This is a genomic window from Micromonospora matsumotoense, assembly GCF_050951065.1.
In the GTDB taxonomy this organism is placed as follows: Bacteria; Actinomycetota; Actinomycetes; order Mycobacteriales; family Micromonosporaceae; genus Micromonospora; species Micromonospora matsumotoensis.
The window spans coordinates 4,285,123-4,342,793 of record NZ_CP192025.1 but is presented as its reverse complement, the minus strand read 5'-3'; the positions used below and the strand labels follow the sequence as shown (position 1 = coordinate 4,342,793).

Here is a 57,671-nt window from a genome sequence, read left to right as displayed (position 1 = left end):
GCGGCGACCTACCGGCCGGCCCGGCCGGTGGCGGTGCCCGCCGACGGCAGCGCCTACCGGGCCGTCATCGCGGTGCTGGACCTGCCGGTCCGCCTCGACCATGTGACCGTGCCGGTCCGGGCGGCCGAGGCGCACCTGCGGGCGACGGTCCGCAACACCTCGGCGCACACCCTGCTGCCGGGCGCGGCGGCGGTCTTCCACGAGGCCGACTTCGTCGCCGCCACCCGGCTGCCCACGTGGGCGCCCGGCGAGGAGACCGAACTGGCGCTCGGGGTGGACGACCGGGTCCGGGTGGAACGCGAGCTGACCCGGCGGGCCGACACCCGGGCCACCCTCGGCTCCACCCGGCGGCGGGACGTGGAGTACCGGATCAGCGTGGCCAACCACACCCCCCGGCCGGCGACCGTCGAGGTCCGCGACCAGTTGCCGGTCTCCCGCGACGAGGCGGTGACGGTTCGCGAGTCCACCGTCGTCCCGCCACCGGACGAGCGCACCGAACTCGGCGAGCTGACCTGGCGGCTGCGGCTCGGCCCGGGGGAGAGCGGCCAGATCACCCTGGGCTTCCGGGTCGAACTCGGCAAGGGGGTCGAGCTGGCCGGCTGGCGGGAGTGACCGCCGCCCCCGCAGCGACCCGCCCCACCGGCCAGCCGGCGGGGCGGGCCCGACAGCGGACCTGTCACCCGACGGTCGTCACGGTCAACGCGGCGACCGACGGGTGGGGTCGTCCCGGCGCGTCGTCGATCGCCACGGCCAGTCCGCCGGTGGCCCCCGGCCCGGTGGGGGTGACCACCCGCAGCACCGGGCCGCCGTCCACCCGGGCCACGGTCTCGCCGTCGCGCACGGTGACCGCGATCCGGTGACCGGCGGCCGGGGTAAGGGCGGCCTCGGCGACCACCCGGCCGGCGCGCAGCAGCGCCACCCGGCCGTACGCCACCCGCACCGACACCGTGGCGTCGCCGTTCACCCCGACCAGCAGGGTGACCGTGCCGCCGTCGGTCCGCAGACCCCGCACGGTGGCGTCGGCCGTGTAGCCGGCCCAGTCCGCGCTGGCATAGGCGAGCAGCGTGCCGTAGGCGCGGCGGGGACTGTCGGCGGTGAACCGGCCGGCGGTCAGTGGGGACAGCTCGGTCATCGGCTCGCCGTGCTGGTCACGCCAGTCCCAGGCGCGGGCGAACGGGTCGGTCACCACGGCGGGCACGGCCGTCCGCTCGACGACCGCGCTGACCAGTTCGGCCGCGCCGGTCGTGGCGTACACCTCGGCCCGCTCGACCTGGCCGTCGGCCGCCGACCGGCGGCTGCTCGGTTCCGGGGCGAGCGACTTGTTGGTCAGCGCGCCGACGAACCGCGCGGCGATCAGGTCGCGGCTGAACGCGGCAGCCTCCGGGTCGGTCGTCACGTCACCGATCTCGGAGAACGGGTACGCGAACAGCCGCGGCCGGGGCAGCTGATGGGCGGTGAACGCGGTGAACATCGCGTCGAAGTCGGCGGTCAGCCGCTGCCGGTAGGCGGCCAGGCTCTCCCGGGTGCCGGTGGCCGGCTCCCAGCGCCGGTGCGTCAGGGGGGAGCCGAGCTGCCCCGGCGCGGTCTGCACCCGGGTGTGCAGGTCGTGGGTGTGCGCCTGGAAGTCCCACCGGCCGGAGCGGCTCATCCGGCTGATCTCCGCCCAACTCAGGTAGTACGGCCGGTGGGTGTCCACGTGCCCGGTGATCAGGTAGGAGGCGGCCACCATGCGGTGCCGTTTCAGGATCGGGTCGGCGTACGTCCAGAGCCCCCGGGTGCCGTCGTCGAAGGTGAGGTAGACCGAGCGGGCCGGGACGCTGCCGCCCCGCAGGTAGTCGACGTACTGGGCCGAGGAGATCGTCCGGTAGCCGGCCGTGTGCAGCGCGGTGAGCTGGGCGTCGAACGCCTCCGGGGTGACCACGTAGTGTTCCCGACCGGCCGGTGCGGTCGCCGCCGGGTCGGCGCCGTGCGGCCTGATGTCGTGGTAGGCCACCACCACCGGCGCGGCCCGGTCCGGCAGCCGCCCGGCCGTCTCGGCGAAGCGGCGCAGGTCGGCGGGGTCGACCCGGGTGACCGGGGTGTCCCGCTGCCCACTGACGTGCCGCCGCAGGTCGGCCAGGTACCAGGACACCCCGAAGGGCGTCGCCACCACCAGCAGGGTGACCAGCGAGAGCAACCCGCCGAGGGCGCGGGGCCACAGCCGCCTCACCGGAGCACCTCGCCCCGGGAGAACACCACCGCGTAGAGCAGCACCAGCACCACCGCACCGGCGAGGGTGAGCGCCACCCGGGCCAGCCGGGTCAGCAGCCGACCGCCGGCGTTCACACCGTGCTCCGGGACCACACGCCACGACGGATCGTCCCCACCGACCAGGGCAGCAGCCAGGACAGCATGGTGGCGGACAGCACGCTCATCAACGGCCGGTACGCCCAGCGCGGGTCACCCGGGTTGTCCAGCCGGTACGCCAACCCCCAGACGGTGCCCTTGAGCAGCACCCCGCACAGATAGAGCAGCGGCACCGCCCACCAGCCGCGCAGCGGCGCCCAGACCAGATGGGAGAAGGCCATCGCCGGGGCCAGCGCCACCCAGAGCGCGTGTCCGTAGTAGAGCGCGGCCGGCCCGGGGCCCCGCCGCCACATGAACGTGCCGGTGAAGAAGAGGTTCCGCACGTAGCTCTTCTTCCAGCGGGTCTGCTGGCGCAGGAACGGCCGCAGCCGGGCCGGCACGGTGGTCCACACCTTCGCCGAGCGGACGTAGCCGACCCGCCAGGCGCGGGGCGGGTGGTCCTCGTCGCGGACGAACGGCGAGTCGGCGAAGCGCCGCTTGAGCCGGTCGCCGATCCAGCGTTGTCCCAGCACATAGCCGGTGAGCTGCCGGTCGGTGGCGAACCGGAACTCGCCGCCGAGGAAACGGTCGGCCGCCCAGGCGGGCAGGTAGTTGAGCACCGCCTCCCGACGGAACACCGCCAGCGGGCCGGAGACACAGGTGACCGCGCCGAACGACGCCTCGGCCGCCTTGGAGACCCGGAACTGACCCTCGTACCAGACGTCCTGGACCCGGGTGAGCAGCGACTCGTCGGGGTTGAGCGCGCGGGCGTGGCCGCTGACCGCGCCGAGGTCCGGTTGGCGCAGCAGCGCCTCGACGCAGCGACCCAGCGCGTCCGGGGCGAGCACGCAGTCGGAGTCGGTGAACGCGAGCACGTCGCCGGTGGCGTACCGGGCGGCGTGCACCAGGGCCCGCTTCTTGCCGACGTTGCGGGGCAGGTGCAGCACGGTGACCGGGAGTTCGGCGGCGAGCCGGTCGAGCACCTCGGCAGTGCCGTCGGTGGAGCCGTCGTCGACCACGATCACCTGCAACGGCCGGTGGTTGCTGCCGATCATCGACCGTACGCACGCCTCGATCCCGTCCGCCTCGTCCTTGACCGCCACCAGCAGGCTGACCCGGGGAGCCGGCGGCAGCGGCGGGAACTCGGCGGCGTGCCGGGGCTGCGCCGGTGCCTCGCTGGGGTCCACGTACCGGGCGTAGGCCAGGTAGAACACGGCGACGGTGGCGGTGAGCACGGCGAAGCCGTAGAACGCCAGCAGCGGGGCGTACGGCAGTTGGGGCAGCTGGCGGGCCAGCAGGACGATCAGCGGGAGCAGCGCGAGCACGGTGAGCAGCCGACGCAGGCCGCGCCGGACCGGCAGGGACACCGGCATCTCAGACGACCTCCCGCCGGGGCAGCCCGGCCAGCCGGTAGGTGGCGTCGAGCACCATGGGCTGCCCGCGCAACCACGCCTCGTCCAGGCCGGGCTGGCCGGTGTGCACGACCACCAGGTCCCACTCCCGGTCGGTGTGGTCGGCGACGCGGTGCAGGGTCCCGCCGTCGGGGGTGCGGACCGTGTCGACGAGGTCGTCGACGAAGCCGACCTCCGCGCCGGCCCGGACCAGCTCGCCGATGATCTCCAACGCCGGGGACTCCCGCACGTCGGCGACCCCCGGCTTGTACGTCACCCCGGCGATCAACACCCGGGCCCCGAGCAGGGGACGACCGGCCCCGGCGAGCAGTTCCCGGATGCGGTCGACGACCCGCCGGGGGCGGGCGGCGATCCCCCGCATCGCGGTCTCGATCAGGGGTGCCTCACGGCGCTGCCCGCGCACCTGCCAGAGCAGGTAGTGCGGGTCGCAGGGAATGCAGTGCCCGCCCACCCCGGGGCCGGGCTGGAAGGCCATGAAACCGTACGGCTTGGTGTCCGCCCCGTCGATCACCTCGGTGACGTCCAGGTGCAGGTCCCGGCAGAGGTCGGCGAACTCGTTGGCCAGGGCGATGTTCACCGCCCGGAAGGTGTTCTCCAGCAGCTTGGTCATCTCGGCGGCCTCGGGCGAGCCGAGCCGGTGCACCACGGGGGTGATCCGGGCCAGCGCGGCGGCGGCCCGCGCGGTGCAGTCCGGGGTCGTCCCACCGACGACCCGGGGGGTGAGTTCCTGGCGGTGCCGGTCGTTGCCGGGGTCGACCCGTTCCGGGGCGAAGGCCACCCACACCTCCTGTCCGACCCGCAGGCCCCGGGCGGCCAGCGGCGCGACCAGCAGGTCACGGGTGGTGCCGACATAGCTGGTGGAGGTGAGCACGATGGTCTGGCCGGGGCGGGCGTGGGCGACCACCGCCGCGCAGGCGGCCCGCAACGCGGTGAGGTCCGGGGCGAGGTGGCGGTCCACCGGGGTGGGCACGCAGATCAGCACCGTGTCGGCGTCGGCGATCTCGCCGATCGCGGTGGTCAGGCGCAGCGCGGGGTCGGCGGCCCGCAACGTCTCGCGGAGCCGGTCCCGGTCGTCGTCGAGCAGGTCGGCCCGGTCGGCCCGGATGTCGTCGAGCCGGTCCGGGGAGATGTCCACGCCGATCACCCGGGCGCCGCTGGCGACCAGGGCCAGGCTGGTCGGCAGGCCCACGTAACCGAGGCCCACCACGGCGGTACGCGCCCCAGGGACGGTGGTGACGGCGGCGGCCGGCTCCGGTGGGGCGGCCGGGGATGCCGGGGCGATGGCCGGGACGTCGGACCGGGCGGCGGGCAGGAGCTGCGACATGGTCGGTGACCCTCACGGAAGGTGAACGGGGATGACCTAAGAGTGCCGATCGGGTCACCCCGGCGGCTGTCCGTCGAACAGCCTCCCGGAAGCAGAAAGACTACGGCCAGTCACTGTCCGTTCGGTCAGTTCTCGGCGTGGCAACCGCCCACCAGCGTCCTTACCGCACCGCTGGGACGCCCCGGGGTCGTCCCAGCGGCCTCATCGACCACCGACGTCCCACCTGTCCCGCCGTCCCGGGCGGAGTAAGAATCATCACTGGTGGTGAACTGGACGGCCGTGCTCCACTCCCTCGCCTCGGGTCGGGTGACGGCCGGCCCTGCGGGCGTGGTGTCCCGCCCCACCAGGAGCGAACCGGTTGCGGGGGCACGGTTCCTCCGGTGCGGATGGCGGCGGTTCCATCGGCCGGGGTTCGCCTTGACCCGAGGCTCATCACCGACAGTCATGGTGGGGGAGGTGTCGGCCCCGCCGCCGGGTGGCGGGACGACGGCGGGTTCTGTCGCCCGGGTGGGCTAGCCTCCGGTGTCTCTACTCGCCGATCATGAGGATGTCCACATGGGATGGTCAGCGGTGTCGGGTGGCTACCAGGTCACTCTCCGCGATGGTGACGTCGTCGCCCGGAACGCCAAGGGCCGGGAACTCCGTTCCGTCCCGGCGACCCTGCGCGACGATCCGACCGTGGTCGGGCTCCGACAGCTCACCGAATGGCTGACCCGGCACGAGGCCCAGTGCCGTACGGACATCGAACGCTGGATGGTGCGCTCGCTGCCGGTGCCGGTGTCGGTCCTGACCGAGGTGTGGCCGGACGAGGCGTGGCGCACCGCGCTCACCGACCTCGTCGTCGTGGTGCTCGACGACGACGGCCACCGGGACCCGGACGACGTGGGTCTGCTCCGCGAGGTGGGCGACGGCCAGGTCGGTCTGGTCAACCTGGACGGCGACTCCGTCCGCCGGGCCGCCCGACGGATCGTCATTCCCCACCCGGTTACCCTCGACGACCTCGACGACCTGCGGGAGTTCGCCGCCGAACTCCAGGTCCGCCAGTCCGTCGACCAGCTCTTCCGGCAGACCTGGGTCCGGGGGCCGGACGTCGACCCGACGTCGACCCGGTGCGGCGACTACGCCGGCGGCCGGTACGACCAGCTGCGCCACCTGACGGCCCGGGCGACGAAGCTCGGCTACCCGGTGCGCGGCGGCAACGCGGTGTGCCGGATCGTCGAGGACGGCCACACCGTCGAGGCCCGGTCGTGGGTCGGCGCCGACGACCCGTACTACGAGACCGAGACCGGTGACCTCGTCTTCACCGACCGGCACGGCACCGCCCTGCCGCTGGGCGCGGTCGGCCCGGTGGCCTGGTCGGAAGGAACCCGGATGGCCGCCGCGCTGTACGCCGGCCGGGTCGTGGCAGCAGAGCAGGAGGAGGACCAGTGAGCGTCGACGCGATGGACCTGTTGGAGGCGGGGGCGGTGCTGCCCGCCGGCACGGTGGTGGCCAAGGACGACACCGCCGACACCCTGACCGCCCGCCGCTACGCCCATCCGGTCCTCGCCGGACGGACCGTCGTCCGGCTGGTCATCGACGCGCTCGGCGAGGCCGAGGACCTGTCCATGGAGTTCCTGGGCTTCGACCGACCGGACCGGGTGACCCCGGTCGGGGTGGTCCGCCGGCAGGCGCTCGGCTTCCCGGCGTGGGCGCTGGTCCACGACCCCGCCAACGGGCACCACGCGCTGGCCCTGGTCAAGGAGATCGAACGGCTGGCCCGGACGGCCAGGTCCCGGATCGGCCCGGCGAAGGACGGCTTCAACGCCCTCGGCGAACGACTCGCCCGGTCGGTGCCGCACTTCCTGCCGACGTTCTACGAGGAGGCCGGCCGGGCGTTCCTCGCCGCCGACAGCGTGACCCACGCGGCGAGCATGTTCGGCAAGGCCCGGGACGCGGAGCGCGCCTACGGGCTGACCATCGACGAGGACCGCCAGCACGCCGTTTTCCTGGAGTTCGCGCTGGCCGGCGCGTTGACCGCGAAGGCACTCTCCGGCCACGCCCGGGACCTCGCGACCCGGTGCGCGCCGGCGGACGCGTACGCGATGTTCCTGCGGCTCTGCGTGGAGCGCACCCTGGGCGGGCTGCCGCCGTACGCGGCGATGCACACCGACCTGCGTCGGCTGGCCCGCGCCGCCGGGCTCGACCCGGCCGCCGAGGACGAGCGGGTGCTGACCGAACTGCTCGCCGCGCCCGCGCTCAACCGGGCACCGGAGGCGTTCTGGAACGCCTACCGGACGCCGTTGGCCCGGCTCGCCGCGACCGACCCCGCCCTGCGCGGCCGGCTGCTCGGGCTGACCCCCCAGCACTGCGGCGACGACGTCTGGCTGAGCGTGCTGGAGGAGGCTGGCGCCACGGCGGCGCTGACCGGGCCGGCGGACGGCGTACCCGCCGAGGCCGCCTCGCCGGACGGACCCGCCGGCTGGCTGCGCCGCTTCGACGAGCATAGAGAGCGGCGCTCCTGGCGGGCGCGCAAGCGCCACCCCGGGCTGCTGGCATTGGTCGCCCGGATGGCGGGACGGCTGAAAGGCGACGGGGTGCCGGTCGCGCTCTGCCGCGACCACGACACGGTGGACCTCGACCTGCTCGACACCTGCCTGGCGCTGGGGGTGCCCGTCGCCGATCCGGCCCACGACGTCCGGCACCGGCTGGAGCTCTGGCTGGCCGACGAGACCGACGGCCGGCGTGACCTGGTCGCCGTCGCCGCCGACCGGCGTTTCCTGCCGTTGCTGGTCGAGGGTGTGGAGCGGCGGCTGCGGACCGGCTCGCGCGACCTGCGCGACCCGACCGCACGGGTGCAGGAGATCGTCGCGGTGCCCGGCCTGCGGACCGCCCTGCGGCGCTGGCTGGACACGCTCGCCGACGCCGTCGGGCGGCAGGGGCTGCCGACGATCGACCATCACCTCGACCGGGTCGGCACCGTCGCCTGCCCGACCGGGTTCGCCGTCAACCCCGACGCGGCACGCCGGCTCGTCGACCACGACCTCGGCCCCGTCCTCGGCCGTACGCTGCGGTCCGGTCTGTTCGACGAGTACGGCTGGCCGGCCCTGGACGCCGCGGTCGAACGTCTCCCCGAGTCGGACGTGGGCGTACAGCTCGTCGGGCAGTGGCCCTACCTGCTGCTGGTTACCGGGAACCTGGTGTCGGTGGTCGGGCCGGACGGGGTGGAACTCGAGCACCTGATGCGGATTCCGGCCGGGGAGAACCGGCACCGGTGGCGGCTGGTGCTGCGCTACGTCGACGGGCAACTGCTGGTCTGCTGGGACCGGGGCCGGGACCGGGCCGCCTACTGGAGCGGCACACCGGACGACGTCTTCGCCCTCGCCGACGACGCCTTCACCAACTATCCCCGGCTGTCGCTGCCGCTGCCCGGTGGGGGACGTACCCTGGGCCGCCGTCCGTTGCGGGTCGGCGACCGCAGCGAGCGGACCGGCGGCCGGGTGATCAGCGACGGCGACACCTACTGGGTGCGTGCCGCCGACCACCCGCTGGGCTGGCGGGAGTACGACCCCGCGACGGGCGAGCCGGGCCGGTTCTCCCGGCCGACGTTCTTCGAGGACGGCACGGTCGACGGTCAACCCCTGGACGCCGAGGCGTCCTGGCTGCGCCCCACCACGTCGGCCGGCAGCCCGCTGGGCCCCGCCGACGGGCTGGCCGGCTGGCGGGCCCGGCACGCAGCGGGCGGCGGCTGGGCCGGCGAAGCCGCGAACGGCCTGTCCTTCGCCCTGCCGGCGGGTACCGGCCTGGACGGGCGGCTGGTGGCGGCGGTGCGTTTCCCCGGCGCGACCGCCACCTTCGGTCTGCTGCACCACAACCGGGGCCGAGGCGGCGAGCTGCTGATCTGCGCCGAGGACGGCTTCCTGCTCGGTCGCTACCAGCTCGGCGGTGAGCGGTCGGCCTTCGCCGCCGGCACCCGGCTGGTGCCGCCCCTGGAGTTCTGGCACTTCCTGCGGCCCCGCGACGAGGCCGGTTCGGCGGCACTGCGGGTCGTCACCGACGCGCAGGCCGGTGCGCTGCTGGCCGAGGCGGCCGGCCTGGACGCCGCGCAGGTGCCCGCCCTGGTCGGCCGGCACCTTCCGCAGCTCACCGCGCCCGCCCTCGTCGCCGGGGTCGCCGGCCTCGTCACCCGGGCCGCCGCGCAGGTGGCGCGGCTGCGGACGTTGGCCGCCGTGCTGGACGGCGAGCAGGACAACGCCCTGCCGGCGGTGGAGCAGACCCCGGCCGGGGCGCCGGCGGTCGACCGGCTGCTCGCCGAGGGGCTGGCCGGGCTGATCCAGTACTGCTACGCCGCCGGGGACAGCTCCCTGCGACTGATCAGCCAGGCGGGTGCCGCACTCACCGGCACCGGGCCGACGTCGGACGCCCGGGGCCAGCTGGACGGTGACCTCGACTGGTTCGACGTGCTGGGGGTGCTGCCGGCCGCGATGTACCGGGCGGTGGCTCCGGTCTGCCTGTCCGAGGTGCGCGAGGCGCTGCTGACGCTGCTGGAGGTGTGCGCCCGCTCCGGGCTGCTCGCCCCGGGCAGCCGGCTGCGGCGGGCCACCCTGGTCGCCGACGGCACCCACCCGGTCGACCAGGTCAGGGGACAGGTGCTGACCGAGGGCGGACGGCGGTTGCTGGTGCTCGCCGTCGACACCGACGACCGCGAGGTCGAGGTGCTCGACTGGACGCCGACCGGGCAGTTCTCGGCGGTGGCCGGTTTCCGGATCACCGAGGAGGAGATCCTGCCGACCGGTGACGTCACGCCGCAGCGGCTCGACGAGTTCGTCCGGCTCGCCCGCGAGAACGGGCCGGTGCCCTGGCACACCGAGCGGGCCCAGGCACTGTCCGAGGCGGCGGGAATGAGCTACGCCGAAGCGGTGCTGCTGCTGGCGGGCCTGCCCCGGCTGATGTGGGAGAAGGCCCCGGCCGAGCTGCGTACCACCCTGGGGTTGCCCGACCCGGCGGCCGCCGCCGCGGCGGCCCGGTTCTGGGGCACCGGCGGTCGCGGTCGGCAGGGCCTCACCGGGCTGCTCGGGCGGCTGGTGCCGGAGGACCCGGCGACGCTGTGGATCGACGGACCCCGGCAGGACCTGATCGTCGAGGAGTGGGTCCGGCGGCACGGACGACGTCGACCCGTGTCCGACGAGTTGATCGTCCAGGTGCACCGCGCCGAGGTGGCCAGCCCGCTGCCGGCCTCGACGGTGGTCCACTGGGTCGCCAACGCGGCCACCTGCCACTGGCTGGCCGGTACCGACCAGGGCATCGACGACGGCGACGCGTTGATCGCGCTGACCAGGACGCTGCCGTGGCTGGCCTACCACCTGGCCCTCGACGACCCGATCCGGGCGGCGTTGCCGGTGGCCGCCCGACTGGCCCGGGAGCGGTTGGCCGATCCCGGGTGCACCGTCACGGTCGGCCACCTCGACGGCAGCAAGCTGTCGGCGTTCACCGCCGCGTTCGGCCTCCCGGCGACGACCGGCCCGGCCGGCACCGAGGTCGGCCCGGTGCTGATCCCGTCGTCGGCCCGCTGGCACCAGGTCCGGTTGGTGCCGTCCCGGCTGTCCGGGGTGGACGATCCGGCGCTGGCCGTGCTGCGGGCCCGCCTCGACCGCGTCGACGAGCGGGTGCTCGCGGCACTGCGGGCCCTGGTCGGTGACCAGCTCACCGAGGTGGTGTCGCACGTCGTACCGGCGATGGACGACGGCTTCGCGCAGGACCCGACCCGGTCCGCCCCGGACCTGGTCGCGACGGTCGCCTCGACGCTCGGGCTGAGCGCCGACGCCGCGGCGCTCTATCTGCAACTGCTCGCCCTGCCCGACCCGACCGACCGCAACGTCGCCCGGTGGACCGGCTGGAAGCCGGCCCGGCTCAAGGCGGCCCGTGCCGAGTTGGCCGGCACCACGCACGTCGTGGCGGCGAAGCGGCCCCGGGCCGGTCGGTCGCTGTTCCTGCCCGGTGGTTGGTTGGCGTTGAAGGCGCCGCTGCTGCCGCTGGAACGCTGGAAGCTCCCGCTGCTGATCGGGGGCGAGGGCGGCGTGACCGCGCTGGGCATCGTCTCCCCGGTCGCCCCCGCGCCCCGCCTGTTCGCGCTCGCCTGGGCCCGGCTGGGCGACGGCGACGCACCCCGCTTCGACGATCTTGTTACGGAAGGGCGCCGATGACCACCACGGCCACCCCGGCGGCGCGTCAGGTCGCGCCGGCCGAGCACGCCCACGCCACCGAGTTGGCGTTCCTCGCCGCGTACGACGACGGGCCCCGCCCGCCGGGCTGGCGGTTGACCCCCCGCGCGGTCGTCACGTTCATCGTCGGCAGCGCCGGCACCGCGCTGGACCTACCCCGCCAGGCACGCCGCGACGACCTGCCCCGCACACTGGCCGTGGCCGCCAAGTTCGTCGGGGAACGGGCCCTGGTCGAGCGCTGCGTCGTCACCCTGGCCGGGGAGCGGGGCCTGCTGCTCGTCGGCGAACCGGGCACCGCGAAGTCGATGCTGTCGGAGCTGTTGGCCGCCGCGATCTGCGGCAGCAGCGAACTGGTCGTGCAGGGCACCGCGGGGACCACCGAGGACCAGCTGCGGTACGGCTGGAACTACGCGCTGCTGCTGGCGCACGGGCCGAGCGCCGCCGCGCTGGTGCCCTCGCCGATCCTGTCGGCGATGCGTACCGGTGCGGTGGCCCGGGTGGAGGAGATCACCCGCTGCCTGCCCGAGGTCCAGGACGCCCTGGTGTCCATCCTGTCGGACCGGCGGATCGCGGTGCCCGAGCTGTCCGGCACCGCCGAGGCCACCGTCCCCGCCGCGCCCGGTTTCACGTTGATCGCGACCGCCAACCTGCGTGACCGGGGGGTGTCGGAGATGTCCGCGGCGCTCAAGCGCCGGTTCAACTTCGAGACCGTCGGCCCGATCGGCGACCTGGCCCAGGAGATCGCCCTGGTGCAGCGGCAGGCCCGCGCCACCCTGGAACGGGTGCACGCCCCGTTCGCGGTCGACGAGGCCGTGCTGGAGGCGCTGGTCACCGCGTTCCGGGACCTGCGGGCCGGGCGGTCGGTCGAGGGCTGGGAGGTGGAGCGGCCCTCCACGGTGATGAGCACCGCCGAGGCGGTGGCGGTCGCGTCGTCGCTGGCCTTGGCGGCGGCCTACTTCCCCGGCGACCGGGACGTGTTGTCGCTGTTGCCGGGGCACCTGCTCGGCGTGGTCCGCAAGGACGACCCCGCCGACGGGGCCAAGCTGCTCGGCTACTGGGACGGCGCGGTCCGGCGTCGGGCCGAGGACGGCGCGCGGCTGTGGCGGCAACTGTGGGAACTGCGCGATGTCCTCGCCGACTGACCCGTCGCCCCCGACCGGGCCACCGTCCCCGCCCGCGTCCCGGCGGCCGGCCGGGCCGCCGACGCCCTCGGGGCCGCCGGCCGGCGCGGAGCTGGTCGATCCCTCGGACGCGGTCGCCGCGCTGGCCGGGCACCGGCGGCCGTACCTGATCGGGGTACGCCACCACTCGCCCGCGCTGGCGGTGGCCCTGCCGCGGCTGCTGGCCGAGTGCCGACCCGAGGTGCTGCTCCTCGAACTCCCGCCGGAGCTGGGCGAATGGCTGCCGTGGCTCGCCGACCCGGCCACCACCGCCCCGGTGGCGCTGGCCGGGGTGGCCGGCGAGGGCGGGGGACCGGCGTTCTACCCGTTCGCCGACTTCTCCCCGGAGCTGGTCGCGGTGCGGTGGGCGGCCCGTAACGGGGTTCCGGTCGTACCGTGCGATCTGCCGCTGGCCGACCCGGCCTGGGGGGAGCACGCGCCGGGCGGGGCCCCGACGCCGGGCCGGTCGTTCGCCGACGCGCTGCGCGCGGCGGGCAGCGGGCGTGCCGACGAGGACCTGTGGGACCGCTCGGTCGAGGCCCGGGCACCCGGCGCAGACCCGGAGGCGGTACGCCGGGCGGCGCTCGCGGTCGGTTGGGCGTTGCGCGTGGACGCCGAGCGGGGGCCGGGGTGCCCGCCCTCGACCTGCGGCGGGAGGCGCGGATGCGGCAGTGCCTGGCGGAGGCGGGCCCGCGCCGGGTCGCCGCCCTGGTCGGCGCGTTCCATGCCCCGGCGCTGCTGACCGGATCGGCCGGTCCGCCGGCCGGACCGGCCGGCCCGTCGTCGGTGGTGACCTCGATGGTGCCGTACACGTTCGGGTTGCTGGACGCGCGGTCGGGCTATCCGGCCGGCATCCGCGATCCGCAGTGGCAGCAGTCGGTCCTCGCCGCCGACGGCGATCCCGGTGCCGTCGAGTCGGCGACGACGGCCGCCGTGGTGGCCATCTGCGCGGCGGTCCGCCGGGCCGGCCACCCGGCCGGCCCCGGCGAGGCCCGGGAGACGGTTCGGCTCGCCCTCGACCTGGCCCGGCTGCGCGGCCTGCCCGCACCGGGCCGGGGCGAACTGGTCGAGGCGATCCAGAGCGTGCTGGCCCACGGTGAGGTGCTCGGCCGGGGCCGGGCGGTGGCCCGCGCGATGGAACAGGTGCTCGTCGGGGACCGGCGGGGCGCGCTGGCCCCCGGCACCCCCCGTTCCGGGCTGGCCCCGGCGGTGCGGGAGCTGCTGGCCCGGTTGCGCCTGCCCGGCGCCGGTGACCCGGCCAGGGAGCTGCGGCTGGACCCGCTGCGCTCCGCCCTGGACCGGCGGCGGGAGATCACGCTGCACCGGCTCGTGGTCTGTGGCGTCGGCTACGCCGCGCCGGTCGCCGGTGTGGGGGTCGGTGGGGTCGACCCGGTCACCGCGCGCTGGCGGGTGGAGTGGACGCCCCGCACCGAGGCGACGATCGAGGTGGCCGGGCTGCACGGGGTGACTCTCGCCCAGGCCGCCGAGGGTGCCCTGGTGCAGCGGCGACGGCGGGAACGGGCCGAGGACGGCCCGACCGTCGCCGCCCTGATCGTCGGGCTGGAGGACGCCGCGCGGTGCGACCTGGCCGGGTTGGCCGCGCGCCGGCTCACCGAGCTGTCGGTCACGGTGCCGGCGGAGGGCACCCTCGGCGAACTGGTCGCCGCGTTGGCGCTGCTCGACCGGCTGCGCCTCGGCCACCTGCCGGGCGGGTCGGGGCTGCCGTCGGACGACCTGGGCCGGGTCGTCGAGACGCTGGAGAGCGCGGCGATCCGGCAGGTCGACGGGCTGACCGGTGCCCAGGACGTGGCCGACGCCGAGGCGTTGGCCACGCTCGCCCTGCGGGCCGACGCCGCCGGGGCGGGCCTGCGCCTGGCCGACTGTCTGGCCCGGCTCGCCGCGCAGGGCACGCCGCTGATGGCCGCCGCCGCCGGGGCGGTCCAGGTCCTGCTGGGCCTGCGGGAGCCGGCCACCTTCGGACGGCTCGCCGCGTCCTGGGTGGACACCGCGACCACGCCCACCGGGCGGCAGCAGCTCCAGGGCCACCTGACCGGGCTGCTGGTCGTCGCCGAACCCCTGCTGCGGGCCAGTGGCGAGGTGCTCGACGGGCTCCTGGACCGGGTCGAGACGCTGCCCGACGAGGAGTTCCTCACCCGGCTGCCGGCGCTGCGCGCCGGCTTCCACGTGGTCAGCCCGGCCGGCCGGGACCGGCTGCTGGAGGTGGTCCGCGAGCGGCTCGACGAGACCGGTCCGGCCACCGACATCACGCTGCTCGACGACCCGGACGCCCTGCTGGTGCGCCTGCGCGCCGACCGGGCGGGCCGGGAGGCGCTGCTGGCGCAGGGCCTGCTCGCGCCCGAGGCGGCGGACCCGTCGCCGGATCTTTCGGCAGCGGTTGCCGACGCGGCGCGACCGGCCACCCGCCGGCCGCCGGCCGCTGGGCTCCCGGCCGTCGACCGGTGGCGGCTCGTGCTCGGCCGGGAATCCACCCGGGTCGGGCCGCGCGCCCGCCGGTACGCCACCGCGCTCGACGAGCTGTACGGGGCCGGCCGGGGCGAAGGGGCCGGTGCCGAGGCGGCCGGCCGCGCCGGTCGGGAGGCGTCGTTTCCGGGCGTACGGGAGTGGGCGCAGGAGCTGTCCGTCCTGTTCGGTGCCGGTGTGCGGGAGGAGGTGCTGGCCCGGGCCGTCGAGGCGGGCCGGCTGGACGCGGCCACCGAGCTGGACCCGACGGCGGTGCGCCCGTCGGTCGAGTTGCTCCGCGACCTGCTCACCCTCGCCGGTGGGCTGCCGGAGTCCACGGTGGCGCGACTGCGCCCGCTGGTGGCCCGCGTGGTCGAGGAGCTGACCAGACAGCTGGCGGCCCGGCTGCGGCCGGCGCTGACCGGGCTGACCACCCCCCGCCCCACGTACCAGCCGGGCGGGCCACTGGACCTGCCCCGGACGCTGCGGGCCAACCTGGCCACGGTCCGCCGTGACGCGCAGGGCCGGGTCATGCTGGTGCCGGAGCGGCCGGTGTTCCGGACCCGGGCCCGCCGGGGGGTCGACTGGCGGCTGGTGCTCGTCGTCGACGTCTCCGGCTCGATGGAGGAGTCGGTGATCTGGTCGGCGCTCACCGCCGCCGTGCTCGCCGGCATTCCGGCGCTCAGCATGCACTTCGTCGCCTTCTCCACCGAGGTGGTGGACCTGTCCGAGCGGGTGGACGACCCGCTGGCCCTGCTGCTGGAGGTCAGCGTCGGCGGGGGCACCCACATCGCGGCCGGGCTGCGCTACGCCCGGTCGTTGGTCACCGTTCCGCAACGGACGATGGTGGTCGTGATCAGCGACTTCGAGGAAGGGTTCCCGATGGGTGGACTGCTGGCCGAGACCCGGGCATTGGTCGAGGCGGGCTGCCAGGTGCTGGGCTGTGCCAGCCTGGACGACTCCGGCCGGCCCCGGTACTCGGTCTCGGCGGCGGGTCAGCTGGTCGCGGCGGGGATGCCGGTCGCCGCGTTGAGCCCGCTGGAGCTGGCCCGGTGGGTCGGCGAGCAGGTGCGTCGATGACCGGCCTGCCGGCGGTGACCGCCCCGGTGCTGGCCGAGGCGCTGGATGCACTGCCCGCCCGGCTGCGCCGCAAGGTCGACGACGCGGTCACCCGCGCCAGCGGCTGGCCGGTCACCGGCATGACCGGCGGGGTGACGGTCCGGGTCGACGAGGCGACGACGGTGACCCTGGTGACGGTCGACGGGGTGGTGCGCAGCGCCGCCGACGCCCGGTGCAGTTGCCTGCTCGCGCCGAACTGCCTGCACCGGATGGCGGTGCTCGCCCTGGCTCCGGTGGACGACACGGCTGCGCCGCCGCCGCCGGCCGCCGACCGGCCCGTCGATCCGGCGGCCGGCCCGCCTGCCGGCCCGGTGCCCGGTGCGTCGGCCGATGCCGCCGCCGACCCGTCCGCCGACGTGGGGGCTGTGGCGGCCGGCGGTCCGGCAGCTCCGGCACTGGACGGTGCGGCGGGGGCCGGTGGGGCGGCGCGCAGCGAGCTGACCGCACGTCAGCGGATCGCCGCCGACGGGTTGTGGCAGGTCGCGGTGGACGTGCTCGCGGCGGGGACCGTCGGCTGCGGCGTCGTGTTGCGGACCGCCCTGCTGCGGGCCGTGCACGAGGCCAGGGCCAACGGTCTGCACCGCGCCGCCGCGTCCGGCACCCGGGTCGCGGCGGGACTGCGGGCCGCCCGGGCCGCCGAGCCGCAGTACCGGCTCGCCGACCTGACCGACGACCTGTGCGAGCTGCTGGCCGTGTCCCGTCGGCTGCGCGGGACCGACCCGCCGGCCGGTGAACTCGGGCCGTTGCTCGGGACCGCCCGGCGGGCCTACGACCCGCAGGCCGGCCTGCGACTGTACGGGCTCTGCACGGTGCCGGTGGTGACGGACTCCGGGTACGCCGGGGTGGTCACCTATCTGGTGGACCGCACCGGTCGGGTGTGGACGGTCGCCGACCTGGCCCCGGGGGACGTGGCACGGGCCGCCGGTGCGGGTGACGCGACGGTGGCGGTGGGCGAGTCGGGGCTCAGCCACCGGCAGCTCACCCGGGCCGGGCTGGTGGTGTCCGGCGGCACGGCGTCGGAGTCGGGGCAGCTGGGCGCCGGCCGGGCGGTCCGGGCGGCGCGGGCCGCCGGCGTCGGCTGGGCCGACGAGCCCCTCGCCGGGCTCTGGGCGCAGCCCCTGCCCGACCAGGTACGCCGGGCCTTCGGCGCGGCAACCCTGCCGGTGCCGGAGCGCCCGGCCGGGGCCGACCTGCTCTTCCTGACCGTGCGGGTGCTGGGCGGTCACGACCACACCGTCCTCGTCGCGACCGGGGACGGCGCGGTCCTGACGTTGACCGTCGCCGACGAGCACGCCGCCCTGCCGCACCGGGACAACCTGCGGCTGCTGGGGCAGGCGGTGGGGGCGGAGCTGCGCCTGGTGGGCCGGCTCGATCCGACCCGACGGGCGACGGTCCAGGCGCTCGCCGTGGGGCCGACGTCCGTCGACGGCCCGGTGCTCGTCCTGCCGCCGAGCTGGGCGGGCCACGCCGACCTCGGCTACGACCGGCTGCACTCCAGCCAGCTCGGCCCGGCAGGCGGCCCGGCACCGGCGCCGGCGGACGGTCGGCTCCCGGGCCAGGGTGGTCCCGTGCCGCGTCCGCGCCTCGGCGATCCCGGGCTGGGACTGCTGCGCCGGCAGGTGGAACGGGTCGTCTCGGGCGGCCGGGCGATCCAGGCGCTGGCCGACCCCACGGCACGGGGACTGCGGCTGGCCCGACTGGATCTCGGTGCGCACCTGCTCACGGCGATGGGCGACGCGGCACGGGCCCGTCCCCGCAACGCCTTCGGCCGACTCACCGACGACGACGGGCAGGCGTTCGCGGAGTCCTGGCTGGCGCTGGCGGTCTACGAGCAGGCGGCGTCGCGGGCGCTGGCGGAGGCGTCCTGGCTGCCCTGACGACTGTCACACGAGGGCGGCGGCCGGTGTCTGCATGTCGAGACCAGCCGACCAGGAGGCGACATGTCCCGCAACACCCGGATTCCCAGAGCCGAGATCACCGGCCGCTACGGCGCGGTGCTGAAAAGCCCTTGATCGAGATGGCGGTCACCGCCACCGAGCTGGCGCTCGCCCTCGGCCGGGGGGGAGCGCACCAGCCAGGTCCGGCTGGAGCTGGCGACCACCCTCACCGTCCGGCAGAGCACCGCACCGCCGGCACCCTGAGCGGACGACGCCCGGCGGCGGGCCACGCCGACCCGGCCGGTGCCCGGTCCGGCGGGCGGCTGTCCGTGCGGGACCGCCGTGTCCGGCGGGCGGCTGTCCGTTCGGGGACCGCGCTGTCCGGCCGGCGTCGGCTCACAGGCCGGCGCAGGGGCGCTCGTCGACCGTGCAGCCCTGCGGCGTCTTGGTGACCGGATCGGCGGTACGGACGTCGAACCGGATGGCCTGGGCCCCGCCCGCCGGGACGGCCGGCCCGGTGAAGGTGACCGACTGCCCGTCCTGTCGCCAGTCGGCCCCGGTCACCTCGGCGGCCGAGTTGCCCCGGGGCAGGGTGACGACCACCGTCCAGCCCGAGGCCGGCGTCCCGCCCGGATTGTCGACCACCACCTCGCCGGTGTGCCCGAAGACCCGGGTCGAGACGGTCTCGTAGCGGGCAGCCACCGGGTCCGGGGCCGACGGGGACGCCGAGGGCGTACGCGACGGGGTCGGCAAGGGGGTCCGGCTCGGCCGGGCGCTGCTCGGCGTGGTGGTCGGGGTCGGGCGTGGGGTCACGGCGGACCGGGTCGGGTCGGGCGCGACGGCCGACCGGGCCGGCGGAGGCACCGGGTCCGCCCCGGTCTCGGCCGGCGGCCCACCCGGCAGCAGGGCCCACCCCGCCAGCCCGAGGGTCAGCGCCGCCGTGCCCGAGCCGGCAACAACCCAGGTGGTACGACGATGGGTCGGCCGCCGGCCGAGATCGGCCATCAGGGCCACCGGCAGTACGGCGGTCGGCGCGGCACTGTCCCGTCGCAGGTCGACCTGCTGGAAGGCCAGCCAGTCGAGCAGCGCGGGCAGTCGTCCGGCCAGCGACTGCCGGTAGCACGCCGCGCGGCGCGTACCTCGTTCGGCAGGCCAGTCGCCGTGCTCCACGGTCTCCCGGACCAGGACCCGACAACCCACCGTGGTCGGAGTGACGGCACAGGTCAGCAGGCTGCGGTCGGCACCCTCGTGGCACCGTACGACGATCAGCTCCGGTTCCCGCCGGTCGACCACCTCCACCTCGACGTCGGCCTCGAAACCGGGCAGCCCGGCCGTGCGTACCCGCCACCGGCCCGGCCCGTCGGGGATCGGCTCGGTCTCGGCGAACCAGCGGCCCAGCAGCTCCGGATCGGTCATCGCACGCCAGACCCGGTCAGCGGGGTGGGGCAGGTCGATCTGCGTGCCGATCTCGATCACGGCGAGAGACTCTACGGCCCGCGCGGCCCGGTCGCGAAGGTGGCCGACCCGATCGACCCGGGGCAATCGTTACGACTTGACGAATGGCATGTTATCGCTCACAGTCGATGCGAGGACGACAGCACCTGATGGCTCACCGGGCGAGCCGCGCTGGTCGCACCTCGGATCGCGACGTCCCCCCAGGGCATGCGGGACGTCGGATCGGATTCCCATCAGCAGATTCCGGTGACGGTGTGACCCGGTCCCGTACGCGTGGGGGCTGGATCATCTCGCCGAGGGCCGGCCCGGTTTCCTCGGTGAAGGAGGATCATGGCTCCCTTTTCGGGCGGCGTGCCGCTGTTCCCAACAACGGACGATCCTCCCGCCGGCCCCGGCGTCGAGGTCACCGGCGTCGCCGGCCCGGGTGGACCGCGGCGAGGCTGTCGCCGGCACCCGCAGTCGCTGGCCGGGCGGCATGCCGCGTCGGCCGTCGCGGCCCACCGCCGGAAGCGGAATCAGGCACCCCACCACCGCTGCACCCACATTGCAAAGGATGCGACATGAGACCCAAGAGAGCCCTGCTAGCGACGGCGACCCTCGCCGTCGCCGGCGCACTCACCGTCGGGATGACGCTGGCGATGGCCCCGTCCGCCAGCGCCGGCACGACCCTGCGGGCGGCGGCGGCCGAGAAGGGCCGCTACTTCGGTGCGGCGGTCGCGACGGGCAAGTTGTCGAACGGCACCTACACGACCGTGCTCAACCGCGAGTTCAACTCCGTCGTGGCCGAGAACGAGATGAAGTGGGACGCCACCGAGCCGTCCCAGGGTCGGTTCGTCTACACCGGTGGTGACCGGCTGGTCAGCCACGCCCAGGCCAACGGGATGAGCGTGCGCGGGCACGCCCTGCTGTGGTACCAGCAGCAGCCGGTCTGGGCGCAGAACATGTCCGGCAGCGCGCTGCGCAGCGCGATGATCAACCACGTCACCCAGGTCGCCACCCACTTCCGGGGCAAGATCTACGCCTGGGACGTGGTCAACGAGGCGTTCGCCGACGGCAACAGCGGCGGGCGGCGTGACTCGAACCTCCAGCGCACCGGCAACGACTGGATCGAGGCGGCGTTCCGGGCCGCCCGCACCGCCGACCCGGGCGCGAAGCTCTGCTACAACGACTACAACACCGACGGGATCAACGCGAAGTCGACAGGCATCTACAACATGGTGCGCGACTTCAAGACCCGGGGCGTGCCGATCGACTGCGTGGGCTTCCAGTCGCACCTGGGCACCTCGCTGTCCAGCGACTACCAGGCCAACCTCCAGCGCTTCGCCGACCTCGGCGTGGAGGTCCAGATCACCGAGCTGGACGTGATGACCGGCGGCAACCAGGCCAACGTCTTCGCCGGGGTCACCCGGGCCTGCATGAACGTCTCGCGATGCACCGGCATCACCGTGTGGGGGGTGCGGGACTGCGACTCGTGGCGCGGCTCCGACAACGCCCTGCTGTTCGACTGCAACGGCAACAAGAAGCCGGCGTACGACGCCGTGCTGAACGCCCTCAACTCCGGCCCCAGCATCCCGAACCCGACGACCACGCCGCCGAGGCCGACGACGACGCCGCCGAACCCGACGACCACGCCGCCGAACCCGACGACGACTCCGCCTCCGGGTGGGGCGGGGTGTTCGGCGTCGGTGTCGGTGAATTCGTGGACGGGTGGTTTCGTGGCCACGGTGAAGGTGACCGCGGGTTCCTCGGGTACCCGGGGTTGGACGGTGGGTCTGACGTTGCCTGGTGGGACGAGTGTGACCGGGACGTGGTCGGCGTCGGCCAGTGGTAGTTCCGGGACGGTGCGGTTCACGAATGTGGACTACAACGGTCAGCTCGGTGCGGGTCAGGTCACCGAGTTCGGTTTCCAGGGCAACGGCAGTGGTGCGGGGCTGACCCCGACCTGCACCGCCAGCTGATTCCCGCCGTCGGCCCGACCCGGTGTTCCCGGGTCGGGCCGACGGTCCACGGCCCGACTGGCGTGGGCCGGCTGGCGGGCCGGGGATCTCGTCCGCCCGCGCCGGGCCTTCCATGCGGAGGCCCCACCGACCGGGCAGTCGACCGAGGACGTCCCCCACCACCGACTCCCGACAGAGGAACCGTCGATGAGACCAAGAATCGCACTGCTGGCCGCCGCGCTGGCGACCGCGCTGGCGACCATGACGGCCGTGGTCACGGCCGCCACCCCGGCGTCGGCCGCGACGCTGACCCAGGTGACCAACTTCGGCACCAACCCGACCAACCTTCAGATGCACCTCTACGTCCCGGATCGGGTGGCCGCCCGGCCGGCGCTGCTGCTGGCGCTGCACTACTGCAGCGGCAGTGGCCCGGCGGTGCACTCCACCTTCGGGCTCAGTACCCTCGCCGACCGCTACGGCTACATCGTGATCTACCCGTCGGTGACCCGGAGCAGCAAGTGCTGGGACGTCTCCTCCCCGCAGGCGCTGCGACGCGGCGGCGGCAGCGACCCCGTCGGCCTCAAGTCGATGATCGACTACGTGCGGAGCCGCTACCCGGTCGACGCGAACCGGATCGGTGTCGCCGGCTTCTCCTCCGGCGCCATGATGACCAACGTGATGGCGGGGGTCTACCCGGACGTGTTCCACGCCGGGGTCAGCTCCTCCGGTGTGCCGTTCGGCTGCTTCGCCACCACCAACGGCTCGGAGTGGAACAGCGAGTGCTCCGGCGGCCGGATCGTCAGGACTCCGCAGCAGTGGGGTGACCTGGTACGTAACGCCTATCCCGGCTACACCGGCAAGCGCCCCCGGATGCAGATCTGGCACGGCACCACGGACACCACGCTGAGCTACGTCAACTTCGGCGAGCAGATCAAGCAGTGGACCAACGTGCTCGGGGTGTCCCAGACCCCCAGTGCCACCGACTACCCGCAGACCAGCGCCACCCGTACCCGCTACGGCGGCACCGGGGGCACGGCGCCGGTGGAGGCGATCAGCTTCCAGGGCTACGGCCACTCCATCCCGTTCGACGCCGCGCAGGCCGTCCGCTTCCTCGGCTTCGACAGCGCGAGCCCCACCACGCCGCCGCCGAACCCGACGACCACCCCGGCCAACCCGACGACGCCGCCGCCGAACCCGACGACCACGCCGCCGAACCCGACCACGACGCCGCCGAACCCGACGACGACTCCGCCTCCGGGTGGGGCGGGGTGTTCGGCGTCGGTGTCGGTGAATTCGTGGACGGGTGGTTTCGTGGCCACGGTGAAGGTGACCGCGGGTTCCTCGGGTACCCGGGGTTGGACGGTGGGTCTGACGTTGCCTGGTGGGACGAGTGTGACCGGGACGTGGTCGGCGTCGGCCAGTGGTAGTTCCGGGACGGTGCGGTTCACGAATGTGGACTACAACGGTCAGCTCGGTGCGGGTCAGGTCACCGAGTTCGGTTTCCAGGGCAACGGCAGTGGTGCGGGGCTGACCCCGACCTGCACCGCCAGCTGAACGACCTGCTCCACCTGGCTCCGGGCGGAACAGAGCCCCAGGGGCGTTCCGCCCGGAGCCAGGTGTCCGCCAGCCAGGTCGGTGACCCGGTCCGCGTTCGACCGGGCCGGATCGTCGACCGCGCCGGTGGATCGCCGCCGACGGTCCGGCGTCGCCGTGGTCGACGCCGCCCCCGTCACCCATCCCGCCGGCCGGTGCCTGGACGTCCCGTCGCAGCCGCAGTCCAACGGTACCCAGCTCGCGCTCTGGGATTGCAACAGCGGGACCAACCAGCAGTGGAACGTCAACACCGACGGCACGATCACCGGCGTGCAGTCCGGGCTGTGCCTGACGCCCCCACGGGTCAGGCACGGCCAACGGCACGCTGATGGTCCTGTCGAGCTGCACCGGCGGCAACAGCCGGAAGTGGACCCGGAGCTGACCGGGTACCGGTGACACCGGCACGCGCCCGGCACGCACCGCGCCGGGGGCGTCACCCCGCCCGCAGGCATGGTCCCGGCCGGGTCGGGGGTCCCGATCCGGCCCGGGGCGGTCGGCGGGTGCCGCCCCGAGGGCACCTGGGCAGACAAAGGCGCAGGGCCGGGGAACGAACCCGACCCTGCGCCTCCCTCACCGGCGGCGATCGCGCCGCCGCGTCACACCGGGGTACGACGCCACTGCTGGTTCGTGCCGGTGCCGCAGGTCCACTGCACGACCTGCACCCCGTCGGTCAGACCGGCGTTGAGCACGTCGAGACACTTGTTGCTGTGCCGGGCGACCAACTGCACCTGACCGTCACCGACGTCCTGGAGCCGCCACTGCTGGTTGGTGCCCCCGTTGCAGGTCCACTGCACCACCCGGGCGCCGTCCGTGGTCGTGCCGGCACCGCCGGAGACGTCCAGGCACTTTCCGCTGTTGACGCTGGTCACCGTGTAGTAGCCAGCACCGGCGTCCTGGAACCGCCACCGCTGGTTGGCCTGACCGTTCGCGGCCCACTGCACGACGTTCGCGCCGTCGGCCGTCGCGGCGTTGTTGACGTCCAGCAGCTTCGCGCTGTGCCGCGCCGTCAGGGTGTACGTCGTCGGCGTCGGGGTGGTGGTCTGGGGCGTCAGCCGGTAGAGCCCGGCACCGTGGGCGGGCAGCGAGCGGCTGAACGTCCCGGTCGACGTGCCGAGGGCCGCGCCGGACCAGAGGTCGGTCGCGGTGGCCGAGCCGATGCCGAGGTCGGCCAGGTTCACCGACACGGTGGCCGCCGCGCTCTCCCGGTTGAACAACGCGACGTACCGGTCGACGCTGTCCGGCACGTCGGCGACCCACACCTGCCGGGTGCCGCCGGTGAGCTGCCGGTTGTTGGCGCTGCGCTGGTCGACCGCGAGCACCGCGCTGTTGGTCATCAACGCCAGCTCAGACGCCCGGTTCTCCACCAGGTTGCCGCCCCACATCAGCGGCGCCCGGTTGATCACCCACAGCGACATCAGGGTGCGCTGCTCGTCCGCGCTGAGGTTCGAGTAGCGCGGCGAGCCGACCGGCCCGTACTTCGACAGCCGGCCGATCGGGATCATGTCCGGATCGGGCCAGGCCCCCGCCCTGCGGTACGGCGTCCAGTTGCGCAACTGGTCGAACAGCGCGTCGACGGACGACCAGTTGTCCCACAGGTCGTTGACGATCCGCCACATGTGTGCGTTGGTCTGCACGTGCGGTCCGGCGGACAGCGGCGTGGCCCCCGGCGACAGGCTCAGCACCATCGGCCGGCCGCTGTGCTGGATCGCCAGCCGGTAGCCGTCGACCTCCGACTGCCGGTAGGTCGGTGCGGCGATGTCGTCGATCTTGACGAAGTCGACGCCCCAGCCGGCCAGCAGCTGGAACACCGAGTCGAGGTACGCCTGCGCGCAGGGGTTGGCCATGTCCAACCCCCACATCAGGTTGAGCCAGGCCGCGCTGTTGCTGGCGTCGATCTGGTTGGCCCGGCAGGAGGTGCCGAGGATCGGCACGTTGTCCGCGACCGCCTGCCGGGGAATCCCCCGCATCAGGTGTACGCCGAACTTCAGCCCCTGGGCGTGCACGTGGTCGGCCAGGGGCTTGAACCCGTTGCTGCCGGTCGCCGACGGGAACCGGGTGGTGTCGGGCAGCAGCCGGCCGTTGGCGTCCATCCGGAGCCGGGGTTGCAGGTTGGCGTCCTGGTTGGGGCTGCCGTTGTGCTGGCCGGGGAAGTACCAGGCCCAGTCGACGACGATGTACTGCCAGCCGTACTGCCGCAGGTTCGCGCCCATGTAGTCGGCGTTGGCCCGGACGTCGGCCTCGGTGACGCTCCAGTTGAACGAGTCGTAGCTGTTCCAGCCCATCGGTGGGGTGTCGGCGACGCCGTTGTCCCACGCCTGCGCCGGCCGGGGTGCGGCGGCGCCGACCAGGCTCGTCATGAGCAGCAGGGTCGTGACGAGCAGGACGGCCGCCCGTCGGGTCGCCGGATGGATGACATGGTGGTACATCGGGCCTCCTCAGCCATCGGGTCAGCGGTAGCCGGCGGCGGTGATGTTCGCCTGGACCGCGTTCTCGGTCGCGTCCGACGCCTGGGTGTAGCTGCCGTTCCACAGTTGGGTGACGGTCTGACCGGCGGGGTAACTCCAGGTCAGTCGCCATCCGTTCACCGCGTCGCCGAGGTTGGTGACGGTGACGTTGGCCCTGAAGCCGCCCTGCCAGGACGAGCTGACGGTGTAGTTCACCTGGCATCCGGCGGCAGCGGCCGAGGCCGAGGTCTGGGTGGCGGCGGCGGTGACGAGCAGGAGGGCGGTGGCGGTGGCGGCGACCAGCGCCGGCCGTCGGCGGAGGAACCGGGTTTCTCGCACGGGATCTCCTGATGGTGGATGGACGGTGCGGTACGCCTCCGGCAGGGCGGCGGACGGTCACCCCGCGACCCCGTGCGAGGGCGACGGGCGCGGTCGGGTGCGGTCGGGTGCGGCGGGTCAGGCGACCACGCAGGTCGCGCCGTTCAGGGTGAACGCCGTGGGGGCGGTGGCGTTGCCGGTGTGGTTGGCCTGGAAGCCGATCGTCGTCGACGCGCCCGGGGCCAGGGTGCCGTTGTAGCTGACGTTCGTGGCGGTGACCTGGCCGCTGCTCGGCGAGTAGCTGGCACTCCAGCCGCTGGTGATGACCTGCCCGGCGGGGAGGGCGAACCCCAGGGACCATCCGTTGAGCGTCGTGGTCGCGGTGTTGACGATGGTGATGCTCGCGGTCAGCCCGCTGTTCCACGCGCTGATCGTGTCGGTGACCCGGCAGGCCCCTGACTGCGGCGACGACGTCGGCGTGGGCGTCGGGGTCGAGGTGGGGGTCGGGGTGACCGTCGGCGTCGGCGTGGGGGTGACCGTCGGAGTCGGGGTGGGGGTGGGCGCGGTGCCGTCCAGGCCGAGGAAGGTGATGGCGTACGCGAGTTGGCCGGCCATCGGCAGTTGGTGACCCACCCCGGCGATGCTGATCCCCTCGACGGGGGCCTGCGGGCCGGTCCCGCCGTACCGGGTGCGCGTCCAGGCCGACTGGGGACGATCGGTGAAGGTGGGCGTGGTGCTCAACCCGTGCAGGTTGGTCCACTGCTTGATTTCTTCACCGTAGTTGGGATACGCCAGGGTGGTGTCGGTGGCACCGTGCCACAACTGCATCCGGGGGTAGCGGCCCGTGTATCCCGGGTACATCGCGCGGGCCTGGTCACCCCACTGCTGCGCCGTCTTGATCACGTTGCCGCCGGAGCACCGGCTGTTCCACAGCGATCCGTCGGTGGTGGCGAAGCACCCGGCCGGAACCCCGGAGAACGCCGACGCGGCGGCGAAGACGTCGGGATACTGCGCCGCGAGCACGTTGGTCATCATCGCGCCGGAGGAGAAGCCGGAGACCACGATCCGGGCCGGGTCGACCGCATAGCGCTGCCGCGCGTACGCCACCATCGACATGATCCCGGTCGAGTCACCGCCCCCGTTGCGGGTGAGGGCGGCCGGGGTGGAGACGTCGAAGCAGTTCCCGCTGCGGGTGGCCTCGGGCACGACGACGAGGTAGCCGTAGCGGTCGGCGGCGGTCACGTAGTCGCGTCCGTTGCCGTTGAAGATCCCGCTGGCCGAACCGCCGCAGTAGTGGACCAGGAGCAGCAGCGCGGGCCGGGCCGCCAGGTTGCTCGGGGCGTACATGTACATGTTGAGGTTGGTGGGATTGTTGCCGAATCCCGTCACTCTGGTCAGGGTCGCCGCGGTCGCAGGCTGTGCCGTCACCAGGACGGTGGCTGTCGCGATTCCGAGGACGACGGCTGCCAGCGCGGCGCGCAGACTGCCCTTCATCGGTGGCCTTTCTTCCGGGGTGGGATCGCCGCGCCGGGGGTGTGGTGCGGGCGTCGGGTCCGGCCGTCGACCCCCGGGGCGCGGGCGGCGGGCGGGGCGGTCCTGGTGGCGAGGACCGCTGGGCGCCGGCCCGCCTTCGACCGGCCCTGCCCGTCGCGACGGCGTCGGCCGTGGCCTTCCCGGATCGGACGAGAGTGTCACCAGGGCGGTCGAATGCGGTCCCGAGAATCGACGATCGTCGGTTACGTTAACGTTAACAGCAGAGGCTGTCCATAGATGACGATCAGTGCACGGGCTTTGCTGGTGCCGGTGCGGCCGGTGCGGCCGGTGCGGCGGCCGGCAGCGGTGCCGGCCGACCCGTCACCGGGGTGGAGCGACGCTGTCCCGGGTGATCAGGGTGGGGGAGATGGTCTGCCGCAACGTGTGGTCGACGCCCGCGTCGATCTGTGTCAGCAGCAGACCGAGGCTGGCCTCCGCCACGGTGTCGAAGTCCGGCCGGACGGTGGTCAGCGGCGGGATGAAGTAGGCGGCGTCCGGGACGTCGTCGAAACCGACGACGCTGACCTCCTCCGGCACCCGCCGGCCGTGCTCGTGCAACGCGTGCAGCACGCCCAGCGCGAGATCGTCGTTGGCGGTGAAGATCGCGGTGACCTCCGGGGTCCGGGCCAGCATCTGCCCGCAGCGGTACCCCGAGGCGGCGGACCAGTCCGCCTGGAGGACCGGCGGAACCTCCGCGCCCGCGGCCTGCAACGTGTCCCGCCAGCCGGCGATCCGCCCCGCGCTGTCGAACCAGTCGGCCGGGCCCGACACGTGCCAGACCGTACGGTGACCGGCGTCGAGCAGGTGCCGGGTGGCCAACCGTCCCCCCTCCACCTGGTCGATGGTGACCAGCGGCACCGGCCGGCGGGGATCGCCGTCCACGGTGACCAGCGGAATGTCGGTGGGCAGGCACTCCAGTGCCTCACCGGCGGACTCCACCGGGGCGATCACCACGATGCCGGCCACCCGGTGCGCCAGATGCCGCTCGACGACGGCGGTGATGGAGGTGCGGTCCAGGTTGCGGACGCTGCCCACGCTGACGGCGAAGCCCGCCTCGGCTGCGGCGAGTTCGAAGGCGGAGAGCAGGGACGCCGGACCGTAGAGGGTGGTGTTGAGCGCCACCACACCGAGCACCTGCGATCGCCCGGTGACCAGCGTGCGGGCGGCCCGGTTCGGGCGGTACCCGAGTTCGGTGATCGCGGCCTGGACCCGTAGGCGGGTCTGTTCACGTACGTGCGGATGTCCGTTGAGGACCCGCGAGACGGTCTGGTGGGACACTCCGGCGAGGCGGGCCACGTCTCTCATCGCAGGAGCGCGCACAGTCATCCCACACCTCTCGGTCCGTCCCGCAGCCCGTAGACGGCGAGGCGGCCCGGTCCGGGCGTCCGAATAGGACGTCGGACACGAGGCATGGGCGCACACGCCGTGGACAACGCTGGATCAGCGAGATTCTACGCGGCGTATCGCCCTGGGTGGGGTCGGCGACGCGGCCGCGTGTCGCCCGCACGCCGTGATGTTCGTCATCACGGATCGGGGACGACGCGCGAACTGGCGGTGACGGGTGGCCTCTGCTGTCCCCCTCGGTCCTCGACGGTTGCTGTCGTGCGCCCGGGTCAGGCCGGCGCCGCCGACCCGCACGGTGAGCCTGACCTCGACCGGCACGTCGCGCGGGGCGTCGGGCGGTGCGCCACCGGTGGAACCGGAAACCGCCTCGGGTACGGGAACCGCGCCGTGCCGACCTGCCGTATCGATCGAATCGGATGCTACTCGAAACCGTTCGGTAACGACAAGGACAGGTTTCCGGGACGTACTCCCGGTGACCGCGTCGTGTCGGCCGGCCCGGTCAGTGCTGCGGTGCGACCGCGGTGCTGCCCCGCACCACCAGCGTGGTCGCCAGTTCCACCCGGGTCTGGGCAAGGCTCTCGTTGGCGGCCAGGGTCAGCGCCATCCGCGTCGCGGCAGCGGCCATCTCGGTCAGCGGCTGCCGTACCGAGGTCATCGGCGGTCCGCAGAACATCGTGTACGGGATGTCGTCGAAGCCCACCACGCTGAGGTCCTGGGGAATCCGGCGGCCGGCCAACCGGGCCGCCTCGTAGACCCCGAGCGCCTGGAGGTCGTTGCCGCACACGATCGCCGTGGGCGCCGGGTTCTGTCGGAGCAGTTCCTGGCCGAGGTTGAGTCCGTCCTCGAAGGAGAACCAGTGGCCGAAGCGCAGCCAGCGTGCGGGCAGTCCCACCCCCGCCGCCTCCAGCGCCGCCCGCGCGCCGTCCAGGCGAGCCTTGGCGCACAGCCGTTCGGTCGGGCCGGAGATCACCCCGATCTGCCGATGGCCGAGGTCGAGCAGGTGTCGGGCGGCCTCGAAACCGCCGCTCCAGTTGGTCGTCGCCACCGACGGGACGGCGTGCAGCGGCGGCTCGCCCGTGGGATCGAGGACCACCAGCGGGATCGCGCTCGCCGCCAGCAGGGCGTGTTGTTCGGAGGTGAAGCCGAGGTGCACCGCGATCACCCCGGTCGGGCGACGGGCCAGCAGGTCACGAGCCCAGAACCGCCCCTCGGAGACCTGCCGACGGGCGTCGGTGAAGCCGACGGCGAGCCGATGCGCCCCGGCGACCTGCTGCACCCCCTGCATGATCAGCACCGCCAGGTTGCTCTGCATGCCATAGAAGACCACCTCGACGCTGGCGTTCGGGGTGCCCAGCTCCGGCCGGCGGTAGCCGTGCTCCCGCAGCAGCGACTCCACCCGGGCCCGGGTCTCCGCCGCGACTCCGGTGCGGCCGTTGAGGACCTTCGACACCGTGGGTGCCGACACGTCCGCCAGGAGGGCGATCGTGGTCAGCGTCGGTTCACCCCGTCGGCTCCGCCGTCGTCCCCCGGTCGGGGCGCCGGCCGCCGGGGAGACGGTGGGCGCGGGGCTGCCGGGGGCTGCCGGGACGGTGGCGGCTGCCGGCCTGACGCCGGTGGCGGGGGGCGCGGTGGAGGTGCCCGGACCGCCGTGGACCGGACCGCCGGTCGGGGCGGACGGGGGGCGCTCGTGCTGTCGCCTTACCTGGTCGAGCAGTCGACTGCGGACCGCTTCGGCGTGGCGGGCCGCGACCGGGCCGGCGGGCACGGTCTCGGTGAGGTAGCGCCGGCGCTTCGACACGGGGTCGATCCCGGCGTACACCCGCACCCGCAGTGAGCCGCTGGGTAGCTGCTCGATCTCGCCACGGGCGCGCCGGCCGCGCCTGGAGCCATTGGACATGGAGCCAGGGTATTCGATGTCAGGCGGCGCAGATGGCTCCACGATGGCTCCATGCTCCCGTCTGCCTGTCTCCCTGCCCGGCGGTGTCTCGGGGCCCGCCGGTTGTCCGCTGGCGGGTCGACGCGCCGGGGTCCTCCGCGCGAGACGTCTACAACATGGAAGCAGTTGAATACCTCGAAACGCTTCCGTAACATGGGGGGCCATTGTTAGCGCTCACACCGGGTGGCTCGTGTCGACGACTCCCGTTCGTCCGGCCGGCATTCCGTCCGACGTGGCGCCACTGATTGGAGACTTCGTGAAGCGATTCGTGCGAGCCCGGAGCTGGGGGCGGGCACTGGCCGCCGGCCTGCTCCTGGCCGGCGTCCTGGTGGGCATCCGGATGCCGGTGGCGCAGGCGTTGGAGAACGGGACGGCCCGGACCCCACCGATGGGTTGGAACAGTTGGAACTCCTTCGGCTGCAACATCAACGAGACGTTGATCCGGCAGACGGCCGACGCGCTGGTCAGCAGCGGGATGCGGGAACTGGGCTACCAGTACGTCGTGGTCGACGACTGCTGGTTCAACCCCAACCGGGACTCCGCGGGCAACCTCCAGGGTGACCCGACCCGGTTCCCCAGCGGCATGAAGGCGCTCGGCGACTACATCCACGCCCGGGGGCTGAAGTTCGGCATCTACCAGGTGCCGGTCGACAAGACCTGCGCCCAGTACTTCAACTCCTACCCGGGGGCGACCGGCAGCCAGGGCCACGAGGTGCAGGACGCCCGGCAGTTCGCCGCCTGGGGCGTCGACTTCCTCAAGTACGACTGGTGCTCGCCGAACGGGTCCATCGACCAGCAGGTGGCCACGTTCGCCAAGATGCGTGACGCCCTGGCCGCCACCGGCCGGCCGATCGTCTACAGCATCAACCCCAACAGCATCCACGCCAAGACCGGCCCGCAGCGCAACTGGGGCGACGTGGCGAACATGTGGCGCACCACCGAGGACATCACCAACACCTGGAACAGCGGCCAGACCAACGGCTACCCGATGGGCATCCAGAACATCATCGACGTCAACGTGCCGCTGGCCCCGTACGCCAAGCCCGGCGCGTTCACCGACCCCGACATGATGGAGGTGGGCCGGGGTGGCATGACCGACACGGAGATGCGCAGCCACTTCGCGATGTGGGCGATCATGGCCTCGCCGCTGATCGCCGGCAACGACGTCCGGTCGATGAACGCGGCCACCCAGACCATCCTCAAGAACGCGAACCTGGTCGCCATCAACCAGGACTCCCTGGCGTTGCAGGGCGCTCAGGTCTCCTTCGACGGCACCCGCCGGGTGCTGGCCAAGCGGCTGGCCAACGGGGACGTCGCGGTCGCCCTGTTCAACCAGGGTGGCTCGACGACGACGATCTCCACCACGGCCGCCGCGATCGGCAAGTCCGGGTCCTCCTTCACCCTGGTGGACGCCTGGACCAACACCAGCACCACCAGCACCGGCACCATCTCCGCGAGTGTGCCGTCGCACGGCACGGTGGTGTACCGGGTCAGCGGCGGCGGGACGGCCCCGCCGACGACCCCGCCGCCGTCCACGGCGAGCGCGCTGGCCAGTGTCGCCTCCGGACGCTGCCTGGACGTCCCGCAGAGCAGCACCGCCAACGGCACCCAGCCGGTGATCTGGGACTGCAGCGGGGCCGCCAACCAGCGCTGGACGGCCAACGGCCAGACCCTCCAGTCCCTCGGCAAGTGCCTGGACGCGCCGACCAACGCCACCGCCGGCACCAAGGTCCAGATCTGGGACTGCAACGGTGCGACCAACCAGCAGTGGACGTTCAACACCAACGGCACGATCAGCGGCGTGCAGTCCGGTCTCTGCCTGGACGTGAACAACAACGGCACCGCCAACGGCACCACCGTGCTGCTCTGGTCGTGCACCGGGGCGACCAACCAGCGCTGGAACCGCCGCTGACCGACCAGGTGTCGCCGCTCGCCCGACGCGGGACCGGGCGTCGGGCGAGCGGCGACGGCGAGCGGTGCCGGACCCGGACGGTGTGGTGCGGACATCGTCCGGGTCCGCCGCCCGGCGTCCACCCCGCATGGCGGTGGACGCTGCGGCGTCCGCCCGGCCCGTGCGACCGGGCGGTGACCGGGGATGCTCAGCCGGCCGCGGTGGTGGCCGGCGTGCCGGCCGGGGTCAGCCCGCTGCCGGGCCGGTAGCGGACCGGGACCGGGTCGCTCAGTGCGCCGACGAACTCCCCGTCGACGTGGTCGAGGAACCCGATGAGCGACCAGTCGCCGGCCGGGCCCGGGACCAGCCGGGGCGCGTAGAGGTGCGGATGCGGGAACGGGCGGGCCGAGGCGATGTCCCACGGGCCGCGTACGTCGGGGCCTTCCGCCACCCAGATCCGGTGTCCGTCGCGGCGGGTGCCGGCGGCGTCGGTGCAGAACAGCAGCAGGGGCTGCCCGTCGACGACGGCGACCTGGGGCACCTCCAGGTGCCCGAAGCCGGCCGGGATCGACAGCGGTGGCTGGACGGTCCAGTTCACCAGGTCCGGTGAGGTGGCGTGACCGATGACGCCGCGCGCCTCGGTCGGCCCGGTGGTGACCCGGGCGGTGACGAGCATGTGCCAACCGTCGCCGGCCGGGTCGGGGAACACCCACGGGTCGCGCCAGGCCTGCTCGTACCAGAGCGTCCGGTCGAGCAGTTCGTACCAGGTGGGATCGGCTTCGACGAGCGGTCCGGTGCCGTGCCGGTGCCAGGTGGTCAGGTCGTCGGAGACGGCCAGGCCGATCCGCTGGACCAGCCCGTCCTCGGCGCGACCGACCCCGGTGTAGAACAGGTACCACCGTCCGTCCGGGCCGCGCACCGTGCAGCCCGTCCAGGTCGCGAGGTCGTCCCAGCTCGGCGCGTCGGCCGGGACGAGGGCGTCGGCGACCAGCTGCCACGTGTGCAGGTCGGTCGAGACGGCGTGGCCGATCGTGGCGCGGCGGTGCCGGCGGTGCGGGTCGTGCAGGGCGCGGGAGGCGCGCAGGAAGAACGCGTGCCACCGGTCGTTGTCGTCCCGGGCGTACCAGCTGTCCCACACCCAGTGGTCGGGTAGACGTAGCATGGCGGGGAAGCTAGCACTAAATCGTTTTAGCGGCCAGGTCGGGTCCATCGCCACCGCACCCCGCCCGGCCGGTGCGAGCGCTGCGGCGGTGCCGGACCGGCGGTCCGGCCGGGCTGATCCGGGCTATTCGGCGGGGGTGGCCACCGACCTGCGCCGCCGCAGCGGCATGGGGACGAGGGACGGTTCGGCGTCGCCGCCGTCGAGGAGGATCTCGACTGCCCGCCGGCCCATCTGCTCGTGCGGCAACGCGGTGGTGGACAGGCCGGGGCGCAGCCAGGCGGCGATCGGGTCGTCGTCGAACGAGACCACCGAGATGTCGTCCGGGACGGTCAGTCCGGCCTCGGCGAGGGCCTGGTAGGCGCCGAACGCGAGCCGGTCGTTCATGCAGATGATCGCGGTCGGGCGGGCCGGCCGGCTCAACAGCGTGCGCATGGCGGCGTAGCCGTGTTCGGGCAGCCACTCGGCGCAGAAGCACTCGGTCAGCAGGTCGACCCCGGCCGCACCGAGCGCCTGGTGGATGCCGCGTAGCCGGGCCCGCGCGGCGAGGGAGACCTCGGTGTCGTCCTCCTTGAGGCGGTTGCGGCCGATCAGCGCGATCCGGTCCCGGTGTCCCTGGTCGAGCAGGGCGGCGGTGACGGTGCGACCGGCCCGCTCGTCGTCGGGGAGCACACAGGGCAGGTCGTCCGCGCTGGTGGCGTTGAGCAGCACCACCGGGCCGCCCAGGATGGCCGGGGGTACGGTCAGCCGGCGGGTCGCCATCGCGGCGTAGATCACCCCGTCCACCTGCCGGTCGAGCATGGCCTCGATGGCGTACTGCTCGAAGGTGGCGTCGCCCTGGGTCTCGGTGATGAGCAGCACGTGGTCCCGCTCCCGGGCCGCGTCGAGCGCGCCCCGGATCAGACCGCCGGCGAACCGGGTGGTGGCCACGATGTCGGAGACGAACGCGATGGTGGCGGTCTTGCGGGTACGCAGGCTGCGGGCGGCCAGATTGGGCCGGTAGCCGAGTTCCTCGGCGGCGGCGAAGACGCGCTGGTGTGCCTCGGCCGAGAGGCGGGTGCCCTCCCGGCCGTTGAGGACCATCGACGCGGCGGTCTTGGACAGCCCGGCCCGCCGTGCGACGTCGGCCAGGGTTGCTCTGTTGCGGCCCATCAATCCTCCGAATCGCCGGCGGTGTCCCGGACGCCGCTCCCGCCCATCATGATGCGTCGCCGCCTCCGGTCCGTGTCGGCGGCCACTCGGCGTGGTGTCGGCGGCCACTCGGTCCGGCCGTCCGGCCGGGGTGGCCGAGCGTGAACCAGACGTTTCCGGACCGTTGCAATTTTGTCCTTGACAGCTCAAGCCGCCGCGCGCATGCTCTGCTAAATCAGTTTAGCGGCTACTTCTGGCAGGTCGGGCGGCACTCTCGGTCGTCCCCGGGCGCAGCCATGGGTGGCGGCATCGCGTGCCGTGGCGGCACGCCGGTCGCGACGTACTGTTGCGGTTGGTCACCCACCGTGACGGTCCGATGGGCCGGCAGAACCAGCGGCCAAGGCACGCACGGACGAGTCGAGGAGTGCTCAATTGGCTACATCGTTGACAAAATTCCCCCGCCGGGCGGCGCTCCTGGCCCCCGTGCTGGCGCTGGGGCTGGCCGCCACGGCGTGTAGCGCACCCGGGGCGGACGAGTCGCCGACCACCGGTGCCGACGCCGCCGTCAGCACCGACCTCGGCACCCACCCGATCACCCTGGAGATGTACGCCGAGACCGGCTTCCCGCTGGCCAAGGCGCTGGCCGACGAGTTCACCAAGCAGCACCCGAACGTCACGTTCAACATCCGCGAGGACCAGTTCACGGTCATCGTGGAGAACGCGCCCCGGGTGATGGCCTCGGACAACTCGCCGGACATCATCCGGCTCCCCACCATGGTCGACCTGGTCAAGGACGACCTGCTCAAGAACCTCGACCCCTACTTCACCGCGTACGGCTGGGACAAGTTCCCCGCCTCCCAGCTGGTGCAGCTGCGGGTCGGTGAGGGCGGCACCACCCGGGGCACCGGCTCGCTGTGGGGGATGGGCCTCGGTTACAGCGTCACCGGGGTGTTCTACAACAAGAAGCTGGCCGCGCAGGTCGGGATGACCCAGCCGCCGGCCACCATCGCCGAGTTCGCGCAGCTGCTGGCCAAGGCCAAGACCGCCGGGGTCCAGCCGATCATGCAGTTCAACAAGAACACCGCGGGCATCAACTTCCCGCACCAGGCGTTGCAGAACCAGTTCGGCGACCCGGCCCAGGTGGCGGACTGGATCTTCCAGAAGCCGGGCGCGACGTTCGACACCCCGGCTGCGCTGAAGGCCACCCAGACCATCCAGAAGTGGGCCCAGGCCGGCTACTTCCCGAAGGACGCCAACGCCCTGGACTACGCGAGCATGGTGGGCGAGTTCCAGAAGAACAACGGTCTGTTCATGTTCAACGGCGACTGGGAGTCGGCCAACCTCGACAAGACGATGCCCGGCAACGTGGGCTTCTTCCTGTTCCCGAGCGAGTCGGCCGGTGGCAAGCACGTGGCGATGTCCGCCCCGAACACCTTCGGCATCGGCGCCAAGGCCAAGAATCCCGACGCCGCCGCGTTCTTCCTGAACTGGGCGCACACCAACCCCACCGCCCGGGAGATCGCCGTCAAGATCGGCGGCTCCAGCCCCGGTGGCCCGAGCGACCTGGCCGTGCCGGCCGCCGCGCCGAACACCGTGCTGGCCGAGACGCTCAAGGCGTCGCAGCAGCTCGGCGAGGAGAACGGCGCGGTGGACTTCACCGCGAACGCCACCGGTGGCATCTTCGCCGCCGCGATCACGCCGGAGATGCAGAAGCTGATCGCCGGTCAGCAGACGCCCGAGGGGTACGTGAAGGCGGTCCAGGCCGAATACGCGAAGGAACTCTCCCGATGACGTCTGCCTTCGGCAGCGCACCGGCCGGGCGGGGCGACCCGGTGGCGACACCGGCCCGTCCCACCCGTCCCTCCGCCGCGCGGGCCCACCGGAAACGGTGGGCCCGCGCGGGCGGGACGGGCTGGCTCTTCGTCCTGCCCGCCGTCGTGATGTACGCGGCCTTCGTCCTGCGCCCGCTCGTGCTCACCATCCAGTACTCGTTCTACAACTGGAACGGCATCGGGGTGGCCCGCTGGGCGGGACTGGACAACTACCTCACCGTGTTCACCGACAGCGACCTGCTGAAGATCATCGGTAACGCGCTCGTCCTGATCGTCTTCTTCAGCTTCGTCCCGGTCGCGCTCGGCCTGCTGGTGGCCAGCCTGGTCCGCCGGATCACCACCGGCGCGTTCGGCACCGTCGTCCGGACGGTGCTCTTCCTGCCCCAGGTCATCCCCCTGGTGGCGGCGGGCATCGCGTGGAGCTGGCTGCTGTCGACGAACGGGTTGATCAATCAGGTGCTCCGCGCGGTCGGCCTGGGCGGGGTGGCCCGTGCCTGGCTCGGTGACTTCGACACCGCGCTGCCCGCCGTCGGCGTCATCGGCGCCTGGGTCCTGCTCGGCCTCTGCACGATCCTGCTGGTCACCGGGATGAGCAAGATCGATCCCGCGCTGTACGAGGCGGCCCGGCTCGACGGCGCCGGCCCGATCCGGGAGTTCTTCGCCGTCACCCTGCCCAGCCTCCGCCAGGAGATCGGGGTCTGCCTGACGGTGACCATCATCGCCGCCCTGGCCAGCTTCGACATCGTCTACATCTCGACCAGCGGTGGTCCGGGCCTGCAGACCACCGTGCCGGGCCTGGAGATCTACCGGCTCGCCTTCTCGCAGCGGCAGGTCGGGCTCGCCTCGGCGCTGGCCGTCGTCCTGATGCTGCTGGTGCTGCTCTGCGTGCTGCCGATCCAGCGACTGACCCGAGGGGACAAGTCATGAACCTGAGCCGGCGCGAGAACCTGACCGGCCGGGTCTTCCTGATCGTCCTGGTCGTGGTCACCCTGCTGCCGTTCGTCAGCATGCTCTCCGCGGCGCTCCAGCCGCGCGGCACCGTCCCCAGCGGCCTGGCCTGGCCGTCGGACCCGCAGTGGGGCAACTTCGCCGACGCCTTCACGGTGGCGAACATGGGCGCGCTGCTGCGCTCCAGCCTGCTGATCGTGGCCGGCGTGGTGCCGGTCTCGGTGCTGATCGCCACCATGGCCGGCTTCGGGCTGGGCCAGTTGCGGGTCCCCGGTGGCCGGATCGTGTTCGGTCTGCTGCTGCTCGGACTGACCCTGCCGTTCGAGGCCGTGGTCACCCCGCTCTACTACCAGATGCAGGATCTCGGCCTGCTCAACACCCGGTGGGCGATCATCCTGCCGTTGATCGGGCTGTACATGCCGTTCGCGGTGTTCTGGATGCGGGCGCACTTCAGCAACGTGCCGGTCGAGCTGTCCGAGGCGGCCCGGGTGGACGGCAGCAGCACCTGGCAGCTGTTCTGGCGGGTCCAGGTGCCACTGGCCAAGCCGGCCATCGCGTCGCTGACGATCCTGATGTTCCTCTGGACGTGGAACCAGTTCCTGCTGGCCATCGTGCTGGTCGACGACCCGGCCAAGCGCACGATGGCGGGCGCGCTCGGGGCGTTCCAGGGCCAGTGGGGCACCGACCTGGTGCTGCTGTGCGCCGGTTCGCTGCTGATCCTCACCCCGACCCTGATCGTGTTCCTGATCTTCCAGCGTCAGTTCATCAAGGCCCTGATCCAGGGCTCACTGAAGGGATAGCAGTGGCCACGCAGCCGCAGATCCACGGCGACGCCGACGGACGTTTCGGGCGGGTGGCCGACGTCTTCCGCGACAACTTCGCCACCCGGGGGGAGGTCGGCGCGGCGGTCACCGTCTACGTGCGGGGTCGCCGGGTCGTCGACCTGTACGGCGGGACGGCCGACCCCCGTACCGGCCGGCCCTGGACGCCGCAGACGCCGGTCGTCGTCTTCTCCTGCACCAAGGGCATCCTGGCGATCTGCGCCTACCTGCTGGTGCAGCAGGGCCGGCTCGACCTGGACGCGCCGGTCACCCGCTACTGGCCGGAGTTCGGCCAGCACGGCAAGGCCGACATCCCGGTGCGCTGGTTGCTCACCCACCAGTCCGGCCTGCCCGCGCTCGACCGCCCGCTGTCCCTCGACGAGGTGCTCGGCTGGGACCCGGTGATCAAGGCGATCGAGGCGCAGGCCCCGCTGTGGCGACCGGGCACGGCGCACAGCTACCACCCGATGACGTACGGCTGGCTGATCGGCGAGGTGATCCACCGGATCACCGGCCAACTGCCCGGGGCGTTCTTCCGCGACGCCCTGGCGGCACCGCTGGGCCTGCGGACCTGGCTCGGTCTGCCGGCCGGCGAACGCGACTCGGTCGCGTGGAACCTGGCCCCGGCGCCCGACCCGGAGCCGTTCGTCGACCCGGTGGCCGACCGGGGGATCACCATGGGGGGCGCGTTCGCGTTCCCCGCCGACGACGCCGGCCTGGTCAGCTTCAACGATCCGGCCATCCAGGCCGCCGGCATCCCGGGCGCGGGCGCGGTGAGCACGGCCGACGGCCTGGCCCGCCTCTACGCCGCCTGTGTGTCGCCGGTGGCGGGACCGCCCCTGCTCGACCCGGCATCGGTGGACGACGCGACGGTCGTGCGGTCCCGGGGCCAGCAGCGGCACGGCCCGCCCGACACCGGCCAGCGCTGGGGCAGCGGCTTCCTGCTGCACTCGCCGCCGGCCCGGCCGCTGCTCGGTGAGCGCAGCTTCGGTCACGACGGCGCGGGTGGGAACCTCGCCTTCGGCGACGACGCCCACCAGGTCGGATTCGGCTACGTGGTGAACCAGATGCAGGGCATGGGCGACGAACGGGCCAACCTGCTGACCGCCGCCCTGCGGTCCTGCCTGGACGACTGACCACGCGGGACGACCGACGTGCGCCCCGGCGGCCCCTCATCGGGCCTCCGGGGCGCACGTCTGTGCTGGTCACCGCAGCGCGGCTGCCCGGTGACTCAGTCGGCCGACTTCGCCGGCCTGCGCTGGGCCAGCAGCCAACGCAGGATGCGACCGTCGGAATAGGTCGGCCCGAACGCCGCGTGGTAGTCCGGCAGGGTGAACGCCGAGTCGGCGTACTCGGTGTAGCGGACCAGGCCGGCGATCTGCGCCGGGGTCTTGCCCCGGGCCTCGTACGCCTGCCGCAGCGCGGCCGAGGAGGTGCGCGCGCCCGAGACGTCGAGCAGGTGGTCGTGCTCGCCGTGGGTGATCCAGATCGGGACCTCGGCGGCGGCGATCGCGGTGGCCTGGCCGGCGTTGACCGGGAAGCCCCCGGTGACCAGCCCACCGGCGAACAGGTCCGGACGCTTGGCGAACGCCTCCCACATCAGCTGGGAGCCGTACGACACGGTGGTCGCGTAGACCCGGCGGGTGTCCACGGCGTACTCGCCGACGAACGTGTCGAGCAGCTTGACCAGCAGGTCGGCCTCGGCCACCCCACCGACCCGCTGGTGCTGCGGGGCGAGGACGATCACGTCCTCCCGGCTGCCGGTCCAGCTCGGCTGCGACCAGGCGGTCGCCGGGATGTCGGCGGCGAGCTGTACGCCGAGGTTGTCCCCGTCCCAGCCCATCCCGTGTCCGGGCAGGACGACCACCAGCGGGTAGGTGCGGCCCGGCTGGTAGTTGCGCGGCAGCCGGTAGTGGTAGGGCAGCACCATGCCGGCGCTCAGGAACGATCCGTAGCGGAACTCGTCGACCTGTGGGTCGACCGACGCCTCGGTGACCGGGCGGGACTGGCGCGGGGTCGCCTTGGCCAGCACCGGGCCCTTGCCCTTCCCCCGGCCGGGGGCGGCGTGCACGTCCTTGCGCTGCACCACCCGGGTCGGCAGCTCGGGGTTGACCTTCACCGAGCAGAGGAAGGTCGGGCACTTGGAGACGATCACCGTCCAGCCGCCGGGGTCGGCGGGGTCCAGCTCGACGATGACGTACCGCCCGGGCGTCGAGCGGTGGTCGGCACGGGGGGCCGGCGCGTTGTTGGTGTAGGTGCGGGTGACCGTGCGGTCGGCGAGTTTCGGCAGGTCCTCGATGGGGTTGAAGCGGAAGTTGTAGATCGTGTCGGCCACCCCGAAGGTGCCGTTGTCCAGCGTCCGGGGGTTGACCGTCGCGCCGTACTCGACGGCCACCGCGGAGACCTTCTGGCCGTAGGTGTAGACGGTGGTGATCGGGGTGATGCTGCGGATCGCGTCCCGGCCGCCCCGGTCACCGCCCGGGACGCCGTACGCCGGGCCGGCGGAGGCGGCCAGCACGAGCGTCGCGGCGAGCGGGATCAGTCCTCTGCGCAGTCTCATCCGGGTCCTTTCCGCGGGGCGCGGCCATCGGCTCCCGGCGGCACCGGCATCCGGAGCACCGGATGCGCGCGGGAGGAGGCTGGCCGCTAAATGGATTTAGCCGAGCATGTAGCGCCGATTGTCCGGTGTCAATGACGGGCCCGTAACAAGTCTGAAACCAGGCGTGACGTCGTCGGCGGCCGACCAGCCGCCCCGGTGCAGGTGGGCGGGTCGGAATCGGCGTGGCCGCAACGGAAACCGCCCTGCGCCGACCCGGTGGGCGGGGGGTCGGTGGGGGGACAAGTCGGAGACGCCCGTTACGAGACCGTGACGTCCGGATTTCCGGGGGGGTGTTGACGGGGGCGATGTGAGCGCTAACACTACCCCGAAAGGTGACAGGTGGTCCCCGCAGTCGGCGGGAGTTCTGGAGAGGAGAAACCTGTGCGCAGGAAATTCCTGGTCGCGCTCGGCGGCGCGGCACTGGCGTTCAGCCTTGCCGCGTGCAGTGGCGGGGGAGCGGGCGGCGGCGGCGACAGCAGCGACAAGAAGCCCGCCGATCTGACCATCGGCGTTTCCATGCCGACGCAGACCTCGGAGCGGTGGATCGCCGACGGCAAGGCGGTGAAGGAGAAGCTGGAGGCCAAGGGTTACAAGGTCGACCTCCAGTACGCCGGTGACGACATCCCCACCCAGTCCCAGCAGGTCGACCAGATGATCACGCAGGGCGCGGACGTCCTGATCATCGCGGCCATCGACGGCACCGCGCTCAGCGGCCAGTTGGACGCCGCCGCCGCCGCGAAGATCCCGGTCATCTCCTACGACCGGCTGCTGCTGGGCAACAAGAACGTCGACTTCTACGTCAGCTTCGACAACTACAAGGTCGGGGTGGCCCAGGCGACCGCCCTGCTGGTCGGCCTCGGCCTGCAGACCAAGGACGGCGCGAAGGGCACCGCGAAGGGCCCGTTCAACATCGAGCTGTTCGCCGGCTCGCTGGACGACAACAACACCCAGTACTTCTGGGGCGGGGCGATGGACACCCTCAAGCCGTTCATCGAGAGCGGCACGCTGAAGGTCAAGTCCGGCCAGACCCGGATCGAGCAGGCGGCGATCCTGCGCTGGCAGCAGGAGACCGCGCAGCAGCGGATGGAGAACCTGCTCACCTCCACCTACAACGACGGCACGGTGGTCAACGGGGTGCTCTCGCCGTACGACGGGATCTCCCGGGGCATCATCACCGCCCTGCAGAACGCCGGCTACGGCAAGGGCGCCAAGAAGCTGCCCGTGGTGACCGGCCAGGACGCCGAGATCGCCTCGATCAAGCTGATCAACGACGGGGTGCAGAGCTCCACCGTCTTCAAGGACACCCGGCTGCTCGCCGAGCAGGCTGTCATCGCGGCGGAGGCGTTCCTCCAGGACAAGCAGCCGCAGGCCAACGACACCAAGACCTACAACAACAAGATCAAGGTCGTGCCGGCCTACCTGCTGCCGATCGAGACCGTCTTCAAGGACGACATCAAGAAGGTGGTGATCGACTCCGGTTACTGGTCGGCCGAAGAGGTCGCCGCCGGCCAGGCCAAGAAGTAAGCCGGTCGTCGGGCGCGGCGGTGACCGGCCGCCGCGCCCGACGCATCGGAAGCCCGCCGCAGGCTTCGACGATCAGGACGCTGACCATGGACGACACCATCCTCGAGATGCGACGCATCACGAAGACCTTTCCCGGGGTGACCGCGCTTTCGGACGTCTCCCTCGCGGTGCGCCGGGGGGAGATCCACGCCATCTGCGGCGAGAACGGCGCCGGCAAGTCCACCCTGATGAAGGTGCTCTCCGGGGTGCACCCGACCGGCTCCTACGACGGTGAGATCGTGCTGGACGGTAAGCCGGTGCACTTCCGGGGCATCCGCGACAGCGAGTCCCAGGGCATCGTCATCATCCACCAGGAACTCGCCCTGGTGCCGCACCTGTCGATCGCCGAGAACATCTTCCTCGGCAACGAGCGGCGCGGCCCGGGCGGCCTCATCGACTGGAACCGGGCCAACGCCGAGGCCGCCACGCTGCTGGCGTCGGTGGGCCTGCACGAGAACCCGGTCACCCCGGTGATCCAGCTCGGCGTCGGCAAGCAGCAGCTGGTCGAGATCGCCAAGGCGCTGTCCAAGAAGGTCCGGCTGCTCATCCTGGACGAGCCGACCGCCGCGCTCAACGACATCGACTCGGCGCACCTGCTCGACCTGCTGCGCCGGCTGCGCGACCAGGGCATCACCTGCATCCTGATCTCGCACAAGCTCAACGAGGTCACCGCGATCTCCGACTCGACCACGGTCATCCGGGACGGGCGCACCGTGGAGACGCTCTCCCTGGCCTCCGGGGAGGTCACCCAGGAGCGGATCATCCGGGGCATGGTCGGCCGGGACCTGGACAGCTTCTATCCCGACCGGGTCTCGTCGCCGGGGGAGGAGGTGCTGCGCATCGAGAACTGGAGCGTCCGGCACCCCAGCCAGGACCGGCTCGTCGTCGACGACGCCAGCCTGGACGTCCGCGCCGGCGAGGTGGTCGGCATCGCCGGGCTGATGGGCGCCGGTCGGACCGAGTTGGCGATGAGCGTCTTCGGCCGGTCGTACGGCCGGGACGTGCGGGGCCGGCTGTTCGTGCGGGGCCGGGAGGTCCGGGCGCACAGCGTCGCCGAGGCCATCGAGCACGGCATCGCCTATGTCACCGAGGACCGCAAGCGCTTCGGTCTCAACCTCATCGACGACGTACGGCGCAACGTCTCCGCCGCCGCGCTCGGCCGCCTCGCCCGGTTCGGCTGGGTCAACGGCAACGAGGAGATCAAGGTCGCCGAGCAGAGCCGGCGCGACATGAACATCAAGACGACCAGCGTGATGGCCGTGGTGGGCAAGCTCTCCGGCGGCAACCAGCAGAAGGTCGTGCTGTCGAAGTGGCTGTTCACCAACCCGGACGTACTGATCCTGGACGAGCCGACCCGGGGGATCGACGTCGGCGCGAAGTTCGAGATCTACACGATCGTCAACCGGCTCGTCGCCGAGGGCAAGGCGGTGATCCTGATCTCCTCGGAGCTGCCGGAGCTGCTCGGCATGTGCGACCGCATCTACACCCTCGCCGCCGGCCGCATCACCGGCCAGGTGCCGGTGGCCGAGGCGACCCAGGAGAACCTCATGGACCTGATGACGAAGGACAAGGAGCGCGTGGGATGACCAGCGTCAAGACCTCATCGCCGCCGTCCCCGCCGCCCACCGGGAAGAGCCCGGGCGTCGCCCTGCACGCCGGCACCAGCAACCTGCGTGCGCTGATCATGAACAACCTGCGGCAGAGCGGCATCTACGTCGCGCTGGTCGTCATCGTCGGGCTCTTCGCCGTGCTCACCGACGGGGTGTCGCTGAGCCCCGGCAACATCACCAACATCGTGCTCCAGTACTCCTACATCCTGGTGCTGGCGATCGGCATGGTGATCATCATCATCGGCGGGCACATCGACCTGTCGGTGGGCTCGGTGGTCGCCCTCACCGGGGCGGTCTCCGCCGTGCTGGTCATCCAACAGGGCTACCCGTGGTGGGTCGGCATCCTGGCCGCGCTGGCGGTGGGGGTCGCGGTCGGCGCGTGGCACGGCTTCTGGGTGGCGTACGCCGGCATCCCGGCCTTCATCGTGACGCTCGCCGGCATGCTGCTGTTCCGGGGTCTGACCCTGCGGGTGCTGGACAACATCTCGCTCTCCCCGTTCCCCGCCGACTACCAGCAGGTCGCGGCCGGCTTCCTCAACGGCCTGCTCGGCGGGGACGGCTTCGACGCCTTCACCCTGCTGATCGGCGCCATCGCGGTGGCCGGGTACGCGGTGAGCGGCTTCCGGACCCGGGTGGCCCGGGTCCGCTACCAGCAGCCGGTCGAGTCGTTCCCGCTGTTCGTCGCCCGGGTGGTGCTGGTGGGCGCGGTCATCATGTACTTCGCCTGGCAGTTGGCGCACGCCCGGGGCCTGCCGATCGTGCTGATCATCCTGGCCGCGCTGGTGCTGGTCTACGGCCTGCTCACCCGGCGTACCGTCTTCGGCCGGCAGGTCTACGCGATCGGCGGCAACCTCTCGGCGGCGATGCTGTCCGGCGTGAAGGTGCGGACGGTCAACTTCTGGATGTTCGTCAACATGGGCTTCCTGGCGGCGGTGGCCGGGGTGATCTACTCCTCGCGTTCCAACGGCGCCCAGCCCGCCGCGGGCAACATGTTCGAACTCGACGCGATCGCCGCCGCGTTCATCGGCGGCGCTGCGGTCACCGGCGGGGTCGGCACCGTGGTCGGCGCGATGGTCGGTGGTCTGATCATGGCGGTGATGAGCAACGGGATGCAGCTCATGGGCATCGACCAGTCCATCCAGTCGGTGGTCAAGGGCCTGGTGCTGCTTGTCGCCGTGGCCTTCGACGTCTACAACAAGCGCCGCGCCGGCTCCTCCCGCTGACGGCGGGGCGGCGCTCGGCCGCACTCCGGTCCTCCACCCAGGCACCCCGGAACACCTCGGCTCCACCCGACGGTGTCCCGGGGTGCCTGCCGTCTGTCCATCGATCGTGTCCGCGATGTTTCCGCTTGACGGGCATCATGTTATCGCTCACAGTCTATGGATAGCTGAAGCCGTTCCCGTAGTGGCTGGTCGCTATCCCTGGCCGGCCGCTGCCCCGTGTCGCGCGCCATCGCGGACGCGTCGCCGAGTGAACGTTGACATCGGCAGGCTTCGAACAATGCGACGACGGGGTCCGGACGGTGTTCCGGGGCGACCGTCGATCGACCGTTGGTGAAGGAGGGTCATGGTAGCCATGGGTGAGGTGCCGATCGCGGTCCGGCGGCGGCGCGGCTGGTGGTCGCGGGTCGTCGCCGCGCTGTTGACGGTGCTGGTCGGCGGTGGTCTCGTCGTGGTCGAGTCGACGGGGGCGGCCGCGGCGACGGTGGACACCAACGCCTGGTACGTGTTGGTGAACCGTAACAGCGGCAAGGCGCTGGACGTGTACAACCGGGCCACCAACGACGGGGCGCGGATCACCCAGTGGACCCGCGGTGACGGTACCAACCAGCAGTGGCAGTTCGTCGACTCCGGCGGCGGCTACTACCGGTTGAAGTCACGGAACTCGGGCAAGGTCCTCGACGTCTCCAGCCGGTCCACCGCCGACGGCGCGGCGATCGTGCAGTGGACCGACGGCAACGGCACCAACCAGCAGTTCCGGCTCGCCGACTCGGCCGACGGCTACGTCCGGCTGCTCAACCGCAACAGCGGCAAGGCGGTGGAGGTGCAGGGCGCCTCGACGGCCGACGGCGGGAACATCGTCCAGTACGCCGACTGGGGCGGCACCAACCAGCAGTGGCAACTCGTCCGCGTCGACGGCACCACCCCCACCACGCCTCCCACCACGCCACCGGCGAATGGCTCGTTCACCAACCCGGTGGTGTGGCAGGACTTCGCCGACGTCGACATCATCCGGGTCGGTGACGCGTTCTACCTGTCCGCCTCGACCATGCACTACTCCCCGGGCGCCCCGATCCTGCGCTCCTACGACCTGGTGAACTGGGAGTTCGCCGGGCACTCGGTGCCCAAGCTCGACTTCGGCGCGAAGTACGACATGTCCGGCGGGCGGGCGTACGTCAACGGGATCTGGGCGTCGACGCTGAACTACCGCCCGAGCAACAGCACCTACTACTGGGCCGGCTGCATCGACTTCGCCAAGACCTACATCTACACCGCCGCCGCGGTGGACGGGGCCTGGAACCAGCACGCCACCATCAACAAGTGCTACTACGACGCCGGCATGCTGGTGGACGACAACGACACCATGTACGTCGCCTACGGCAACAGCCAGATCAGCGTGGCGCAGCTGTCGGCGGACGGCAAGAGCGAGGTCCGCAGCCAGCAGGTCTTCTCCACCCCGTCGAGCGTGGGCACCCTGGAGGGGGCCCGGTTCTACAAGCGCAACGGCAGCTACTACATCTTCCTCACCCGGCCGGCCAACGGTCAGTACATCCTGAAGTCGTCGAGCCCGTTCGGCCCGTACGAGATGCGGCAGGTGCTGCTCAACATGCCCGGCCCGATCTCCGGCGGCGGCGTGCCGCACCAGGGCGGACTGGTGCAGACCGCAGGTGGACAGTGGTACTACATGTCCTTCGTCGACGCCTACCCCGGTGGGCGGGTGCCCGCCCTGGCCCCGATCACCTGGACCGCCGACGGCTGGCCGCAGATCCAGACGGTCAACGGGGGCTGGGGCGCGTCGTACCCGAATCCGTTGCCGATCCGGCCGGTCAAGCCGCTGACCGGCACCGACACCTTCGCCGGCAGCACCCTCGGCCCGCAGTGGGAGTGGAACCACAACCCGGACAACACCAAGTGGTCGGTCAACAACGGCCTGCGGTTGCAGACCGCCACCGTGACCAACGACCTCTACAGCGCCCGGAACACGGTCACCCACCGGATCCAGGGGCCCACCTCCACCGCCACCGTCGAACTCGACTACTCGGCGCTGCGTGACGGCGACCGGACCGGGCTGGCGGTGCTGCGCAACTCGTCGGCCTGGATCGGCGTCCGGCGCGACAACGGGGCGACCCGGGTGTCGATGACCAACAACCTCACCATGGACGGCAGTTGGCGAACCACCAACACCGGTACCGAGATCGCGTCCGCGCCGGTCAGCGGGGGCCGGATCTGGCTGCGGGCCACCGCCGACATCCGGCCCGGCTCCGGCCGGCAGGCCCGGTTCTCCTACAGCACCGACGGCACCAACTTCACCGCCCTGGGCAACGCGCTCACCCTCGACAGCAACTGGCAGTTCTTCATGGGCTACCGCTTCGCCATCTTCAACCACGCCACCCAGGCCCTCGGTGGCACCAGCACGATCCGCCAGTTCCAGCTGACCACCCCCTGACCCATCCGGTCGCGGCCGGCAGACGCCGGGGCCGCCCGTACCGTCGGACCGCCCAGCGGCCCCGGTCGGCACGGGCGGCCCCGGCGGCCAGGCTCCGGTTCGTGCCGGCCCCGGGTTCGTGCCGGCTCTTCGTGCCGGCTCCGGTTCGCCGGCTCCGGTTCGTGCCGGGTTCAGGTGCAAACGGAATGGGGCTGCCCCGATCGGGGCAGCCCCATTCGTCAGGCCGCAGGTCCGCCACCGTCTCGCCGGCGGTGGCGGACCTGCGGCCGGTCCACACCAACCACTACTGGTTGGCGACGATCCGCCACCGGTTGTCCGCGCTGCCGTTGTCGGAGTCCTGCACGGCCTGGGCGCCCTGGGTGGTCGAGCCGTTGAGGATGCCGAGCAGCTTGCCGCTGTGGACGTTGCGGATCTTGTAGGTGCCGTCACCCTGGTTCACCAGGACCCAGCGGTGGTCGGCGGTGCCGTTGTCCGCCCACTGCAGGACCCGGGCGTTGTCGGCGGTGGACATGTTCTCCACGCCGAGGACCTTGCCGCTGTTGACGTTGCGGAACCGGACCGCGTCGCCGTCGGTCACCACCACCCAGTTGTGGTCGGCGGTGCCGGTGTCACCCCACTGGAGGGCGAGCCCACCGTCGGCGGTGGACATGTTCTGGATGCCGAGGACCAGGCCGCTGCCGACGTTGACGAGACGGGAACTGGCGCCACCCGGGCTGCCGCCGGTGGTGCTCCAGTAGACCGTGTAGTTGAACCCGTGGGCGTCGTAGAACGGCCCGAGGTTGACCGTGGACCCGTTGGCGGTGGCGGTGAACGCCAGCGTGCTGGTGCTGGTCCGGGTGACCGACGAGACATTGAGCGACGGCAGGGCGTTCAGGGCGGTGTTGCCGTAGTTGCCGGCCAGCACCGCCGGCCCGTAGGTGAGGGCGCCGACGTTGGCGTTGTCGTTGGCCTGCTGCACGACGACCTTCATCGGCAGGCGGACGGTGATGGTGTCGCCGGCCGCCCAGGTGCGGGTGACCGTGGCGTAGCTGCCGGGATTGGTCGACACGCTCTGGGTCTCGCCGTTGACGGCGATCGTCGCGCCGGTGGCCCAGGCCGGAATCCGGACCCGGATGCTCCACGAGCCGCTCATCGTGCCGTCGATGGTGAGCGTGCTGGTGTCGCTGGCCGGGTAGCTGGTGCTCTGGGTGACGGTGATCCCGCGCTGCGACCAGGTCAGCACCGACGGCACGAACAGGTTCACCGTCAGCGTGGTGCCGTTGTAGAAGTAGATCGAGTCCATCAGCTTGGTGTTCGCCTCGATGCCGGTGCCCTGACAGCACCAGAACGAGTTGTAGTCGGTGCTGAAGGTGCCGCCGCCCCAGGCCGGGCCGACGCCCCGGCGTCCACCCGGCTTGAGCGGGGTGAAGTAGGTGACGTGGCCGTGGCCGTCGGCCGGGTTCTGCGCGCCGACGACGTGGTTGAGCAGCGCGCGCTCGTAGTAGTCGAAGTACGCGACCCGGTTCGGGTCGAGCAGCCACAGCTCCCGGGTCAGCTTGAGCATGTTGTGGGTGTTGCAGTGTTCGCAGGTGTCGTTGCTCAGGTAGCCGGCGATCGCGTTCGGCGGCCGGAAGTGCTCGGCCTGGCTGTTGCCGCCGATGACGTAGGTGTGTGCGTTGACGGTGATGTTCCACGCGTTGCTGGCGATGTCGCGGTACCGGGTGGTGCCGGTCGCCTTGAACTCCCGCGCCGCGCCGATCCACTTGGGCACCTGGGTGTTGGCGTGCTTGCCGTTGAGCTGGTCGGAGTTGGAGGCCAGCGGGCTGAACACGCTTTCGTGGTCGAAGCGCTGGGCGACGGTGAGCCAACGTCCGTCGCCGGTGTACTGGTAGATGTCGGTCAGCGCCTCGTTCATGCCGCCGAACTCGGTCCCCAGCATCGACTGCATCTGGTTGTAGCTCAGCCGCGAGGTGCGGGTGTCGACCCAGCCGGCCAATGCCAGCAGCACCGAACGGGCCTGCGTGTTGCCGATGTAACGCCAGACGTCGAGCAGCCCGATCAAGGTCTTGTGGATGCAGTAGTAGGGCACGTTGCCGTTGGACAGCGTCCGGGCCTCGAGCGCCGCGAAGTCGGACTCCGGGAAGCCGGACAGGTAACCGGCGGTGAACCCGGCCGCGCCGTTGTTGGCCTGGCACTTGGCCAGCTCGGCCACCATGTAGTTCGCCTTGTCCCGGCAGGTGGTGTCGCCCAGCACGGCGTACGCCTGCGCCCAGGCGGTCAGGAAGTGGCCCTGCATGTGGGAGCGGAACGGGAACGACGGCGCGTCCCAGCCACCGTTGGAGGCGGCGTTGTTGGTGCCGAGCCGGTGGTTGGCCCGGAAGTTGCGGAGCATCCGGTCGACGTCGACGAACCGCAGGTAGCTCAGCGTCCGGTTCTGGTTGTCCAGCAGTCGGCCGGCGGTCAGCCGGACCTGACCCAGCTCGAACGGGTACGCGGAGACGCCGAGGTCCGGCCGGGCCGGGGGGACCACCAGCGCCGCGGCGGCCGGCGTCGACCCGAGGAGGGCGCTACCGGTGGCGGAGACCAGCGCGGTGGCGCCTGCGGCCTGGAGGAGCTGGCGTCGGTTGAGGGACGGGACTGACATGGGGACCTCCGGTTGACCGGACGGCGGGCTAACGCCTGCCCGGGACGTGTCGTACGGGATCGTTGGTGGTGCCGGTGCTGGGGTGCCGGCCCGCCCTGGTGGGGCGGAGCGGGCCGGCACCGCTGTGGGGTCAGACGGGCGTGCAGGTCAGGTCGGTCGGTGGCTGGTTGCTGCCGGTGGTCGAGCTGATGTAGCCCACGGTGGTGGACCCACCCGCCGCGAGCTGTCCGTTGTAGCTGGCGTTGGTGACGGTGACCTGGTTGCCCTGCTGGCTGAGGGTGCCGTTCCAGGCCTGGGCCACCGTCTGTCCGCTGGGGAAGGTGAAGTTCACCCGCCAGCCGCTGACCGCGACGGACCCGTTGGTGATGGTCAGCTTCCCCTCGAAGCCGCCCTGCCAGGTGTTGACCACCGTGTTGGTGACCGCGCAGGAGCGGCCGCCGGGCGTGGTCGGAGCCGGGGTGGTCGGGGCCGGGGTGGTCGGGGCCGGGGTCGTCGGGGTGGGGGTGGGGGTGGGGGTAACGGTGGGCGTCGCGGTCGGGGTGGGCGTCGGGTTGGTCCCACTGCCGAACTGCCACCAGTTGACGTTGAACAGGGTGCCGCTGCCACCGGTGAACCGCAGGTACATGTCGTGGGTGCCGGTCGCGCCGGACACCGGGCAGGAGACGGTCTGCCAGTTCTGCCAGCCGCCGGTGACCGGTACGGAGCAACTGGCCACCCGGGTGCCGGTGGCGCTGTCCAGCCGGACCTCGATGGTGCCGCCGCTGCCGGCCGAGGCCACCCGGGCGTTGAAGGTCGTCGCGCCGGTGCCGAAGCCGACCCCCTTGACCTTGATATAGTCGCCGTTCTCGATGAAGCCGACGTTCATCCCGCCCTCGGTGGACGCCTCCGTCTCGATGCCGGAGCCCCACGCAATGGTCTCGGCCTCCTGCCGCACGTACGGGTTCAGCGTGCCGATCTGCGGTGCGCCGGTGGTGCTCATGTTGAGCGTCGGGATGGTGCCGTTGGTGTTGTAGGCGAACTTCTCCACCGCCACCGAGCGGGTGTAGCCGCCACCGCCGGGCAACGCACCGTTGTGGTAGAAGAAATACGACCCGCCGTTGAAGTCGACGATCCCGGCGTGGTTGGTGAAGCTGCCGCCCTGCCGGGGCATGATCGTGCCCCGGTAGGTCCACGGCCCGGTGGGGCCGGTCGCCGTGGAGTAGGCGATGAACTCGCTGCAGCACTCGGCGGCGAAGACGTTGTAGTAGAGCCCGTTGCGCTTGTAGACCCAGGGTCCCTCCTCGTAGAGGGTGGGCCGGGTGGCGTTGCCGTTGCGGGTGCCGAATCCGGCGGTGGTCAGCGGGATCTTGGTGACGCTGCCGGAGAACGAGATCATGTCGGGGTTCAGCTTCACGTACCACAGGTTGGGGTTTCCCCAGTAGAGGTACGCCTGCCCGTCGTCGTCGATGAAGACGGTCGGGTCGATCTCACCGTTGGCCGCCAACGGTCGGCCGATGGCGTCGCGGAACGGGCCGGTGGGGCTGTCGCTCACCGCCACCCCGATGGCCATCGAATTGGTCGACTTCGCGGTCACCGGCACGTACCAGTAGAACTTGCCGTTGCGGGCGATGACCTGGCCGGCCCAGGCGTCCGCCTTCGCCCAGCTGAAGGTGGCGACGTTCAGCGGCGAGCCGTGGTCGGTCCAGTTGACCATGTCGGCGGAGGACCAGACCCGCCACTCCTTCATGGTGAACCAGGTCGAGCCGTCCTCGTCGTGGCCGGTGTAGAGGTACACCCTGCCGTCGTGCACCAGCGGGGCCGGGTCGGCGGTGTAGATGTGCTGGACGATGGGGTTGTCGGCCTTCGCGGTGCCGGCCGGGAACAGGGTCGAGACCAGGAGCAGGGCAGCCAGCCAGGCGAAGGAGCGTCGCAGTCGGGTCAGTGGTGGCAGTGCGGGTTTCACCAGTACCTCCCAGGAGGGGCGATGCGGGTCTCTGTCGGTGGCGTCGCGCCTCGGTGGCGTACCCGGACGCGCCGGTCCCGGGCCGGCGGACCTCCGGTGGGGCCTGGACTCGTCTGAGCTGCCCGCCGTACAGGTGCGCGGGTGTGGCGTCGCGGCCCCGATCGCGTCCGTGCCGGCCAGGGGCGGCCCGGCGGTCAGCACGCGATCGGGTCGGGCCCCACGGTGCTGGACGATGTGCGCCGGGGCTCCCCGGGCAGGCGAATGATCGACCTGACCCGCCGACGTGCAGCGTCCACGGAGGTGCCCGGAGGTGTCCGACCGGCGTCGCCCGTGCCCGCACTCCGCTCCGCCGACCGGTCCGGTGGGTGGAGCGTGGAAGCGTGCCCTTCGCTTCTGCGGCCGACGGTATCTTGTTATCGTTAACACCCGCAAGCCATTGATGGCCGTGGGTTGAGCTGCCCCGGCCGGCCCGGTGCGGACACCGCTTCCCCGGGTGGTCCGGGGTGGGTCGTCGGGTCGGGTTCCGGTGTCAGCGCACCAGCCGTGCGGTGTCCGGTCCGCTGCGGCGGACCAGCCATGCCTCGGTGATGTGGGTGACCATGGCCTCGGCGGCGCCGTCCGGGTCGTGGGCGGCGATGCGCTCGTAGATGCGCCGGTGCCCCCGGTTGGACGCCACGCACAGCGCCCGTTCGGAACGGCCCATGTACCGGGCGGTGTTCACCACCTGGCTCTCCAGCGACCGCACCACACCCCGGGCGATCCGGTTGCCGGACGCCTGCATGATCACGTCGTGGAACGCCCGGTCGTGCTCGTGGTAGGCGGCCGGGTCACCGACCAGTTCGTCCATCCGGTCGACCAGGGCGCGCATCCGGTCGACGGTCTCCCGGTCGGCCAGCCGGGCGGCGACGTTGGCCATGTCGGACTCCAGCACCCGCCGGGTGGCCACCAGGTCGTCGAGGATGGTCAGGCTGTCGTCCTCGGCGATGGTGGCGGCGAGCACCAGCTCGTCGAGCATGTCCCACATCGACGGCGGGGTGACGATGGTGCCGCTGCCCTGTCGGACCTGCACCAGACACTTCTCCTGGAGGATCTTCACGGCCTCCCGGACGACCGTGCGGCTGACCGAGAACGCCTCGCACAGCGCGGGCTCCGGGGGCAGCGGGGAGCCGGGCGGGTGAACTCCGCGTACGATGCGTTCCACCAGCTCCGCGGTGACCGCGGTGGCGAGGTTGGCCGGTCGTCGCGCCCAGGTCGGGGGCGCTGCCGTGTTCAGGGTGATCTCCCGTGCCGTCATGTCCCCTCCAGTGACTCCCCGCGGACCGCGCCACGACCTGCCTGCCGCGAATTCTACGTCCCGCTGTTGACGTCATACGTCATACGAGTTACTTTCTCGTCAATTCAAGCGTCTCGATCCAGCGGTCCGCGCGATGTCGAAGGTGAGCAGCGATGAAGCAGCGAGCAGTGTGGTCGGCCGTCCTCGTCGCGGCATTGGCCCTGGCGGGCTGTGGGAGCGCCACCGACACGCGCTCCTCGCCCGGGGGCGCCGACGGGAAGCTGGTGGTCTGGGACTGGAAGTCCGGTGAGGCGTCCGCCGGAGCGTACCTGCAGAAGGCGAAGGCCGACTTCGCCAAGAAGCACCCCAACGTCACCGTCGAGTTCGTCGCCCAGCCCTACGAGCAGTACTACACCCTGCTCGGCACGGCGATCCAGGCCGGCAAGGGACCCGACGTGATCCTGTTCAACGGCGGCGGCCAGATCCGGGACCGCGCGGACGCGCTGCTGCCCCTGGACGAGTACGTGGCCGAGGACCGGCAGCGGCTCGCCGGCTGGGAGGCGTTCAGCAAGGACGGCAAGACCTACGCCGGCCCGGTGACCCTCCAGGGCCACCCGATCTACTACAACCGGACGCTCTACGAGAAGGCCGGCCTCGACCCGGCCAACCCGGCCAAGACCTGGCCGGAGTTCGTCGCCAACTGTGCCACCCTCACCAAGCAGACCGGCGCGAAGTGCCTCGCCCTCGGCAACAAGGAGGGCTTCGGCATCCAGTTCTTCCTCTCCGCCTTCGGCACCGGCGTGTTCACCCCGCAGGAGCAGGACGACTGGATCGCCGGCAAGCGGGACTGGAACTCCCCGCACGTCAAGCGGATCTTCGCGCTCTGGAAGGAGACCCAGGACGCGAAGCTGAACAGCGACGGGGCGAACTCGACGGCGATGTTCAACGACTCCTTCGCGATCTTCCAGTCCGCGAAGGCTGCCCACGTCATCGGGCTGATGTCGGACATCGGGCACTGGAAGGACTTCAGCGAGTTCGTCACCGCCGAGAAGCTGGGCGTGATGCGGGCCCCGGTCGTCGTACCCGGCGCCACCCCGAACCTGCCCTACGACGGTGGCATCGGCTACGGGGTCGCCAAGTGGACCAAGGACCCCAAGGTCGCCGCCGACCTGGTGCGTTCGCTGACCTCGACCGACGCGCTCAAGTCCTTCTACGCCGACGCCGGGGCGATCGCCTCCGACACCACCATCGACGTCTCCCAGGGTGGCCCGGCCGTGGCCACCATCGTCGCCGACCTCAAGGCCGGCAAGCCCGCCCTGCACGTGGCGCTCTCCTCGAAGACCCTGGAGCTGATGGGCCGGATCTCCCAGCAACTGCTGAGCGGCTCGATCACCGTCGACGAGGCGGTGAAGCAGCTGGCCGCCTCCGATCAGGCCGGCTGACCCGTGCCGGTCGACGAGGCGATCCCGTCGGTCCGCCCGGCGCCCGCCGGACGGGCCGACGGGACGCCGCCGCGGCAACGCGTACCCCGTGCTCGGGCCGCCTCGCGCGGTGGGCGGCGCGCGGAGCGGCTCGCCCCCTTCGTGCTGCTGGCCCCGGCCCTGCTGATCCTCGCGCTGCTGCGGTTCTGGCCGCTGCTGCTCGGGGTCAACTTCTCCTTCACCGGGGACGGCGACCGCAACGGGCTGATGGTCGGCCTGGACAACTACCTGGAGCTGTTCGGGGACCCGCTGTTCCGGGGCGCGTTGCGCAACGTGGGGCTGCTCGTGCTGCTGCTGCCGGTGGCGGTGGCGATCCCCGGCCTGCTCGCCACCTTCATCTACCTGCGGGTGCCCGGGCACCGGCTGTTCCGCAGCGTCTACTTCTTTCCGGCCGTGCTGTCCCCGGTCATCGTCGGTGCCATCTTCAACCTCCTGCTCGCCTTCGACGGCCCGCTCAACGCCCTGCTCGGCGGGGTCGGCATCGGGCCGGTGGACTGGCTCGGCGATCCGGACGTGGCGATGTTCGTGGTGGTCGGGGTGCACGTCTGGGCGACCTTCGGGATGGCGCTGGTGGTGTTCCTCGCCGGGTTCGCCACCCTGGACGCCTCGCTGCTGGACGCCGCCCGGGTGGACGGCGCGTCGCTGCCCCAGACCATCCGGCACGTGATCGTGCCCAGCCTCTCCCGCACCATCCAGTTCGTCTTCGTCACCACGATGATCGGGATGCTGACCTCCATGTTCGGCCTGCTCTACGTGATGACCAGCGGTGGTCCGGAGGGCTCGACCTACCTGCCGGAGTACTACATCTGGATCCAGCAGGGGCAGATGAACCGACCGGCGCTCGCCTCGGCCGCCTCGACGGTGCTCTTCCTCATCATGCTCGTGGTGGGGCTGTTGCAGATCAGCCTGCTCCGGCGGGCGGTGAGAGAGGCGTGATGTCCCAAGCCCGGTGGGGTCGGTGGCTGCTCGCCGTCCCGATGGCCGTGCTGGCCCTGGCGACCGTCTACCCCCTGGTCTTCACCGCCAACGTGGCGATGAAGACCCGCCGCGACTACATCCTCGACCGGTTCTCGCTGGCGGACGCCCTGCACTGGGAGAACATCGCCACCGCGTGGAACAGCGTCGGGATGGCCCGGTACCTGGCCAACTCGGTGGTCGTGGTGACGGTCTCGGTGTTCCTGCTGCTCTTGTTCGGGTCGATGGCCGGTTTCGCGTTGAGCCAGCTGCGCTTCCGGGGTTCGTCGGTGCTCTTCCTGTGCTGCCTCGCGGCGCTCTTCGTGCCATTCCAGGTGATCATGGTGCCGTTGGCCCGGATCATGGGGGACGCCGGCCTCGTCGACACCTACCCGGGGCTGGTGCTCGCCTACGTGGCGCAGTTCCTGCCCTTCACGATCTTCCTGATGACCAGCTACTACCGGACCATCCCACCGGAGATCATCGACGCGGCCCGGATCGACGGCAACGACGTCTACGGCGTCTACCGGCGGATCATGCTGCCGCTGGGCACCCCGGCCCTGCTGTCGGTCGGCATCCTCAACGCGCTGTTCTGCTGGAACGACGTGCTGATCTCGTTGCTGCTGATGCCCTCGGCCGACCATCGGACCCTGATGGTCGGCGTCACCTCGCTGCGGGGGCAGTACTCCGACGACATCCCCACCTTCGCCTCGGGGGTGCTGATCGCCGCGGTACCCGTGCTGGTGATCTACCTCTTCCTCCAGCGCCAGATCGCCGACGGCGTCGCCGCCGGTGCCACGAAGGGCTGACATGCGGATCACCGGATACCGGACCCTGACCACCGTGCAGGAGTGGGGTCGGCCCGTCGGCGACGCGAACGGCGTCTTCACCGACGGGGCGACCTCGGTGCCGATCATCGTGGTCGAGACCGACGAGGGCATCACCGGGATCGGCCTCGGACCACATGCGGACGTCGAACGGATCTTCGCCGCGATCGACGGCGAGGACCCCCGCGCCGTGACCACCCTCTACGACCGGATGCTGCGGCAGACCTTCAAGGCCGGTCACGCCGGCTCGGTGTTCGGCACCATCGGGGCGCTGGACACCGCGCTGTGGGACATCAAGGCCCAGGCGGCGGGTCAACCGCTGTGGCGGCTGCTGGGCGGCCGCGACCGGCGGGTGCCCGCCTACGCGTCCGGCCTCGACATCGGCCTGGACGACGACGACCTGGCGGCGGCCTACACGGTCTACGCCCGACACGGGCTGCGGGCCGCCAAACTCAAGGGTGGCCTCGACATCGAGCGGGACCGGCACCGGCTGCACCTGGTCCGGGACGTGTTGACCGAGGCCGGGCGGGGGCAGCGGCCCGGCCTGATGCTCGACGTGAACGAGGCGTGGACCCGCAAGCAGGCCGTCCGGCACGTCTGCGAACTCGAACGCACCCTGGACCTCGTCTGGATCGAGGAACCCGTCCGACGGTGGGACGCCGAAGGCCTGGCCGTCGTCGGGCGCGGGGTCCGGGCGTCGGTCGCCACCGGGGAGAACCTCACCGGCCTCGAACAGTACCGGCCGCTGCTCGCCGCGGCGGCGGTCGACATCGTGCAGATGGCCGCGGTCTGGGGGGTCACCCACTTCCTGCGGGTGGCCGCCCTGGCCCACGCCTACGACCTGCCGGTCAGCCCGATCGGCAACAGCCCCGTCGGGTTGCTGCACGCCGCCACGTCGGTGCCGAACCACCTGG

The 57,671-nt window shown here is 72.2% G+C and carries 38 protein-coding genes (2 of these 38 only partly in view); 23 read left to right on the top strand and 15 right to left on the bottom strand.

Annotation, left to right across the window (positions count from 1 at the left end; genetic code table 11):
• On the top strand, positions 1-612 hold the final stretch of the coding sequence (locus tag ACQP1S_RS19010) for a DUF4139 domain-containing protein (RefSeq protein WP_432897174.1). It extends 975 nt beyond the left edge of the window; 612 of the gene's 1,587 nt are visible here — the last part of the coding sequence; its start codon lies beyond the left edge, outside the window; the stop codon is at positions 610-612.
• Positions 613-676: 64 nt separating this feature from the next.
• Here the strand turns inward: ACQP1S_RS19010 and ACQP1S_RS19005 are convergent, their stop codons facing one another.
• The 3 genes from ACQP1S_RS19005 to ACQP1S_RS18995 form a co-directional block, all read right to left on the bottom strand.
• On the bottom strand, positions 677-2,209 hold the full coding sequence (locus ACQP1S_RS19005) for a polysaccharide deacetylase family protein (protein ID WP_432897171.1): 1,533 nt from the start codon (positions 2,207-2,209) through the stop codon (positions 677-679).
• A 112-nt stretch (positions 2,210-2,321) separates the two neighbouring features.
• Positions 2,322-3,698 carry a glycosyltransferase family 2 protein gene (locus tag ACQP1S_RS19000; RefSeq protein ID WP_432897168.1) on the bottom strand — a complete coding sequence of 459 codons (1,377 nt, stop codon included), beginning with the start codon at positions 3,696-3,698 and terminating at the stop codon, positions 2,322-2,324.
• Position 3,699: 1 nt separating this feature from the next.
• Positions 3,700-5,061 (bottom strand): nucleotide sugar dehydrogenase, encoded by a 1,362-nt coding sequence (locus tag ACQP1S_RS18995; protein WP_432897165.1) that lies wholly within the window; start codon positions 5,059-5,061, stop codon positions 3,700-3,702.
• A gap of 555 nt (positions 5,062-5,616) precedes the next feature.
• Here ACQP1S_RS18995 and ACQP1S_RS18990 point away from each other — a divergent pair.
• Genes ACQP1S_RS18990 through ACQP1S_RS18965 form a run of 6 tightly spaced genes read left to right on the top strand, consistent with a single transcriptional unit; the run spans position 5,617 to position 17,877 of the window.
• Positions 5,617-6,492 (top strand): DUF4132 domain-containing protein, encoded by an 876-nt coding sequence (locus ACQP1S_RS18990; protein WP_432897163.1) that lies wholly within the window; start codon positions 5,617-5,619, stop codon positions 6,490-6,492.
• On the top strand, positions 6,489-11,243 hold the full coding sequence (locus tag ACQP1S_RS18985) for a hypothetical protein (protein ID WP_432897160.1): 4,755 nt from the start codon (positions 6,489-6,491) through the stop codon (positions 11,241-11,243). The genes ACQP1S_RS18990 and ACQP1S_RS18985 overlap by 4 nt, the downstream gene beginning before the upstream one ends.
• Positions 11,240-12,403, top strand: a complete 1,164-nt coding sequence (locus tag ACQP1S_RS18980) for an ATP-binding protein (RefSeq protein ID WP_091243478.1) — start codon at positions 11,240-11,242, stop codon at positions 12,401-12,403. The genes ACQP1S_RS18985 and ACQP1S_RS18980 overlap by 4 nt, the downstream gene beginning before the upstream one ends.
• Complete coding sequence (locus ACQP1S_RS18975) at positions 12,387-13,163, top strand: DUF5682 family protein (protein ID WP_432897156.1); 777 nt, start codon at positions 12,387-12,389, stop codon at positions 13,161-13,163. The genes ACQP1S_RS18980 and ACQP1S_RS18975 overlap by 17 nt, the downstream gene beginning before the upstream one ends.
• The gene (locus ACQP1S_RS18970) at positions 13,052-15,961 is read left to right on the top strand and encodes a DUF5682 family protein (RefSeq protein WP_432897153.1); all 2,910 of its coding nucleotides are present in this window, start codon (positions 13,052-13,054) and stop codon (positions 15,959-15,961) included. Before ACQP1S_RS18975 ends, ACQP1S_RS18970 begins: the two co-directional genes overlap by 112 nt.
• Positions 15,958-17,877: a hypothetical protein gene (locus tag ACQP1S_RS18965; RefSeq protein ID WP_432897150.1), complete on the top strand. Its 1,920-nt coding sequence runs from the start codon at positions 15,958-15,960 to the stop codon at positions 17,875-17,877. The genes ACQP1S_RS18970 and ACQP1S_RS18965 overlap by 4 nt, the downstream gene beginning before the upstream one ends.
• Before the next feature lie 396 nt (positions 17,878-18,273).
• Here the strand turns inward: ACQP1S_RS18965 and ACQP1S_RS18960 are convergent, their stop codons facing one another.
• Positions 18,274-19,353, bottom strand: a complete 1,080-nt coding sequence (locus ACQP1S_RS18960) for an SRPBCC family protein (protein ID WP_432897147.1) — start codon at positions 19,351-19,353, stop codon at positions 18,274-18,276.
• 539 nt (positions 19,354-19,892) lie between these two features.
• Here ACQP1S_RS18960 and ACQP1S_RS18955 point away from each other — a divergent pair.
• The 3 genes from ACQP1S_RS18955 (at position 19,893) to ACQP1S_RS18945 (ending at position 23,258) form a co-directional block, all read left to right on the top strand.
• Positions 19,893-21,290, top strand: coding sequence for an endo-1,4-beta-xylanase (locus ACQP1S_RS18955; RefSeq protein WP_432897144.1), 1,398 nt, complete (start codon positions 19,893-19,895; stop codon positions 21,288-21,290).
• Positions 21,291-21,476: 186 nt separating this feature from the next.
• Positions 21,477-22,823 (top strand): extracellular catalytic domain type 1 short-chain-length polyhydroxyalkanoate depolymerase, encoded by a 1,347-nt coding sequence (locus ACQP1S_RS18950; RefSeq protein WP_432897141.1) that lies wholly within the window; start codon positions 21,477-21,479, stop codon positions 22,821-22,823.
• Between the two features lie 81 nt (positions 22,824-22,904).
• Positions 22,905-23,258: a ricin-type beta-trefoil lectin domain protein gene (locus tag ACQP1S_RS18945; protein WP_432897138.1), complete on the top strand. Its 354-nt coding sequence runs from the start codon at positions 22,905-22,907 to the stop codon at positions 23,256-23,258.
• A 200-nt stretch (positions 23,259-23,458) separates the two neighbouring features.
• Here ACQP1S_RS18945 and ACQP1S_RS18940 read toward each other — a convergent pair whose 3' ends face one another.
• The 5 genes from ACQP1S_RS18940 to ACQP1S_RS18920 all read right to left on the bottom strand — a co-directional run bounded on the left by ACQP1S_RS18940 (position 23,459) and on the right by ACQP1S_RS18920 (position 30,398).
• A complete protein-coding gene (locus ACQP1S_RS18940; RefSeq protein ID WP_432897135.1) occupies positions 23,459-25,288 on the bottom strand; it encodes an RICIN domain-containing protein in 1,830 nt (609 codons plus the stop codon).
• A 21-nt stretch (positions 25,289-25,309) separates the two neighbouring features.
• Entirely contained in the window at positions 25,310-25,645 is a 336-nt protein-coding gene (locus tag ACQP1S_RS18935) for a cellulose binding domain-containing protein (protein ID WP_432897132.1), read from the bottom strand.
• 117 nt (positions 25,646-25,762) lie between these two features.
• Positions 25,763-27,118, bottom strand: a complete 1,356-nt coding sequence (locus tag ACQP1S_RS18930) for an extracellular catalytic domain type 1 short-chain-length polyhydroxyalkanoate depolymerase (protein ID WP_432897129.1) — start codon at positions 27,116-27,118, stop codon at positions 25,763-25,765.
• A gap of 360 nt (positions 27,119-27,478) precedes the next feature.
• Positions 27,479-28,462 carry a LacI family DNA-binding transcriptional regulator gene (locus ACQP1S_RS18925; protein WP_363675418.1) on the bottom strand — a complete coding sequence of 328 codons (984 nt, stop codon included), beginning with the start codon at positions 28,460-28,462 and terminating at the stop codon, positions 27,479-27,481.
• Positions 28,463-29,000: 538 nt separating this feature from the next.
• On the bottom strand, positions 29,001-30,398 hold the full coding sequence (locus ACQP1S_RS18920; RefSeq protein WP_432897125.1) for a LacI family DNA-binding transcriptional regulator: 1,398 nt from the start codon (positions 30,396-30,398) through the stop codon (positions 29,001-29,003).
• A 379-nt stretch (positions 30,399-30,777) separates the two neighbouring features.
• Between ACQP1S_RS18920 and ACQP1S_RS18915 the strand changes: the two genes are divergently transcribed.
• Entirely contained in the window at positions 30,778-32,349 is a 1,572-nt protein-coding gene (locus tag ACQP1S_RS18915; protein WP_432908135.1) for a glycoside hydrolase family 27 protein, read from the top strand.
• A gap of 187 nt (positions 32,350-32,536) precedes the next feature.
• Here the strand turns inward: ACQP1S_RS18915 and ACQP1S_RS18910 are convergent, their stop codons facing one another.
• Entirely contained in the window at positions 32,537-33,490 is a 954-nt protein-coding gene (locus ACQP1S_RS18910) for a family 43 glycosylhydrolase (protein WP_432897122.1), read from the bottom strand.
• A gap of 123 nt (positions 33,491-33,613) precedes the next feature.
• Complete coding sequence (locus ACQP1S_RS18905; RefSeq protein WP_432897119.1) at positions 33,614-34,639, bottom strand: LacI family DNA-binding transcriptional regulator; 1,026 nt, start codon at positions 34,637-34,639, stop codon at positions 33,614-33,616.
• Positions 34,640-35,050: 411 nt separating this feature from the next.
• Here ACQP1S_RS18905 and ACQP1S_RS18900 point away from each other — a divergent pair, with 411 nt between their 5' ends.
• From ACQP1S_RS18900 to ACQP1S_RS18885, 4 genes are read left to right on the top strand one after another with little or no spacing between them, the layout of a single operon-like run.
• Positions 35,051-36,409 carry an ABC transporter substrate-binding protein gene (locus ACQP1S_RS18900; RefSeq protein ID WP_432897116.1) on the top strand — a complete coding sequence of 453 codons (1,359 nt, stop codon included), beginning with the start codon at positions 35,051-35,053 and terminating at the stop codon, positions 36,407-36,409.
• Positions 36,406-37,377, top strand: coding sequence for a carbohydrate ABC transporter permease (locus ACQP1S_RS18895; protein ID WP_091243430.1), 972 nt, complete (start codon positions 36,406-36,408; stop codon positions 37,375-37,377). The genes ACQP1S_RS18900 and ACQP1S_RS18895 overlap by 4 nt, the downstream gene beginning before the upstream one ends.
• On the top strand, positions 37,374-38,198 hold the full coding sequence (locus tag ACQP1S_RS18890; protein WP_091243426.1) for a carbohydrate ABC transporter permease: 825 nt from the start codon (positions 37,374-37,376) through the stop codon (positions 38,196-38,198). The genes ACQP1S_RS18895 and ACQP1S_RS18890 overlap by 4 nt, the downstream gene beginning before the upstream one ends.
• Before the next feature lie 2 nt (positions 38,199-38,200).
• Entirely contained in the window at positions 38,201-39,355 is a 1,155-nt protein-coding gene (locus ACQP1S_RS18885; protein WP_432897112.1) for a serine hydrolase domain-containing protein, read from the top strand.
• A 95-nt stretch (positions 39,356-39,450) separates the two neighbouring features.
• On the opposite strand, the gene ACQP1S_RS18880 is transcribed toward ACQP1S_RS18885, so the two are convergent.
• Complete coding sequence (locus ACQP1S_RS18880) at positions 39,451-40,779, bottom strand: hypothetical protein (protein WP_432897109.1); 1,329 nt, start codon at positions 40,777-40,779, stop codon at positions 39,451-39,453.
• 420 nt (positions 40,780-41,199) lie between these two features.
• Between ACQP1S_RS18880 and chvE the strand changes: the two genes are divergently transcribed.
• The 4 genes from chvE to ACQP1S_RS18860 all read left to right on the top strand — a co-directional run bounded on the left by chvE (position 41,200) and on the right by ACQP1S_RS18860 (position 47,657).
• On the top strand, positions 41,200-42,342 hold the full coding sequence (gene chvE, locus ACQP1S_RS18875) for a multiple monosaccharide ABC transporter substrate-binding protein (protein WP_432897106.1): 1,143 nt from the start codon (positions 41,200-41,202) through the stop codon (positions 42,340-42,342).
• An 86-nt stretch (positions 42,343-42,428) separates the two neighbouring features.
• A complete protein-coding gene (mmsA, locus tag ACQP1S_RS18870) occupies positions 42,429-43,967 on the top strand; it encodes a multiple monosaccharide ABC transporter ATP-binding protein (RefSeq protein WP_091243414.1) in 1,539 nt (512 codons plus the stop codon).
• On the top strand, positions 43,964-45,214 hold the full coding sequence (gene mmsB, locus ACQP1S_RS18865; protein ID WP_091243411.1) for a multiple monosaccharide ABC transporter permease: 1,251 nt from the start codon (positions 43,964-43,966) through the stop codon (positions 45,212-45,214). Before mmsA ends, mmsB begins: the two co-directional genes overlap by 4 nt.
• 343 nt (positions 45,215-45,557) lie before the next feature.
• Positions 45,558-47,657 carry a family 43 glycosylhydrolase gene (locus ACQP1S_RS18860; protein ID WP_176738914.1) on the top strand — a complete coding sequence of 700 codons (2,100 nt, stop codon included), beginning with the start codon at positions 45,558-45,560 and terminating at the stop codon, positions 47,655-47,657.
• A 283-nt stretch (positions 47,658-47,940) separates the two neighbouring features.
• Here the strand turns inward: ACQP1S_RS18860 and ACQP1S_RS18855 are convergent, their stop codons facing one another.
• From ACQP1S_RS18855 to ACQP1S_RS18845, 3 genes are all read right to left on the bottom strand, one after another.
• Positions 47,941-50,280, bottom strand: a complete 2,340-nt coding sequence (locus tag ACQP1S_RS18855; RefSeq protein WP_432897100.1) for a beta-L-arabinofuranosidase domain-containing protein — start codon at positions 50,278-50,280, stop codon at positions 47,941-47,943.
• A gap of 130 nt (positions 50,281-50,410) precedes the next feature.
• Complete coding sequence (locus ACQP1S_RS18850) at positions 50,411-52,171, bottom strand: family 43 glycosylhydrolase (protein ID WP_432908132.1); 1,761 nt, start codon at positions 52,169-52,171, stop codon at positions 50,411-50,413.
• A gap of 580 nt (positions 52,172-52,751) precedes the next feature.
• Positions 52,752-53,516 (bottom strand): FadR/GntR family transcriptional regulator, encoded by a 765-nt coding sequence (locus tag ACQP1S_RS18845; RefSeq protein WP_091243406.1) that lies wholly within the window; start codon positions 53,514-53,516, stop codon positions 52,752-52,754.
• Positions 53,517-53,668: 152 nt separating this feature from the next.
• Between ACQP1S_RS18845 and ACQP1S_RS18840 the strand changes: the two genes are divergently transcribed.
• The 4 genes in view from ACQP1S_RS18840 to ACQP1S_RS18825 are tightly spaced (at most 3 nt apart) and all read left to right on the top strand, a layout consistent with a single transcriptional unit that may run on beyond the window.
• Positions 53,669-54,937, top strand: a complete 1,269-nt coding sequence (locus ACQP1S_RS18840; protein WP_432897096.1) for an ABC transporter substrate-binding protein — start codon at positions 53,669-53,671, stop codon at positions 54,935-54,937.
• A gap of 3 nt (positions 54,938-54,940) precedes the next feature.
• Positions 54,941-55,912, top strand: a complete 972-nt coding sequence (locus ACQP1S_RS18835; protein WP_432897093.1) for a carbohydrate ABC transporter permease — start codon at positions 54,941-54,943, stop codon at positions 55,910-55,912.
• Positions 55,912-56,739, top strand: coding sequence for a carbohydrate ABC transporter permease (locus ACQP1S_RS18830; RefSeq protein WP_091243400.1), 828 nt, complete (start codon positions 55,912-55,914; stop codon positions 56,737-56,739). Before ACQP1S_RS18835 ends, ACQP1S_RS18830 begins: the two co-directional genes overlap by 1 nt.
• Position 56,740: 1 nt before the next feature.
• Positions 56,741-57,671: the 5' portion of a mandelate racemase/muconate lactonizing enzyme family protein gene (locus ACQP1S_RS18825; protein WP_432897089.1), read on the top strand. Its footprint extends 308 nt past the window's final position; 931 of the gene's 1,239 nt are visible here — the first part of the coding sequence; its start codon is at positions 56,741-56,743; the stop codon falls past the right edge of the window.

Coding starts and splice junctions, on each gene's coding strand:
- ACQP1S_RS19000 (WP_432897168.1), bottom strand. CDS start 3,698: ATGCCGGTGTCCCTGCCGGTCCGGCGCGGCCTGCGTCGGCTGCTCACC.
- ACQP1S_RS18995 (WP_432897165.1), bottom strand. CDS start 5,061: ATGTCGCAGCTCCTGCCCGCCGCCCGGTCCGACGTCCCGGCCATCGCC.
- ACQP1S_RS18990 (WP_432897163.1), top strand. CDS start 5,617: ATGGGATGGTCAGCGGTGTCGGGTGGCTACCAGGTCACTCTCCGCGAT.
- ACQP1S_RS18980 (WP_091243478.1), top strand. CDS start 11,240: ATGACCACCACGGCCACCCCGGCGGCGCGTCAGGTCGCGCCGGCCGAG.
- ACQP1S_RS18975 (WP_432897156.1), top strand. CDS start 12,387: ATGTCCTCGCCGACTGACCCGTCGCCCCCGACCGGGCCACCGTCCCCG.
- ACQP1S_RS18965 (WP_432897150.1), top strand. CDS start 15,958: ATGACCGGCCTGCCGGCGGTGACCGCCCCGGTGCTGGCCGAGGCGCTG.
- ACQP1S_RS18955 (WP_432897144.1), top strand. CDS start 19,893: ATGAGACCCAAGAGAGCCCTGCTAGCGACGGCGACCCTCGCCGTCGCC.
- ACQP1S_RS18950 (WP_432897141.1), top strand. CDS start 21,477: ATGAGACCAAGAATCGCACTGCTGGCCGCCGCGCTGGCGACCGCGCTG.
- ACQP1S_RS18940 (WP_432897135.1), bottom strand. CDS start 25,288: ATGTACCACCATGTCATCCATCCGGCGACCCGACGGGCGGCCGTCCTG.
- ACQP1S_RS18930 (WP_432897129.1), bottom strand. CDS start 27,118: ATGAAGGGCAGTCTGCGCGCCGCGCTGGCAGCCGTCGTCCTCGGAATC.
- ACQP1S_RS18925 (WP_363675418.1), bottom strand. CDS start 28,462: ATGAGAGACGTGGCCCGCCTCGCCGGAGTGTCCCACCAGACCGTCTCG.
- ACQP1S_RS18920 (WP_432897125.1), bottom strand. CDS start 30,398: ATGTCCAATGGCTCCAGGCGCGGCCGGCGCGCCCGTGGCGAGATCGAG.
- ACQP1S_RS18915 (WP_432908135.1), top strand. CDS start 30,778: ATGCCGGTGGCGCAGGCGTTGGAGAACGGGACGGCCCGGACCCCACCG.
- ACQP1S_RS18910 (WP_432897122.1), bottom strand. CDS start 33,490: ATGCTACGTCTACCCGACCACTGGGTGTGGGACAGCTGGTACGCCCGG.
- ACQP1S_RS18905 (WP_432897119.1), bottom strand. CDS start 34,639: ATGGGCCGCAACAGAGCAACCCTGGCCGACGTCGCACGGCGGGCCGGG.
- ACQP1S_RS18895 (WP_091243430.1), top strand. CDS start 36,406: ATGACGTCTGCCTTCGGCAGCGCACCGGCCGGGCGGGGCGACCCGGTG.
- ACQP1S_RS18890 (WP_091243426.1), top strand. CDS start 37,374: ATGAACCTGAGCCGGCGCGAGAACCTGACCGGCCGGGTCTTCCTGATC.
- ACQP1S_RS18880 (WP_432897109.1), bottom strand. CDS start 40,779: ATGAGACTGCGCAGAGGACTGATCCCGCTCGCCGCGACGCTCGTGCTG.
- mmsA (WP_091243414.1), top strand. CDS start 42,429: ATGGACGACACCATCCTCGAGATGCGACGCATCACGAAGACCTTTCCC.
- mmsB (WP_091243411.1), top strand. CDS start 43,964: ATGACCAGCGTCAAGACCTCATCGCCGCCGTCCCCGCCGCCCACCGGG.
- ACQP1S_RS18860 (WP_176738914.1), top strand. CDS start 45,558: ATGGTAGCCATGGGTGAGGTGCCGATCGCGGTCCGGCGGCGGCGCGGC.
- ACQP1S_RS18855 (WP_432897100.1), bottom strand. CDS start 50,280: ATGTCAGTCCCGTCCCTCAACCGACGCCAGCTCCTCCAGGCCGCAGGC.
- ACQP1S_RS18845 (WP_091243406.1), bottom strand. CDS start 53,516: ATGACGGCACGGGAGATCACCCTGAACACGGCAGCGCCCCCGACCTGG.
- ACQP1S_RS18840 (WP_432897096.1), top strand. CDS start 53,669: ATGAAGCAGCGAGCAGTGTGGTCGGCCGTCCTCGTCGCGGCATTGGCC.
- ACQP1S_RS18830 (WP_091243400.1), top strand. CDS start 55,912: ATGTCCCAAGCCCGGTGGGGTCGGTGGCTGCTCGCCGTCCCGATGGCC.